58 protein-coding genes and 1 riboswitch (2 of these 59 cut by a window edge) are annotated in these 57,258 nt (G+C 48.1%); of the genes, 49 read left to right on the top strand and 9 right to left on the bottom strand.

The window, feature by feature from the left end; all coding sequences use genetic code 11:
* Positions 1 to 906, top strand: partial view of a hypothetical protein gene (locus ACUUHJ_RS20385; RefSeq protein ID WP_472299750.1) — the 3' portion only. The gene continues 477 nt to the left of window position 1, outside the view; 906 of the gene's 1,383 nt are visible here — the last part of the coding sequence; the start codon falls outside the window, past its left edge; it ends in the stop codon at positions 904 to 906.
* 9 nt (positions 907 to 915) lie between these two features.
* On the opposite strand, the gene ACUUHJ_RS20380 is transcribed toward ACUUHJ_RS20385, so the two are convergent.
* Positions 916 to 1,257: a DUF5665 domain-containing protein gene (locus tag ACUUHJ_RS20380; protein ID WP_289673663.1), complete on the bottom strand. Its 342-nt coding sequence runs from the start codon at positions 1,255 to 1,257 to the stop codon at positions 916 to 918.
* 139 nt (positions 1,258 to 1,396) lie between these two features.
* On the opposite strand from ACUUHJ_RS20380, the gene ACUUHJ_RS20375 reads away from it, so the two are divergent.
* From ACUUHJ_RS20375 to ACUUHJ_RS20365, 3 genes are all read left to right on the top strand, one after another.
* A complete protein-coding gene (locus tag ACUUHJ_RS20375) occupies positions 1,397 to 1,855 on the top strand; it encodes a pyridoxamine 5'-phosphate oxidase family protein (RefSeq protein WP_015892137.1) in 459 nt (152 codons plus the stop codon).
* Between the two features lie 74 nt (positions 1,856 to 1,929).
* Positions 1,930 to 2,049, top strand: a riboswitch (SAM riboswitch).
* 94 nt (positions 2,050 to 2,143) lie between these two features.
* Positions 2,144 to 3,307 carry an aminotransferase class I/II-fold pyridoxal phosphate-dependent enzyme gene (locus ACUUHJ_RS20370; RefSeq protein WP_472299749.1) on the top strand — a complete coding sequence of 388 codons (1,164 nt, stop codon included), beginning with the start codon at positions 2,144 to 2,146 and terminating at the stop codon, positions 3,305 to 3,307.
* Complete coding sequence (locus ACUUHJ_RS20365) at positions 3,304 to 4,491, top strand: trans-sulfuration enzyme family protein (protein WP_472299748.1); 1,188 nt, start codon at positions 3,304 to 3,306, stop codon at positions 4,489 to 4,491. Before ACUUHJ_RS20370 ends, ACUUHJ_RS20365 begins: the two co-directional genes overlap by 4 nt.
* A 23-nt stretch (positions 4,492 to 4,514) precedes the next feature.
* On the opposite strand, the gene ACUUHJ_RS20360 is transcribed toward ACUUHJ_RS20365, so the two are convergent.
* Positions 4,515 to 5,120, bottom strand: a complete 606-nt coding sequence (locus tag ACUUHJ_RS20360; protein ID WP_087348070.1) for a YhcN/YlaJ family sporulation lipoprotein — start codon at positions 5,118 to 5,120, stop codon at positions 4,515 to 4,517.
* A gap of 202 nt (positions 5,121 to 5,322) precedes the next feature.
* Between ACUUHJ_RS20360 and ACUUHJ_RS20355 the strand changes: the two genes are divergently transcribed.
* On the top strand, positions 5,323 to 6,657 hold the full coding sequence (locus ACUUHJ_RS20355) for a PhoH family protein (protein WP_016740695.1): 1,335 nt from the start codon (positions 5,323 to 5,325) through the stop codon (positions 6,655 to 6,657).
* 335 nt (positions 6,658 to 6,992) lie between these two features.
* Here ACUUHJ_RS20355 and ACUUHJ_RS20350 read toward each other — a convergent pair whose 3' ends face one another.
* Entirely contained in the window at positions 6,993 to 7,469 is a 477-nt protein-coding gene (locus ACUUHJ_RS20350; RefSeq protein ID WP_289673660.1) for a DinB family protein, read from the bottom strand.
* 139 nt (positions 7,470 to 7,608) lie between these two features.
* Between ACUUHJ_RS20350 and ACUUHJ_RS20345 the strand changes: the two genes are divergently transcribed.
* The gene (locus tag ACUUHJ_RS20345) at positions 7,609 to 8,055 is read left to right on the top strand and encodes a hypothetical protein (protein ID WP_015892130.1); all 447 of its coding nucleotides are present in this window, start codon (positions 7,609 to 7,611) and stop codon (positions 8,053 to 8,055) included.
* Between the two features lie 82 nt (positions 8,056 to 8,137).
* The gene (locus tag ACUUHJ_RS20340) at positions 8,138 to 8,680 is read left to right on the top strand and encodes a hypothetical protein (protein WP_472299747.1); all 543 of its coding nucleotides are present in this window, start codon (positions 8,138 to 8,140) and stop codon (positions 8,678 to 8,680) included.
* Positions 8,681 to 8,729: 49 nt separating this feature from the next.
* Here the strand turns inward: ACUUHJ_RS20340 and ACUUHJ_RS20335 are convergent, their stop codons facing one another.
* Complete coding sequence (locus tag ACUUHJ_RS20335; RefSeq protein ID WP_289673658.1) at positions 8,730 to 9,230, bottom strand: hypothetical protein; 501 nt, start codon at positions 9,228 to 9,230, stop codon at positions 8,730 to 8,732.
* Positions 9,231 to 9,296: 66 nt separating this feature from the next.
* On the opposite strand from ACUUHJ_RS20335, the gene ACUUHJ_RS20330 reads away from it, so the two are divergent.
* Both ACUUHJ_RS20330 and ACUUHJ_RS20325 read left to right on the top strand, forming a co-directional pair.
* Positions 9,297 to 9,941 carry an MBL fold metallo-hydrolase gene (locus ACUUHJ_RS20330; protein ID WP_289673657.1) on the top strand — a complete coding sequence of 215 codons (645 nt, stop codon included), beginning with the start codon at positions 9,297 to 9,299 and terminating at the stop codon, positions 9,939 to 9,941.
* Between the two features lie 92 nt (positions 9,942 to 10,033).
* On the top strand, positions 10,034 to 11,290 hold the full coding sequence (locus ACUUHJ_RS20325; RefSeq protein WP_472299746.1) for a CapA family protein: 1,257 nt from the start codon (positions 10,034 to 10,036) through the stop codon (positions 11,288 to 11,290).
* A 13-nt stretch (positions 11,291 to 11,303) separates the two neighbouring features.
* Here the strand turns inward: ACUUHJ_RS20325 and ACUUHJ_RS20320 are convergent, their stop codons facing one another.
* Complete coding sequence (locus ACUUHJ_RS20320) at positions 11,304 to 12,377, bottom strand: hypothetical protein (protein ID WP_472299745.1); 1,074 nt, start codon at positions 12,375 to 12,377, stop codon at positions 11,304 to 11,306.
* 93 nt (positions 12,378 to 12,470) lie between these two features.
* On the opposite strand from ACUUHJ_RS20320, the gene ACUUHJ_RS20315 reads away from it, so the two are divergent.
* On the top strand, positions 12,471 to 13,568 hold the full coding sequence (locus ACUUHJ_RS20315) for a class I SAM-dependent methyltransferase (protein WP_289673654.1): 1,098 nt from the start codon (positions 12,471 to 12,473) through the stop codon (positions 13,566 to 13,568).
* Positions 13,569 to 13,616: 48 nt separating this feature from the next.
* Here ACUUHJ_RS20315 and ACUUHJ_RS20310 read toward each other — a convergent pair whose 3' ends face one another.
* Positions 13,617 to 13,883 (bottom strand): DUF2626 domain-containing protein, encoded by a 267-nt coding sequence (locus ACUUHJ_RS20310; RefSeq protein WP_064200528.1) that lies wholly within the window; start codon positions 13,881 to 13,883, stop codon positions 13,617 to 13,619.
* A 137-nt stretch (positions 13,884 to 14,020) separates the two neighbouring features.
* Positions 14,021 to 14,719, bottom strand: coding sequence for a helix-turn-helix transcriptional regulator (locus ACUUHJ_RS20305; RefSeq protein ID WP_088908412.1), 699 nt, complete (start codon positions 14,717 to 14,719; stop codon positions 14,021 to 14,023).
* 462 nt (positions 14,720 to 15,181) lie between these two features.
* Between ACUUHJ_RS20305 and ACUUHJ_RS20300 the strand changes: the two genes are divergently transcribed.
* The 3 genes from ACUUHJ_RS20300 to ACUUHJ_RS20290 all read left to right on the top strand — a co-directional run bounded on the left by ACUUHJ_RS20300 (position 15,182) and on the right by ACUUHJ_RS20290 (position 17,190).
* Positions 15,182 to 15,559 (top strand): Spx/MgsR family RNA polymerase-binding regulatory protein, encoded by a 378-nt coding sequence (locus ACUUHJ_RS20300; RefSeq protein ID WP_016740704.1) that lies wholly within the window; start codon positions 15,182 to 15,184, stop codon positions 15,557 to 15,559.
* Between the two features lie 87 nt (positions 15,560 to 15,646).
* Positions 15,647 to 16,414 (top strand): enoyl-CoA hydratase/isomerase family protein, encoded by a 768-nt coding sequence (locus ACUUHJ_RS20295; protein WP_289673653.1) that lies wholly within the window; start codon positions 15,647 to 15,649, stop codon positions 16,412 to 16,414.
* 134 nt (positions 16,415 to 16,548) lie between these two features.
* Positions 16,549 to 17,190 carry an RsfA family transcriptional regulator gene (locus tag ACUUHJ_RS20290; RefSeq protein ID WP_173605296.1) on the top strand — a complete coding sequence of 214 codons (642 nt, stop codon included), beginning with the start codon at positions 16,549 to 16,551 and terminating at the stop codon, positions 17,188 to 17,190.
* Between the two features lie 72 nt (positions 17,191 to 17,262).
* On the opposite strand, the gene ACUUHJ_RS20285 is transcribed toward ACUUHJ_RS20290, so the two are convergent.
* Positions 17,263 to 17,730, bottom strand: a complete 468-nt coding sequence (locus ACUUHJ_RS20285; RefSeq protein WP_472299744.1) for an N-acetyltransferase — start codon at positions 17,728 to 17,730, stop codon at positions 17,263 to 17,265.
* A gap of 276 nt (positions 17,731 to 18,006) precedes the next feature.
* Here ACUUHJ_RS20285 and ACUUHJ_RS20280 point away from each other — a divergent pair, with 276 nt between their 5' ends.
* The 10 genes from ACUUHJ_RS20280 (at position 18,007) to ACUUHJ_RS20235 (ending at position 28,031) form a co-directional block, all read left to right on the top strand.
* A complete protein-coding gene (locus ACUUHJ_RS20280) occupies positions 18,007 to 19,362 on the top strand; it encodes an acetyl-CoA carboxylase biotin carboxylase subunit (RefSeq protein ID WP_472299743.1) in 1,356 nt (451 codons plus the stop codon).
* A gap of 36 nt (positions 19,363 to 19,398) precedes the next feature.
* On the top strand, positions 19,399 to 19,611 hold the full coding sequence (locus tag ACUUHJ_RS20275) for a biotin/lipoyl-containing protein (RefSeq protein WP_472299742.1): 213 nt from the start codon (positions 19,399 to 19,401) through the stop codon (positions 19,609 to 19,611).
* A 52-nt stretch (positions 19,612 to 19,663) separates the two neighbouring features.
* Positions 19,664 to 20,563: a hydroxymethylglutaryl-CoA lyase gene (locus tag ACUUHJ_RS20270; protein WP_472299741.1), complete on the top strand. Its 900-nt coding sequence runs from the start codon at positions 19,664 to 19,666 to the stop codon at positions 20,561 to 20,563.
* A gap of 38 nt (positions 20,564 to 20,601) precedes the next feature.
* Positions 20,602 to 21,375, top strand: coding sequence for an enoyl-CoA hydratase-related protein (locus tag ACUUHJ_RS20265; RefSeq protein ID WP_472299740.1), 774 nt, complete (start codon positions 20,602 to 20,604; stop codon positions 21,373 to 21,375).
* A gap of 17 nt (positions 21,376 to 21,392) precedes the next feature.
* Positions 21,393 to 22,931, top strand: coding sequence for an acyl-CoA carboxylase subunit beta (locus ACUUHJ_RS20260; protein WP_106783012.1), 1,539 nt, complete (start codon positions 21,393 to 21,395; stop codon positions 22,929 to 22,931).
* Positions 22,932 to 23,100: 169 nt separating this feature from the next.
* A complete protein-coding gene (locus ACUUHJ_RS20255; RefSeq protein WP_472299739.1) occupies positions 23,101 to 24,066 on the top strand; it encodes a ketopantoate reductase family protein in 966 nt (321 codons plus the stop codon).
* Positions 24,063 to 24,461, top strand: a complete 399-nt coding sequence (locus tag ACUUHJ_RS20250) for a DUF3397 domain-containing protein (protein ID WP_087348042.1) — start codon at positions 24,063 to 24,065, stop codon at positions 24,459 to 24,461. The genes ACUUHJ_RS20255 and ACUUHJ_RS20250 overlap by 4 nt, the downstream gene beginning before the upstream one ends.
* Positions 24,462 to 24,513: 52 nt before the next feature.
* Positions 24,514 to 25,071 carry a helix-turn-helix domain-containing protein gene (locus ACUUHJ_RS20245; protein ID WP_016740713.1) on the top strand — a complete coding sequence of 186 codons (558 nt, stop codon included), beginning with the start codon at positions 24,514 to 24,516 and terminating at the stop codon, positions 25,069 to 25,071.
* A gap of 123 nt (positions 25,072 to 25,194) precedes the next feature.
* The gene (bshC, locus tag ACUUHJ_RS20240) at positions 25,195 to 26,817 is read left to right on the top strand and encodes a bacillithiol biosynthesis cysteine-adding enzyme BshC (RefSeq protein WP_289673648.1); all 1,623 of its coding nucleotides are present in this window, start codon (positions 25,195 to 25,197) and stop codon (positions 26,815 to 26,817) included.
* A gap of 161 nt (positions 26,818 to 26,978) precedes the next feature.
* Positions 26,979 to 28,031, top strand: coding sequence for an S-layer homology domain-containing protein (locus ACUUHJ_RS20235; protein ID WP_472299738.1), 1,053 nt, complete (start codon positions 26,979 to 26,981; stop codon positions 28,029 to 28,031).
* A gap of 39 nt (positions 28,032 to 28,070) precedes the next feature.
* Here ACUUHJ_RS20235 and ACUUHJ_RS20230 read toward each other — a convergent pair whose 3' ends face one another.
* Positions 28,071 to 29,333, bottom strand: a complete 1,263-nt coding sequence (locus ACUUHJ_RS20230) for an APC family permease (protein WP_472299737.1) — start codon at positions 29,331 to 29,333, stop codon at positions 28,071 to 28,073.
* Positions 29,334 to 29,477: 144 nt separating this feature from the next.
* On the opposite strand from ACUUHJ_RS20230, the gene ACUUHJ_RS20225 reads away from it, so the two are divergent.
* The 26 genes from ACUUHJ_RS20225 to ACUUHJ_RS20100 all read left to right on the top strand — a co-directional run.
* On the top strand, positions 29,478 to 30,374 hold the full coding sequence (locus ACUUHJ_RS20225; protein WP_472299736.1) for a LysR family transcriptional regulator: 897 nt from the start codon (positions 29,478 to 29,480) through the stop codon (positions 30,372 to 30,374).
* Between the two features lie 83 nt (positions 30,375 to 30,457).
* Positions 30,458 to 31,717, top strand: coding sequence for an adenosylhomocysteinase (locus tag ACUUHJ_RS20220; protein ID WP_016740718.1), 1,260 nt, complete (start codon positions 30,458 to 30,460; stop codon positions 31,715 to 31,717).
* A 151-nt stretch (positions 31,718 to 31,868) separates the two neighbouring features.
* Positions 31,869 to 32,300 (top strand): division/cell wall cluster transcriptional repressor MraZ, encoded by a 432-nt coding sequence (gene mraZ / locus ACUUHJ_RS20215; protein WP_007717680.1) that lies wholly within the window; start codon positions 31,869 to 31,871, stop codon positions 32,298 to 32,300.
* Between the two features lie 17 nt (positions 32,301 to 32,317).
* Positions 32,318 to 33,262 carry a 16S rRNA (cytosine(1402)-N(4))-methyltransferase RsmH gene (rsmH, locus tag ACUUHJ_RS20210; protein ID WP_087348032.1) on the top strand — a complete coding sequence of 315 codons (945 nt, stop codon included), beginning with the start codon at positions 32,318 to 32,320 and terminating at the stop codon, positions 33,260 to 33,262.
* Positions 33,263 to 33,295: 33 nt separating this feature from the next.
* Positions 33,296 to 33,709: a cell division protein FtsL gene (gene ftsL / locus ACUUHJ_RS20205; RefSeq protein ID WP_289673643.1), complete on the top strand. Its 414-nt coding sequence runs from the start codon at positions 33,296 to 33,298 to the stop codon at positions 33,707 to 33,709.
* A gap of 95 nt (positions 33,710 to 33,804) precedes the next feature.
* Positions 33,805 to 36,270, top strand: a complete 2,466-nt coding sequence (locus tag ACUUHJ_RS20200; protein WP_472299735.1) for a penicillin-binding protein — start codon at positions 33,805 to 33,807, stop codon at positions 36,268 to 36,270.
* Between the two features lie 64 nt (positions 36,271 to 36,334).
* A complete protein-coding gene (locus tag ACUUHJ_RS20195; protein WP_472299734.1) occupies positions 36,335 to 38,263 on the top strand; it encodes a stage V sporulation protein D in 1,929 nt (642 codons plus the stop codon).
* Positions 38,264 to 38,415: 152 nt separating this feature from the next.
* Complete coding sequence (locus ACUUHJ_RS20190; RefSeq protein ID WP_289673640.1) at positions 38,416 to 39,894, top strand: UDP-N-acetylmuramoyl-L-alanyl-D-glutamate--2,6-diaminopimelate ligase; 1,479 nt, start codon at positions 38,416 to 38,418, stop codon at positions 39,892 to 39,894.
* Between the two features lie 42 nt (positions 39,895 to 39,936).
* Positions 39,937 to 40,908 carry a phospho-N-acetylmuramoyl-pentapeptide-transferase gene (mraY, locus tag ACUUHJ_RS20185; RefSeq protein WP_015892099.1) on the top strand — a complete coding sequence of 324 codons (972 nt, stop codon included), beginning with the start codon at positions 39,937 to 39,939 and terminating at the stop codon, positions 40,906 to 40,908.
* Positions 40,905 to 42,269, top strand: coding sequence for a UDP-N-acetylmuramoyl-L-alanine--D-glutamate ligase (gene murD / locus ACUUHJ_RS20180; protein WP_472299733.1), 1,365 nt, complete (start codon positions 40,905 to 40,907; stop codon positions 42,267 to 42,269). Before mraY ends, murD begins: the two co-directional genes overlap by 4 nt.
* A 66-nt stretch (positions 42,270 to 42,335) precedes the next feature.
* Entirely contained in the window at positions 42,336 to 43,430 is a 1,095-nt protein-coding gene (spoVE, locus tag ACUUHJ_RS20175) for a stage V sporulation protein E (protein ID WP_472299732.1), read from the top strand.
* 80 nt (positions 43,431 to 43,510) lie between these two features.
* Positions 43,511 to 44,614, top strand: a complete 1,104-nt coding sequence (gene murG / locus ACUUHJ_RS20170; protein ID WP_472299731.1) for an undecaprenyldiphospho-muramoylpentapeptide beta-N-acetylglucosaminyltransferase — start codon at positions 43,511 to 43,513, stop codon at positions 44,612 to 44,614.
* A gap of 102 nt (positions 44,615 to 44,716) precedes the next feature.
* Entirely contained in the window at positions 44,717 to 45,622 is a 906-nt protein-coding gene (gene murB / locus ACUUHJ_RS20165; RefSeq protein ID WP_016740728.1) for a UDP-N-acetylmuramate dehydrogenase, read from the top strand.
* A 15-nt stretch (positions 45,623 to 45,637) separates the two neighbouring features.
* Positions 45,638 to 46,894: a UDP-N-acetylglucosamine 1-carboxyvinyltransferase gene (murA, locus tag ACUUHJ_RS20160; protein WP_015892094.1), complete on the top strand. Its 1,257-nt coding sequence runs from the start codon at positions 45,638 to 45,640 to the stop codon at positions 46,892 to 46,894.
* A 131-nt stretch (positions 46,895 to 47,025) separates the two neighbouring features.
* Complete coding sequence (locus ACUUHJ_RS20155) at positions 47,026 to 47,820, top strand: cell division protein FtsQ/DivIB (RefSeq protein WP_289673636.1); 795 nt, start codon at positions 47,026 to 47,028, stop codon at positions 47,818 to 47,820.
* 21 nt (positions 47,821 to 47,841) lie between these two features.
* Positions 47,842 to 48,552, top strand: coding sequence for a DUF881 domain-containing protein (locus ACUUHJ_RS20150; RefSeq protein WP_015892092.1), 711 nt, complete (start codon positions 47,842 to 47,844; stop codon positions 48,550 to 48,552).
* A 20-nt stretch (positions 48,553 to 48,572) separates the two neighbouring features.
* Positions 48,573 to 49,319: a DUF881 domain-containing protein gene (locus ACUUHJ_RS20145; protein ID WP_472299730.1), complete on the top strand. Its 747-nt coding sequence runs from the start codon at positions 48,573 to 48,575 to the stop codon at positions 49,317 to 49,319.
* Between the two features lie 2 nt (positions 49,320 to 49,321).
* On the top strand, positions 49,322 to 49,669 hold the full coding sequence (locus tag ACUUHJ_RS20140; protein ID WP_015892090.1) for a small basic family protein: 348 nt from the start codon (positions 49,322 to 49,324) through the stop codon (positions 49,667 to 49,669).
* Between the two features lie 142 nt (positions 49,670 to 49,811).
* Entirely contained in the window at positions 49,812 to 51,065 is a 1,254-nt protein-coding gene (gene ftsA, locus ACUUHJ_RS20135) for a cell division protein FtsA (RefSeq protein WP_289673634.1), read from the top strand.
* Positions 51,066 to 51,191: 126 nt separating this feature from the next.
* Complete coding sequence (gene ftsZ / locus ACUUHJ_RS20130; RefSeq protein ID WP_289673633.1) at positions 51,192 to 52,340, top strand: cell division protein FtsZ; 1,149 nt, start codon at positions 51,192 to 51,194, stop codon at positions 52,338 to 52,340.
* Positions 52,341 to 52,574: 234 nt separating this feature from the next.
* Entirely contained in the window at positions 52,575 to 53,537 is a 963-nt protein-coding gene (gene spoIIGA / locus ACUUHJ_RS20125) for a sigma-E processing peptidase SpoIIGA (RefSeq protein WP_472299729.1), read from the top strand.
* Positions 53,538 to 53,539: 2 nt separating this feature from the next.
* Positions 53,540 to 54,262, top strand: a complete 723-nt coding sequence (gene sigE, locus ACUUHJ_RS20120) for an RNA polymerase sporulation sigma factor SigE (RefSeq protein ID WP_007717727.1) — start codon at positions 53,540 to 53,542, stop codon at positions 54,260 to 54,262.
* Positions 54,263 to 54,411: 149 nt separating this feature from the next.
* Positions 54,412 to 55,191, top strand: a complete 780-nt coding sequence (sigG, locus tag ACUUHJ_RS20115) for an RNA polymerase sporulation sigma factor SigG (RefSeq protein WP_007717728.1) — start codon at positions 54,412 to 54,414, stop codon at positions 55,189 to 55,191.
* Positions 55,192 to 55,351: 160 nt separating this feature from the next.
* A complete protein-coding gene (locus ACUUHJ_RS20110) occupies positions 55,352 to 55,630 on the top strand; it encodes a YlmC/YmxH family sporulation protein (RefSeq protein ID WP_015892085.1) in 279 nt (92 codons plus the stop codon).
* 80 nt (positions 55,631 to 55,710) lie between these two features.
* The gene (gene pgeF / locus ACUUHJ_RS20105; RefSeq protein WP_472299728.1) at positions 55,711 to 56,541 is read left to right on the top strand and encodes a peptidoglycan editing factor PgeF; all 831 of its coding nucleotides are present in this window, start codon (positions 55,711 to 55,713) and stop codon (positions 56,539 to 56,541) included.
* A 20-nt stretch (positions 56,542 to 56,561) separates the two neighbouring features.
* Positions 56,562 to 57,258 carry the 5' portion of a YggS family pyridoxal phosphate-dependent enzyme gene (locus tag ACUUHJ_RS20100; protein WP_472299727.1) on the top strand. It continues 2 nt past the right edge of the window, so 697 of the gene's 699 nt are visible here — the first part of the coding sequence; its start codon is at positions 56,562 to 56,564; its stop codon straddles the right edge of the window (only 1 of its three bases is visible, at position 57,258).

Here is a 57,258-nt window from a genome sequence, read left to right as displayed (position 1 = left end):
GAAGTCGTTCCGACCAACGAGCACTCTTTTACGGTCAGCTTTGAAGCTCCGGATGCATCCTATGATCCGTATGTAACCGTAAGTGCCTATGCAGGCAGCAAGCTGGTCGATAGCGAACAGGTAAAGATCGTTCCAAAAGCAGAAGAAGATCAGGAAATGATCATCCATACTATGTCTGTATTGGATGCGAAGAAAAAGGAATTAAAAGTAAAAGGAATTGTCAAGCAGGGGGCAGACAAAGTAACTGTCACCTATAATGGCGTGAAAAAAGACGCAAACGTGAAGAAGCTGTGGGATGGCGTAGGCAGCTTTACGGTTTCAGTAAAGGATGTACAAGCAGCAAAAGATCAAAAAGCCTTGATCGAGGTTTACGAGGACGGCAAGAAGGTTGATTCCGAGTCCGTTCAGGTAGAAATCGTTAACGCTCCTGACAAGGATCAAGCGACTGCATATGTCATTAAGGCGACTGCTGTAAACAATCCTGCCGCCAAGTCCATCCAGGTGAAGGGGACAGTAAGCGGCTGGAACAAAAAGGACGATGCTGAGCTGGTTGTGATCGCTCCTGACGGGAAGAAAAAAGAGATTAAACCAAATGACAAAGGTGAGTTCTCTTTGACGTTGTCTTACAAGAATCATTCCTTTAGTGCCAAATCGATTCAATTCGCATTGTATGAAGACGATAAGCTGATTAAGAAAGCTGACGTTGCACTTAGCACAAAGGTCATTGGCGAGCCTGTGAAGCCTACAGACGGCGATGAAGACGATGATGATGACAAAAAGAAAAAAGAAAAAGGGAAGCATAAAGATAAGCATCCCAACGGCAATGCGTATGGCTATTGGAAAAAGCACGGTAAGGAATGGAATGACGATCACGATGATGATGATCATGACGAGGACAGAGACTAGTCTCTATCATTAAGGCCGCTGCTTGTAAGTCTCGACGTACTCCACCAATTGTCTGATGTAATCCCCCAGAATAGGGATCGAAAGAAATTGCGTCAAGAGGGAGCCGAGGAAAGCCAAAACGATAGCAGTACCAATCGTCAATCCCAGACCCCGGGCAAGACCTGCGAGGAAATTGATCCAGAGCAGCTTGCGCGGGGCTGTGTAATTTTGGATCACATCTGCTAGTCGGATATCTTCTAAGAACATCGCAATTTTGTGCATCCGCTCATTTACCTTCCGAACTTCCTGAAGCTCTTCAAGTACTTGGTCAATTTGCTGCATGAGGCGATCTGTAGGCGTCAAGCTGTCCATCCCCTTCCATCAATCGGTATCGTTACCTACCAGTCTAGGGAAAAAGACAACCAGAATCAAGGTGGAGAGGAAACGTTTGCCTATCAGCAATGCGAAGGGTAAAATGAACGTACAAAACGTTTGAATAGGAGGCTTTGAAATGGCTGAAACTGTTTCCCAAACTCTTTCCGAAGATTTATTCAAGCTCTTGCAAAAAGAGCGTTTTGTTACCTTGGGCACAGTAGACCATGAGTCAGGAGCACCATCGCTCAGTTCCTTGTCCTGGACGTTTGCTGTCAGCGCCGATACGATTCGTTTTGCCGTGGATAATCGATCGCGTATTTTGGCTAATATTGCGAAGGAACCGCAGGTTGTCCTGCATTTGATCGGTGCCGGCTCGTCTTTCGCCATTAATGGTCGTGCTGTCGTTAAAACAGACCGCCTGGAAGGTGTTCCGCTCAAGCTGGCCATGGTAGAGATCAAAATTGAGGCTGTTCGCGATATTATGTTTTACGGTTCCCGTATTTCCGCAGAACCACAATATGAAAAGACGTATGACAAAAACGCAGCAGCAAAGCTGGACAATCAAGTGATGACCGCCCTGAAGGATGCAAATTAACGGGTGGAAATAAATTGTTGACAAGAATCCTGCCGATCCATTAGTATTAGGGTCAATCGAATTGAATAGCAATCTTCTTATCCAGAGCGGCGGAGGGACTGGCCCGATGATGCCCGGCAACCAATCACCTGTATTTTAACAGGGAGATAATGGTGCTAATTCCTGCAGAGTTATCAAACTCTGAAAGATGAGAAGGATTTGCTTACGGTGACGTAAACAAAGCCTTCTTTCAGAGGAAAGAGGGCTTTTTTGATGCCCTCGTACACTATTGGAGGGAGAGAAACAGACATGAAATTGGAAACAAAGTTAATTCAGGCGGGAGTAGGCAGAGACGAAAAAACAGGGGCGGTGAGCTTTCCTGTTTACTATGCAACGGCTTATCGTCATCCTGCCTTGGGCCAGAGCACTGGCTATGACTATACGCGCACAGCTAATCCTACTCGCACCATTTTGGAGGAGACCATCGCTATAGCGGAATCAGGAGATGCAGGATTCGCCTGCGCCTCGGGAATGGCTGCTGTTCATACCGTCATGGGCTTGTTTTCCAAAGGAGATCATCTGATTGTTTCGCTCGATCTGTACGGGGGAACCTATCGATTGTTCGAGCAAGTGCTCTCTCGTTACGGTCTGACGTTTTCGTACGTGGATTTGCGTGACATTGGTGCACTGAAAAATGCGATTCGCCCAGACACAAAGGCTATTTTCGTCGAGACACCAACCAATCCGCTCATGCAGATTACCGATATTCGAGCAGTAGCACATTTGGCGAAGCAGCGCAGTCTTTTGACGATTGTAGACAACACATTCTTAACCCCGTATTGTCAACGCCCGCTAGAGCTTGGTGCAGATATCGTCTTACATAGTGCGACCAAGTATTTGGCAGGACATAACGATGTGTTGGCTGGACTCATCGTAACAAGAGGAGAAGAGTTGTCGGAAAAAATCCGGTTTTTGCACAATTCAATCGGTGCTGTACTCGGCCCGCAAGATTGCTGGCTTCTCATTCGCGGGATGAAAACATTGGCATTGCGGATGGAGCGCCATCAATCCAATGCCTTGATTGTAGCGGAAAAGCTGCGTAAGCATCCGGCAGTAGCGGAGGTATTTTATCCGGGTCTGTCCGAGCATCCGGGACATGAGATCCAGGTGAATCAAGCGACAGGGCATAGTGGGATGGTATCGTTCCGCGTACGCGATGTGGAGCAGGTGGGATTGTTCCTGCAAAATCTGCAAATCGTGTCCTTTGCCGAAAGCCTGGGTGGTGTCGAGTCATTGTGTACGTATCCGGCGACGCAGACTCATGCGGATATCCCGCAAGAAGTCAGAGACCATGTCGGTGTTTGTGATCGCTTGTTGCGGCTGTCGGTTGGCATCGAGCATCCAGATGATGTCGTAGCCGATTTGTTTCAGGCCTTGAATGCTAGTTTGGTCGTAGGGGGGAGTGTACGATGAATTTTGCCACCAAGCTCCTCCACGGTTCCACTTGCATTGACCCGTTCACAGGTGCGTCGTCGGTTCCGATTTATCAAGCTTCTACGTTTCATCAGGCTGATATCGATCAGCCATGTGCATTCGATTATGCCAGATCAGGCAATCCGACCAGGCAGGCTTTGGAAGAAGGCATTGCGACTCTGGAAGGAGGCGCACGCGGTTTCGCGTTCTCATCTGGCATGGCTGCCATTTCCAGCGTTTTCATGCTGTTTTCTGCCGGAGATCATATTGTAGTGGCGGAAGATGTATACGGTGGCACGTTTCGGTTTTTGACCAAGGTATTGTCGAGAATGGGCATCTCTGTAACGTTCGTGGATGCGACAGAGACAGAAGCCGTTCGTGCGGCCATTACACCGGCAACGAAAGGGGTTTACCTGGAGACCCCCTCCAATCCCACCTTAAAGGTGACAGATATTGCAGCGGTTTCTCGTATCGCGAAAGAGCACGGCCTGCTCGTCATCGTCGATAATACGTTCCTTACCCCGTATTACCAGCGACCATTGGAACTTGGCGCAGATGTGGTCATTCATAGTGCAACGAAGTTTATCGGAGGGCATAGCGACGTCGTGGCTGGTCTGGCCGTGACCAGGGAGGCTGCATTAGGGGAGCAGCTCTACTTTATCCAGAATGGTATGGGAGCGATTTTGGGTGTGCAGGACTGCTGGCTCGTGATGCGTGGGCTCAAAACATTGAAAGCCCGACTGGATGTGAGTACGAAGACAGCCGCGGACTTGGCTGAGTGGTTGTCTACGCATCCACAGGTAAGCCGAGTTTACTATACGGGACTGGCGGATCACCCCGGTCACCTGATTCAAACACAACAAGCGACTGGTCATGGGGCTGTTCTTTCCTTTGATGTAGGGAGCCGTGAGCGTGCAAAAGCGCTGTTTGATCACGTCAAATTGCCGATTGTGGCAGTCAGCCTCGGGGCAGTAGAAACGATTCTCTCGTATCCAGCTACGATGTCACACGCAGCGATGCCCGCTGAAGAAAGAGCTGCAAGGGGAATCACAGACGGTTTGATTAGATTGTCAGCTGGTTTAGAGGATTTCGATGACTTGGTGGCGGATTTGAAGCAAGCACTGGATCATTTGCCATCTGAAGCACCAGTCCATAAAGAAAAAGAGGTATTCTCCCGGGCTTAAATCCGGGGGATACCTCTTTTTCTTTATGGTGTTCCTGTACGATTTGCGTTGATTTTGTTTTGTCCTTGTGGCTCTTTGTGCATGCGTTTTTCTTTTACTTGGGAAGGGGTTTCTTCACGAGGCTGCACACTGCGTGGCAGTTGGGGGATGATCCGTCCTACCATATCCGCCAACTCTTCGGTAATTCCGGCAACAGGATGGCCACGGCGAATATCATCTCTCATTTCCCGTAACCGCTGGACGATGGCAGGGTCTGCAGTAACGACAGCATTCGCTCCTTGGGGGTCTTCTTTCAGAGCTTCCGCAACCGTATACTTAATGACGCCAACTTCTGGGCGATCCAGATTCGGATCCACAGTAATACCGACTACCGCATATTTGCCTAAGACCACAGCCGTAGCGCTGTGCACCCTTTTCACACGTGTTGCTAGTTGGGCGAGACGATCAGCGGTGGCTTGGGAAGATTGATTATAAGCAGGCTGAGGAGCTGTTTGCTGAACACGCTGAGTATGAGTGGCATGCTTCGGCTGTTGTGCAGCCTGATTCGTTGGGGTTTTATTGCCTGATGTACATGCTGTAAGCAACAAGCTAAAACCGAGACAGTAGATCATGATCCGTTTCACAGGCACTCTCCCTTTCCCAGTATTGCCTTCCTTCGTTAGGAGGGCAGGGTTACAAGTATTTTGTTCTGGGCTGTCCATTTTCATTCTGCCAATGGGTCGTCTATCTCTGTCTACCTGAACATAGACTGTAGTACATCACGTCGCCGCACTTGAGCATCCCTCCAAAAATTGCATAGGGTATATAAGAAGGGTAATAGGAGGCGAGATTTTGAAGAAAATCTACGTACTGGACACCAACGTACTCCTGCAAGATCCAAGGGCGATGTTTTCTTTCGCTGACAACGAAATCGTCATACCAGCTGTCGTATTGGAAGAAATCGATTCCAAAAAGCGGTACATGGATGAAATTGGCCGCAATGCTCGGTACGTATCTCGGCTCTTTGACAGCTTTCGTGAGCTGGGGCAATTACACACTGGCATTACCCTTGAAACAGGTGGATTGTTTCGAGTGGAACTGAATCATTCCTCTTTCCACCGCCTTCAAAAACAATTCACGGAAATGAGTAATGACAACCGGATTTTAGCGGTTGCACTAAACTTACAAGAGGAGGAGAACGGAAAACCACAGCCAAGACCAGTCATTCTGGTAAGTAAGGATGCGCTCATGAGAGTCAAGGCTGATGCATTGAATATTTCTGCAGAGGATTTTCTTTCGGATCGAGTTGTGGGGGAGTTCTCCAGTATTTACCCGGGGTATCAGAAGATGATGGTAGCGTCCGATATCATCAAGACTTACTATGCGACAAAAAAGCTGCAGCTGGCCTCCTGTTTTCCGCGCTATCGCTTTTACCCTCATCAATTTTTAGTGCTGAAGGACGAATGCAACCCATCCATTTCAGCGATTGGAAAGGTCGACCCAGACGGAAAAATGTTAGAAATGCTTGTATCAGATGATGATCCGATTTGGGGCATCCGAGCCCGTAACGTGCAGCAACGGATGGCAACCGAATTGCTGCTACGAGATGATATTCCTTTAGTAACCATGACCGGTAAGGCCGGTACAGGAAAAACCTTGCTGGCATTAGCAGCGGGCCTGCTGCAAATCGAAGACCAGCAAAAATACAAAAAACTGTTAGTGGCAAGACCTATCGTTCCACTTGGAAAAGACATCGGTTATTTGCCCGGCGAAAAAGAAGAAAAGCTTCGACCGTGGATGCAACCGATTTATGATAATTTGGAATATTTATTTAACACGAAACGCCCAGGTGATCTGGATAAAATTTTGGCAGGTATGGGGAGTTTGCAGGTGGAAGCTTTGACGTATATTCGGGGGCGCTCCATCCCTGAACAATTTATTATCATTGATGAAGCGCAGAATTTGACAAAGCATGAAGTGAAGACGATCCTGACGAGGGTGGGGGACGGCTCGAAAATTGTGCTAATGGGTGATCCTGAGCAGATCGATCATCCGTATCTCGATGAGAGCAATAACGGTTTAACCTACGTGGTAGAGGTATTTAAAGATCAAAAGCTGGCTGGACATATCCAGTTGGAAAAAGGCGAACGGAGTGTGCTTGCACAGCTGGCCGCAGATTTGTTGTAAAGAGGATGTATGAAAAATCACGAGGAGGTCATACTAAATTTGTCGAGCCCGATGATTCATGTGAGTAAACGGCGAAATGCCTTGCAGGAGGCGAAGATCCGTGGATAATCATGATCAAGCAATCGACGAAAGTCGTATGGAAATACACCGATTCCTTTAGCTACTTTTCTCTACGATGGAGGTTGAAGAGCCAAAGAGAATAACCGGTAGAACCCCATAAGCAATTCGGGCTCGACAAGGACCGCTCCTCAATGGAGCGGTTTTCATTTTTTTGAGGATTTGGCAGGCAAAAAGAAAAACGCGGATAAAATCCCCGCGTTTTTGTCTGATTTCCCTTATTTAGCAGCTGCGATCGCTTTTCGCAATGACGAAATACATCCGATGTGCATTCCTTCATGGAAAAGAGTGAAGACCATCATTTCCCCATAAGTATGCATCGTGCCTTTGTCTCCTAGTTCAAACGGCTTTGGCAATGGATCATTCAAGCGGGAATGCAATTCTTCTTTGATACGTACATGTTGTTCCTTTAGCTCGGCAGCCAAGGCTTCAAGGGAAGGACCTTCTTTTTGCCAATCAGCAGGTTTGGTTCCTGGAGCGAACATGGCAGCGTAATGCGGAGGACATTTCATTCCTTCTGGTCCGAAGAGCAAGAAATCTTGTGTCAGAAGAATATGACCAATATTCCAGCGAATGTTGTTTTTAAAGCCAAGTGGAACCACATCTGCTTCTTCCTCGGTTATTTCCGTCAATCTCGCCAAAAACATTCCGCGAATCAAGTCGAACTGATTCCATACAAATGAAAAGTCCTGCATTGCAATCCCTGCCCTTCCTTATATTTACATGCACTTCACATCTTACCGCATAAACAACAAAGGGGAAATATACAAACTGCAAAAAAATTTGCAAGTTGTCCCTCCAATCCCATACATATGTAAAAAGGAGGGAAGCATGATGGTTACGTTGGATTCATCGATTTCTTTCTTGATTTATATAACAGCGGTGTCCAGCGCGGCAGCAGGGGTTACAGAAGCTTTTAAATCAGTCATTCCCTTTTTGGCGACAGATTATGAGGCGAAAGAAAATTGCTGGGAGGATCAGTATCACGCCGCTCGATTGATGCACTACAAGCGATTTTTCAATTTGGTCATTTCCGTATTGGCTGCTGGTGTCATTTTTGGCATGCTAGGTCTGGACCCAGCCCTTATTTTAACGGGGGCGGAATCCGCATATGTAAAAAATTCGTGGCAGTTAGGAACATGGATGTGGGGGATTGTTGCGGTGTTTGGCTCGCCTTTTTTTGCATCACTCCTCAAAATACTAGAGAGCTTCAAACAATCGGTAGACAACAATCTGCCTCCGAATCGACCGCGCCGTAAAGTCAGCGGAACACGAGAATAAGCTCGTCTCTCCCTAGTTGCCCGATGCTTGCTGGATACGCTAAGATAACCAAAAGAGCGGTAGCAAAGGTGGGCACAGAAGGATGATAGGGAAATGCTTGCGAATGGCTGTGATTTGGGTGTTGACAGTAGTAGTCTTGGTGGCATGTTCGGCCCAGTCGGAACCAACTGCTACATTTGACCCCGAAAATCAAAAGGAATACGGAGTAAACGGCATTTATCTCGGGCAGAACGTTAAAGAAGCAATGGATATTTTGAAGCCGACAAAAGCTGATTTTATGGATATGGTGACAAGGCAAAGCTACACAGTAGAGCAGATGGCGCAGGGTGCGGGAGATGCTGTGATGGGGATGCTGCTGGTTGATCAGACCCAGATGATGATCAAAGTTCATAAAGGTGAATTGACATCGATTATGCTGGGAGGAGTTCCCCGTGAGGACGCGCAAAAATTCAAAACATATCGAGGACTCGCTATGTTTGACAGTGCTCGGCAGCTAGAGAAGCTGTACGGCAAAGGAAAAGGCGAGCAAGAAGTGGTTTACGAAGGCAGCAAATACACCGCCAATTTTGGTCTTGTGAATAATCAAGTGGCGTGGTTCCGGTTTGATCGTAAATCGTCGCAATAAGGAAAAGGGAGTTCGCGTAACAGGCGCTCCCTTTTTTACATGGAAAGATTTATGTAGTCGGATGGAGCCAAACGAGCTTCACTTGATAAGCCTTCGCGATTCCCTCTGCAAGTGGAATCAAGTTTTGATCGATCAGGTAGGCTTCGGGTTGGTCTGTATTTTCGGGTATCACCCCTAAAACATGCTCGCGGAGTTGTTCTATGGCAGCCCACTGATCTTCTGATTGGGATGGACCGGCCGGCGTTACGATGGCCACTTGATCTGCATATACATACAAATGTTCATTTTGGGAGACAAAACCGATATCATCGAGTGGCTCGATTGTGGTTGCTGACGGCAGCAGCAATAGAGAAAAGGTATCGCCTAACATGTTGGACTTCTCCAAAATGGTTTCCAGCTTCTCCTGTTCGGCTTGATTCTCGACAATAAAAAGCAGTTTGTCCCGATCAAAGACATTGACATGATCTCCGATTTTATGTATGACTTGAGCATAGAAGCCAGGGAGCTTCCCAGCTGGTACATTTAGTTCAATTCCGTACATATGGCGCATGTCATACCCCCATGTTTGCAAATGTGTTTTTTCTATCGTATCAAAAAATCAAGGAGGTTTCCTGCGATGAATCAAAATCTTGCCATTGAATCCTATGCGTTGGGAGCATTTCAAACGAATGCGTATGTGGTGACAAACACCGCTACCAACCAAACCATTGTGATTGACCCGGGCATGGAGCCAGATCCGTTGCTCCGCGCCCTCGCCAATAAAAACGTCGTCGCCGTTCTTTTGACGCATGCCCACTTGGATCATATTGGTGGACTCAACCAAGTAAGAGAATTAACAAAAGCACCCGTTTACATTCATCCTCTGGAGCAGGAATGGCTCACAAACCCTGATCTCAACGGATCCCGACGCTGGAATCTGCCGGAACTCATCATATGTGAGCGGGCCGAGCACGAGCTGGAGGATGGTCAGACTCTGGAACTGGCAGGTTTTCATATTCAGGTGCTGCATACGCCAGGTCATTCACCAGGCAGTTGTTCATTCGTAATTGGCCAACACTGCTTCGGTGGGGACGTTCTGTTTAACCAGAGCATCGGGCGTACAGATCTCTTCGGAGGAGATTTTGAGACACTGATGATCAGCATCCAGGACAAACTGTTTGAGCTCGATGATGAAACGATTGTTTATCCAGGACATGGACCGAAGACGACAATCGACTACGAGAAAACGTACAATCCGTTTGTTACAGGCATGCTTCGTTAGTCATTTCATCATTCTTTATAAGTCTGGGAGAGGATTTTGTCAGGTGGTGGAGAAAAGGAAGGGGTCACCATTTACCAAAGGAGCTATTCATTATGAAGCGAACATGGAAATGGGCACTCCTTCTCGTTATCGCCTGCACGAGTCTGGTTGGGTGTGCGGCACCCGTCGCCCAAGCAGATAAGACGAGTCAAGCTCCCAACGTGAAAGTGCCTGATCCCGAAACACCACCGCAGACAGCACCCAATCAACAGGAGACACAACCTCCGACTTTGCCATCAAGATTTCCGGAACAGCGTATCTCCCTTCTCGCTGTTGGGGATATCATGATGCATCAGGAACAGTTGGATGCCGTCTGGGACCCAGCGACGAAAAGCTATGATTTTAAACGTTTCTTCCCGAATGTTATCCCGATGTTCCGAGAGGCAGACTGGGTCATCGGCAATCTTGAGACAACGATGAGCGGCAGCGAGGCCAAATACTCAGGCTATCCGATGTTTAATTCTCCTGAGTCGCTTGCACATACGTTGAAGGAAATTGGGTTTACTGCGGTAACGACAGCGAATAACCATTCGATGGACCGCAAAGAACGAGGGGTTCTGCAAACCATCAAATATCTCGATGAAGCCGGTCTGCCGCACACGGGAACGTTTGCAAATCCCGAGGATCGAGATGAGCCCTTGCTTTTGGCCAAGGACGGATTCACACTAGCCTTGCTATCGTATACGTACGGTACAAATGGAATCGCGATTCCAGAGGGCAAGCCGTATCTGATCAATCTGATTTCGCCTGAGCTGATGAAGAAAGACATCGCACGGGCAAGAGAAAAAGGAGCCGATCTGGTTGCAGTGGCGCTTCATTTCGGAAATGAGTATCAACGGATGCCCAGTCCTGAACAAATCAAGACTGCCGAGCAAGCTCTGACATTTGGAGCGGATATCATACTGGGCGCGCATCCACATGTGGTCCAACCTTACGAATGGAAGACGGTTACCCTTGAAGATGGACGTCAACACAAAGGGCTAATCACCTATTCTTTAGGCAATTTCATCTCCGCGCAGCGATGGGACTACAAGGATGTTGGCGCAATCCTGAAGCTTGTGCTGTACAAGAATGAGTCAGGAGAGGCTAGCATCGAAAGTGTTGAAATGATTCCGACCTACGTTCATTTTTATCGGAAAAATAATAAGCGCAACTATGTCATTTACCCAGTGTCAGAAACATTGGAGAAGCTAAAGCAAGGGCAAAAATACCCGACGCTGACGAAAGAAGCGATCCAGTACATGACAAAATTGCAGCAGGAAATGCCGGCTCATATCAATAAGGTTGTCTCCCAGAAAAAAGCCAGCTAACGAATAGCTGGCTTTACTTCTTTCCGAATCCAAATGGAAGATTAAATTGTAGCTGGAGCTTTAATTCTTCGTCCATCAGTGTGATGCCCTGCACTTGGATATTGGGGGAGATCAGCTCCGGATAAAATCCGAGATCGTACGCTTTCTCCATTTCTTCCACGGTTGAAGGAGGCAAGGCAAAGCCGTCAAAGTACAGCTCGGTAATGTGGAATTTGAGATGGGTGGGAGAGACGAGCTCATAGTTACCAACGAGCTTGAGCTCCATCTGATCATACGTGCCTTCCACGGTCAGCTTGTTATCCTCAAAGGAGAAATGGGATTGTTTAAACAAGGCGTCTTTTTCTATCAAAAAATTGTTGAAGTCAGTCTGGTTGATGGTTAGCGTATGCTTGAGGAGACCTTCCGACGAAATTCGATCCGGCGTCGCCAACTCGGGAACTTGAACCATGACCTGCGCGAGCATTCCGAAGAAGGTCTGGAAGGCGGGCAAACCACGTTTTTCCCAGTCTAAAATCAAGTGATTCATCATGGATTCCACAACTGTCGGGTCATCCAGTTTTTGTACATTCTTTTCTTTTTCAGCGGCAACAGCGAGCATCTCTGACAATTGAAGCTCGTATTTTTTTCGCAGTGCTTGAAGTTGTTCCAAACGATTCTTTTTGTCGGTTTGCATCGCAATGAGCTTCGTGCGCTCAGTATGATAGGACTCTAGTCGAGACATGTCACGCTCGTACAAGATCTCGTAGAAATCGTACATCAATAAGAACTGATTGAAATTTTCCGCATTTAATAGTAACGTCAGAAGATTAGTACGCTCGCCCATGTAATAGGCCCGTGCTACTTCACCGGCACGACGTTGTGTCGCTTCCATCACCAGCTTTTGCCGTTGCAAGTCGAGATCCATTTGAGCGATTTCCCCGTATGTCCGCGTCTCTTCTTCCTTAAGTAAGGTGAGGGTTCGCTCCAGCTCTTTTTGTGTAAAATGCTGCTGCAGGATGAGCTGTTCCAAAGGGGTAGCGGGCTCTTCCTGGGCGAATACCGTCAGTGGACATACAAGCAGGAATAAGACGAGTAGAATTTTGCGCATGATTTCACCTTTTGCTTCTGCCTTTCCATATTGTATGCTTCTTTTCGTATTATAGCCTTATCTAGTTGAATTTGGATAGCAGGAGAAGAGCTGATGACAATGATCGAACTGATTCGCGAGGAAATAGAAAGCCAACCAGGGAAAGCCATTACATTCGCGCGCTTTATGGAGTTGGCCCTCTACCATGACACGCATGGATATTATATGGTCGAGCAACCGAAAGTAGGAAAAGCGGGAGATTTTTATACGAGTGCATCGGTGCATCCTGTCTTTGCGGAAACAATCGCAGATGCTGTCTTGGCATTATGGGAGGAGGCGGATATCACTTCGCCTGTTCTCGTGGAGATTGGTGGTGGAACCGGGGCTGTCTGCCGCCACATGCTGGAGCGCATCCGTGCGTGCAAGCCAGAGCTATACAAAGAATTGACGGTCATTTTGATAGAGGCGAGTCCGTATCACCGGAAAATGCAGCAGGAGGCACTTCAGTGGCACGAGGGTCCGAAGCGTTGGTATTCTTCCGTGAATGAAGCTGCCAAACAAGAAAAAATAGAAGGGGTTATTTTCTCAAATGAATGGCTGGACGCATTTCCAGTACATATTGTGGAAAAAACCAAATCCGGTTGGCAGGAAGTGTGGGTGCGTGTTGGCGAGGACGGGTTGGAAGAGTGTCTGGGGGAGATGACACCAGCGCTAGGAGAATATTTGCGTGGGCTGAACTTGAAGCTGCCAATCGGTATGCGGATCGAGATAAATTTGGCGATGGAGCAAGCCGCACAACATGTTTCCTGCCTATTGAAAAAAGGATTCGTCATCACGATTGATTACGGTGACCTGCAAGAGGAGCTCTACCATCCCAGTCGAAAAAACGGAACACTGATGTGCTATCATCGCCATCAGGCTCATACGAATCCGTATCTCAACATAGGTGAACAAGACTTGACGACACATGTGAATTTTTCTGCGTGGAAAGAGTATGGAGAAAAGGCTGGTTTACGGGAAATAGACTATATGAGGCAGGATCGGTTTTTAATGCGGAATGGCTTACTTCATAAAGCAGTCGCGCATATGGATAGAGACCCTTTCACGAGCGTTGCGATGAAACGGAATCGGGCTATTCAGCAGTTGATCGATCCTGCTGGCTTGGGTGGGCGCTTTTGGGTCATGGTCCAAGGAAAAGGCATCCGGGAGTAAAAGAAGAAGTGAACACAAAAAAAGATGCTCATGGCGAGCATCTTTTTTTTACATAATCAATTGTAGAAAAGCGTGTTCTTGTGGGCCAACAGGCATTACGAAGAACGTGTAATACGTGAATCCAACAAAAGACAGGAACATGAAGCCGAAGAAAATGTTTAAGTATACTCGTTCAGTCAGGTTCATGTAGCTCAACGCTACGAAGAAAGCAGTCAAACTGAAGAAGATGAGCGCCATCGGGTACAATTCTCCCCAAAACGCCATCAACGCGATCACAATGGTCCAGAAACCAAGAACGCGATACATACGATCCATTTTTGTCCCCCCTTTTTGCCTCCAACGGTAAGATTTACAAGATTCCTCCCCCATTATATAGGACAGGTGAACACGTGTAAACGATAAAGGTATGACGGATTATTGTCACCCGAGAAGGAGAGACTGGACTTGCGGTGCTAATACTGAATCACCGTATAGTTGCAAGATTGGCAACCACGAATTTTGGAATCATCCTCACGTAATTCAATGTTCCCCAAGTACGTTTCGAATATTCCCATCAAGAGAGCGTTGTGCATCTGGCATACGGCATTCGGGTATTTTTTTGCGCTGTCAGAGAAGGTGCAATTATTCACGCGAAAACGCAGCTTTCCTTCAGCCATTGCTTCGATGTCTGGTTTCAATCCCTGAGCCACGACAATCCGATGGACCAGGTCCAATTTTTCTTCCATAGAGGCTGTTTCTAAATTGATTCCGCTTTGGACAACCGCCCGTTTTGCCATCTCTGTTCCAATGCGATGTCCCATTTTAATGAGAGCGGCTTCGCCAGCTTCGCCGAGCGATAGCAGGCTTTCAATCGCGATATCGGCCAACAGCTGATAGTCACGAGGTGGGAATTGCAGACTCACAACCTGTTCAGATAGTGAGTACAACCGACTGGGACGTCCTCCCTTACCGCTTTTGTCTGTAACAGCAGTGAGTAAATTCACGTCCTCTAACTTCGTCAAGTGCAAGCGTGCCACATTTGGGTGGATAGAGAAGTGATCAGCTATATCCTGAACCGTAATGGGATCTTTACTGTAGGCGACAAATTGGTAAATGGAAAAACGGGTGGGGTCAGCTAAAGCACTGGTTAACTTTTGCGCATCGTGGTCCATGCCGATACCCCTTTCTCAAAACAATCTTCATAAGATCAAATTCAAAAAGTCGTCTTTTCAGCACCGAGAAAGTGGTGAGAACCTGAAAAAGGAGGAGCGGAGTGTAGGGGACCTACATGAGCACCGGACTTTGAAGGTGAACGCCTCTTTCGATGTTGCCCAAGCTTTCAGGGCTCCTTCGTGATCAAAAGACGACTTTTTGAAGATCTTCATAAGTGTATCCCATTTTGTGTTACTTGTTAAGGTAGCAGTGTGCTACAACAGCATATCACACGAATTTTCATCTAGTTTTTAAATTAACTACTATTGACATAGTGTTAATGAAGCAGTAAAATCCAAAGTAAGGAAGGAAAATTTATCGACTAACCTTTCGTAAGAGATCGAACGAAACATCAAGAACTGCAAATCGCAAGACTTTTATAGATGAAATCATTCGTGATAGTTGAGATGGAGGGGTAACCAATGGCCGTTGCTGAACGTACACAAACACAAAAATTAACGTTTTTTACTTATCCGAGCTGCACATCCTGTCGCAAAGCGAAGGCATGGCTGGCAGAAAACGGAGTGAACTATGAAGAGCGTCACTTGTTCAAAAATCCACCGACAGCAGAAGAACTGCTGGATATTATTAAAATGACTTCAAATGGCCTGGATGAAATCTTGTCGACGAGAAGTCAGCGTTTTAAAAACTTGGATGTCGATATTAATGATATGTCGGTGAAGGAACTGCTCGAAATGCTTAGCGAAGAGCCTCAGCTTTTGAAGCGTCCGATCCTGACTGACGGTGAAAACCTGATCGTCGGATTCAATTCTTCCGCCATGAAAAATCTGTTGTCCTAATGAAGAGGGGGTAAAGGCCTCCTCTTTTTTGTTTGTCCATTGAAAGGTAAAATAAAGCCACTAGCTGATAAAAAGGTGGGAGTTCATATGGAGACCTTGCTTTTGCAAAAACAGGATGGTATTGCCACAATCACATTAAATCGGCCGCATGTACATAATGCCATCAGCGTGGAGCTGGTTGACGAGCTGCATCAGGTTCTGCAAGACTGCCAAGCCGATCCTCGAGTGAAGGTTCTAATTTTGACGGGGACGGGTAGAAGCTTTGTTTCCGGAGGCGATTTGAATCAGTTTATTGCAGTGCGCGGCTTTGAACAGGCGCATCCTTTGCTCAGCAAAGTGACGGGGCTTTTGTCGACCATTGACCAGTATTCCAAACCGGTGATAGCCATGATAAACGGTGCCGCGGTCGGAGGCGGCTGTGAGTTTGCGGGCGCGTGTCATTTTCGTTTTGCCAGTGACCGGGCGACCTTCGGGTTTGTACAAATCAGCATGCATATTACGACAGGCTGGGGTGGAGGAAGTCGGCTATTGGACTTGCTGCCAGAATCAAAAGCACTCGCTCTCCTGCTGACTGGAGACAGATTACGGGCAGAGGAAGCCAAGTCCTATGGTTTTGTTGACGCGGTATATACAGAAGAGAAGCTGCATGAGGAAGTATATCGTTTCGCTCGAAAAATCGCTGCCCAGCCGCTTACTGGCATTGAGGCGTACATGCAGATCCTGAAGTGGAAGCGTATGGGTCTTCCGCAAGAAGAACGAATCCGGCGCGAAGTGAGTCAATGTGCGCATCTATGGGGGAGCCCCGAACACGTCGCCGTAGTGGAAAGCTTCCTGACAAAGCGCCCAACATCTTGATCGATGTAGTCCTTTTCGTTTAAACATTTATTTGCTTGGACATACTTTTTCTAGTAGAAAGCGATTCTACAAGAGTAGGGAAAAGCATAGGATGAATTACATCATCCTTTTTAAAGGTAACGGGAGGGACTCATATGGTAGCTTCCAGACAAGACGCATGGACCGAAGATGACGATCTAGTGTTGGCGGAAGTCACCTTGCGCCACATACGCGAAGGCGGCACACAGCTTGCTGCATTTGAAGAAGTGGGTCAAAGGTTGGGAAGGACAGCAGCTGCGTGCGGCTTCCGCTGGAACAGTTGCGTGCGCAAACGGTACGATGCGGCCATTTCGATTGCGAAAAGCCAAAGGCAACAGTTGAAAAAGCTCGGGAGGATTCAAGCACCACCCCCTGTGGTGGCTGAGGTCGAAGTCGTCACGTTGCATACAAAACGTGCGGAGACACCAGTAGCAGAGGTGCAAATGTACACCGATGTAGAGGAGCAGCAGATTGAAGCAGTCATTCGCATGCTCGTCAATCAAAAAGAATTGACTCGTCGCATGCGACAATTGGAACAAGAGTTGGAAGGAAAAGAGTTGGAGTTAAAAGAATTGAAAGAAGCCCACGAACGCGCTAGAAAAGAGCTGGATCAGGTTCAGGGTGTCAATGATGACTACCGTGCGCTGGTACAGATCATGGAACGTGCACGTAAGCTTGCTTTTTTACAAGAAGAGGATTCCAACAAAGCGATCTTCAAAATGGATGAAAACGGAAATTTAGAGCGCGTGGAAAAATAAGCGCAAGGCATGAAAAAAGAAGCGGTGTTGATCCGCTTCTTTTTGTTTACGCATTCATTGATAAAGAGGGAGCTAGTCTTGCAGCTCTACGCTCTCTGGCAACCATACGTACGGGTTTTCGCCACGGTCACGCATGAGGTTGTACTTCACAGGTGTGAAGTACATTTTCAACCAAAAATCGTCTGCACGACAGCGGGAGTTGGTTTTAATAGGCGCTCCAAAGCTCTTCGCGTGGTTAACCAAAGCAGTTCCGTAATCTTTGGAGCGGTAATCAGGCAGGACCTCGAGCTTCCACAGCTCGTAATAGTCTTGCGCAGGTTGGAAGTAACGGTCGTATTTCCCGTCAATTTTGTAGAGGCTCATACGTGCTACCAGAAGATCGTTGTCATAAATACCGTAAAATGGAGATTCCGAATCGTTTTCCACGATGTTCGCCTCCAGGTCTTCCTTCATAGAAAGCTCCTCCAGGCCAAATTCGCGAAACTTCTGGAATTCCTCCAGTGTCTTATAGTTGATTTGCAAACGTCTTACTTCAAACATGGTTAGCCACTCCTCTCACAGCTCTTTGCCTTGGCCACCTTTTGGCCCCGCCCCTTTATTATACACGATGATTGGCTTTTCCGAAGTGTTTTTCTTTTTTTATTGGAGGGATTGGCAGGAAATGATTTCGCTATCTTGGAAAAATTTAAAATTTCATCCTAGAACTATGATCGTTCTCGTGGCAAAATAGAAAGTAGCATCACATGATACAAACCAGGCAAACAATTTGGAAGCGCTTACGGTTGTGGTCGGTTTGTCAAAGAGGGGAGCGTTGCCATGAATAAGGTATTAATCGCAAACCGTGGTGAGATTGCCAGACGAATTATCCGTACATGCAAGGCAAGAGGAGTGGCTACGGTTGCTGTCTATTCGGATGCAGACAAGGATCTGCCGTTTGTACGTGAAGCAGATGAGTCCGTCCATATTGGTCCACCGCCCGTTCCACACAGTTACCTGAACGTAGAGGCCATTCTTGCAGCAGCGAAAAGCACCGGTGCCGATGCTATTCATCCAGGCTACGGTCTTTTGTCAGAAAACGAAGCTTTTGCCCGCCGCGTTCTGGAGGCAGGTCTCCTATTCATTGGGCCTACCCCCGAGGTTATCGGTCAAATGGGTGACAAGTTGACTGCCCGACGTATGATGGAGGCTGCGGGAGTACCAGTCGTTCCAGGGTGCGAACAGGCTATCGATTCTCCAGATGAAGCAGCTGTCATCGCGGTTTCCATCGGATATCCCGTGATGCTCAAGGCCAGTGCTGGCGGCGGAGGAATCGGGATGCACATTTGTCGAGACGAGGCAGAGCTACGTCAAGCGTACCAATCGGCGAAAGGTCGTGCAAAAGCGTATTTCGGAAACGATGCGATGTACATGGAGAAATACGTAGAGCGCCCGCACCACATCGAAGTGCAGGTCGTCGCCGATCAGCATGGAAACGTCATCCACTTATTAGAACGGGAATGCTCCATACAGCGCAGACATCAAAAGGTGCTCGAGGAAAGCCCTTCGCCCTTTTTGAACACAGCAACGCGAGAGCTTCTGTGCGATGCAGCGGTTACAGCAGCGAAAGCAGTGGGCTACTCGGGTGTAGGAACAGTCGAATTTATCGTAGATGAGCAGAAAAACTTATACTTCTTGGAAATGAATACACGCTTACAAGTGGAGCATCCCGTGACGGAAGAAATGACGGGCATTGACCTCGTGTCGCTCCAACTGGACATTGCTGATGGTCACCCGTTGTCGATCAAGCAAGAGGACGTCAAGGCTCTGCGTCACGCGATTGAGCTGCGTGTCTATGCGGAAGACCCTGTCACCTTCCTGCCCTCACCAGGGACAATTACGTTGTACCAGCCACCAGCATTTGAGGATGTACGAATTGATGATGGGGTAGAGACAGGTACACAGGTGACTCCTTTTTACGACCCGATGATTGCAAAGGTTATTGTATCTGGGGTGACAAGAGAAGAGGCTGTGAAACAAGCGCAGAAGGCTATGGATCATTTTCTGATTACTGGCATTAAAACGAACATTCCGTTTTTGCAAGAGGTATTACAGGACGAACAATTCCGAGCAGGTAACTATACGACATGGTTCGTTACTGAGCGTGGAGCCGCGTCAAGCTCGGAAAAACGTTAAGCTAACAAAAATGATATGTAAGGGAGAGAACCATCTATGAAACAAGTAGCAGCCAATATGGCAGGAACCGTTATTAACGTCCTGGTGCAGCCAGGTGACGAGATCAATGAAGGACAAGACGTTCTTGTACTGGAATCGATGAAAATGGAAGTTCCTGTACAGGCTCAAGCCTCAGGCAAGGTTGTGGAAGTAAAAGCGAATATTGGCGATTTTGTCAACGATGGCGATATCATCGTCGTTTTGAAATAAGATTAGAATGCTTCTAAACTGAGCGACCGCTAGGCGAGGGGGGTGACATGTTGTGCGTGTACAAATCGTGGAGGTCGGTCCTCGTGATGGGCTGCAAAACGAGAGCGCAATCGTTCCGGCAGCAGCAAAAATCACGCTGATTCAAAAGCTAATGGCAGCAGGCTTGAAGCGGATAGAAGCAAGTTCGTTTGTAAATCCGAAATGGATACCGCAATTAGCGGATGCTGACGAGGTCTTGCAGGGAATCAATCGCTGCCAAGGGGTAACGCTTAGTGCATTGGTTCCTAATATTCGCGGTCTGGAGCGGGCCCGCCAAAGCGGACTGACAGAGATTGCCCTGTTCATGTCTGCCTCTGAAACGCATAATCAAAAAAATATCAATAAACCGATAGCAGACACGTATCCGATCCTGCGGGAGGTTGCCCAGGAAGCGCTGGCTCTCGGGATGAAAGTTCGCGGATATATCTCAACAGTATTTGGTTGTCCGTACGAGGGAAACGTTCCGCTAGACAATAGCCGCAGGGTGACAGAGGCTCTTTTGGAAATGGGAGTGTACGAGATTTCTCTCGGGGATACCATCGGGGTTGCAACACCGAAGCAGGTTCATGAGGTTTTTGGAGAACTTGTGAAAGATGTTACGAACGAGCGCTTAGCCGCCCATTTCCATGATACGAGAGGAACGGGATTGGCGAACGTAGCAGCAGCGCTAGAGGAAGGAATCCGCATCTTTGACAGCTCAATCGGTGGCCTCGGCGGATGCCCGTATGCGCCAGGAGCAGCCGGCAACATTTCGACTGAAGATTTGGTCTACATGTTGCATGGAATGGACTATGAAACGGGCGTCGATCTCGAGAAGCTGATTGAGGCTGGTGCGTATATTGGGCAGCAGTTGGGCAAAGAGCTCCCCTCAAAAGTGCTGCGGGCATCTCTCGCAAGCAAACCAGCTGGATGATCTGTATTTTTCACACATTCGCAAAGAGGGGATAAAAGATGACGGTTTCCCTGCAAAGAGAGGGCGCGATCGGCGTACTAACGCTGCAACGGCCAGAAGTTTTTAACTGCCTCAATCTTGAAACACTTGTGACTCTGCGCGGCTTGATCAGTGAAATCAGCCATGATCGTGACATCCGGACAGTCATTGTGACAGGTGCTGGTGACAAGGCATTTTGCTCCGGTGCGGATTTGAGAGAGCGGCGCTCCATGTCACCACAGCAGGTCGATGTCTATATCCAAACGATTCGAGATACGTTCACAGAGCTGGAAAAGCTACCGAAACCAGTCATCGCGGCGATTAACGGGCTGGCGCTGGGAGGAGGTACAGAATTGGCGCTGGCGTGCGATCTGCGAATCGTGAGTGAACAGGCTCAGATGGGATTAACGGAGACCTCGCTCGGGATCATCCCGGGTGCTGGCGGAACACAACGTTTACCTCGGCTAGTTGGAAAAGGCGTCGCCAAGGAACTGATTTTTACGGCGCGGCGTGTATTTCCAGAGGAGGCACTGTCCATCGGGTTAGTCAATCGGATTGTTCCCGCTGATCAACTCATGGCGACAGCCATTTCTTTGGCCGAGCAAATTTCAGTGAATGCTCCACTTGCCCTAGCCCAAGCCAAGTTTGCCATCGATTGTGGAGGAGAGGTTGAGCTAGCAAGCGGACTTCAGATTGAAAGCAACGCGTACAAGCTGCTCGTCCCAACGAAAGACCGCCTAGAAGGACTAGCAGCTTTTCAAGAAAAACGACAACCGATATACCGCGGAGAGTGACGAGGGGGATTACGCTGATGACCAAACATTTGGAAGACACATTGCACGAAAAAATCGCCCAAGTAGTGCAAGGCGGCGATGCCAAGTATCATGACAAGCTCAAGGAGCAAAACAAGCTGTTCGTTCGCGATCGCCTCAAGCTATTGTTCGATGACGAGTTCATGGTCGAGGATGGGCTGTTCGCGAATGTCATGGCAGGCGATCTGCCGGCGGATGGAGTTGTGACCGCAATTGGCAAGGTGAATGGTCAAACTGTCTGCGTGATGGCCAATGATTCAACAGTGAAAGCTGGGTCCTGGGGATCGCGGACCGTCGAAAAAATTATTCGGATTCAAGAGACTGCCGAAAAAATGCGTGTTCCCCTTCTCTACCTGGTCGATTCAGCAGGAGCGCGTATCACAGACCAATTGGAGATGTTCCCAGGCCGTCGGGGGGCTGGGCGAATCTTTTACAACCAAGTGAAGCTATCCGGCAAAATTCCACAAGTGTGCATTTTGTTTGGACCTTCTGCTGCTGGTGGCGCTTATATCCCAGCTTTTTGTGACATTGTCATCATGGTCGACAAAAACGCGAGCATGTACTTGGGCTCTCCGCGTATGGCGGAAATGGTGATCGGAGAAAAAGTGAGCTTGGAAGAGTTGGGCGGTGCACGCATGCATTGCTCCGTCAGCGGATGTGGCGACGTACTAGCGGCCAATGAGGAAGAAGCGATTCAAGCAGCGCGTAGCTATCTGCGCTTCTTCCCTGCGAACTATACATTGACGCCACCGACTGCACTGGCAAAAGCCCCTGTGTCAACAGCGAAAGAAATCACGAGCATCGTGCCCGAGAACCAAAATGCAGCTTTCAATATGCATGATGTCATTACAGCATTGGTCGACGAGGATTCGTTCTTTGAGATTAAAAAATTATTTGCTCAAGAGCTGATTACCGGATTGGCACGTCTGGATGGCAAGCCTGTCGGAATCATTGCCAACCAGCCGCGTGTGAAGGGAGGCGTTTTGTTTGTCGATTCGGCTGACAAGGCGGCTCGATTCATCACACTGTGCGATGCGTTTTCCATTCCACTGTTGTTCTTGGCGGATGTTCCTGGTTTTATGATAGGGACAGCCGTAGAGCGGGCAGGCATTATCAGACACGGGGCAAAAATGATCTCCGCCATGGCGGAAGCAACGGTACCGAAGATATCCGTCATTGTACGCAAAGCGTATGGTGCCGGCTTGTATGCAATGGCCAGCTCTGCATTTGAACCAGATGCTTGCCTCGCACTGCCCGGTGCCCAAATCGCCGTGATGGGACCAGAAGCAGCCGTTAATGCCGTCTACAGTAACAAAATACAGGCGATTGAGGACCCGGCAGAGCGCCAAGCGTTTATTCAGGAAAAACGTAGAGAATATCAGGAAGACATCGATCTGTACTTGCTGGCATCGAACTTGATTGTAGATGCTGTTGTACCTCCAAGCGAACTGAGACGCGAATTAATCCAACGCTACGAGGTTTACAAGGAAAAGCGTCACGTTTTTTCGGACAGAAAGCATGCTGTTTATCCCGTATAAATCAAGGGTCAGGCTATCGTCAAAGGGCGATAGCCTTTTTTTTACAAAAAATGTGAAAGGGCCTAGGAATATTTCGATAATTTCGATCTTTTTTTGTGGCAATCAATTGAACAATCCCGAAAACTCTGTTATTCTTGAAAAATAAGCATTGATTAATGTGGGTGAACAAATGCTGCTAGAACCAATGACGTGTCAGGTGGTAGTCGTAGGTGGCGGGTCTGTCGGGCTGCTGTATGCAGCGAGGCTTGCGCTTGCTGGACAACTTGTCACGATTGTCACACGCAGTTCACTCCAGGCGAATCAGTTAAATGAACGCGGGCTCAGCTTTCAAAAGCTGAATGGCGAGACAGTCACTGTTTCCGTCACCGCGAGCCCCATTGAAGAAGGATTGCCTGAAGGGAATCTGTATCTGTTAACTGTAAAGCAGCCAGATTTGCATAGCGTGCTTCCAGCGTTACGAGGGTTAGACCTCAAGGCAAGAGTGATCGCTTTGCAAAATGGCATGGGTCATTACGAATTGCTTCGAACCGTTTTAACGGAGACACAGTGCTTCTTTGCGATTAATACGGAAGGGGCAAGGAGAATGTCGCCTACAGAAGTCGTGCATACCGGTACAGGTACTTTGCGCGTAGGCTCTTGGGAGACTTCTGATTGCAATGATCCACTGATTCGTACATTTGTTGAGTGGGCAATATCAACAGGCATGGAGGCTGTCTATGAAAAGGCAATACAGCCCTTTGCTTGGCGCAAGCTCATTGCAAATGCGCTGATCAATCCGTTAACTGCGCTTTTTGAAATCCCAAATGGTGCTCTCCTCGAAAATTCACATACGCAACAGCTCATGCGTGCTTTATTTGCGGAAGCAGCTACAGTGGCTGCGTATGCCGGACAAAAAATCGAGGATGCAGACTTGCAGGAAATTGTCTCCATTTGCCGAAATACTTCCCGTAATCTTTCCTCCATGCTGCAGGATATTAAGAAGCGCAGACCGACGGAAGTGCAGTCTATCAACGGCTATCTCGTCCAAGTAGGACAAAAGGCCGGGATTCCGACACCGCTGCACGAAACCTTGCTTCGCGTTATCCTTCTTAAGTCAGACATGGGAATACGGAAGGAGGGAGGCGACAGTAGATGACCTTTTTGGCGAATGTCTGGGCCTATTTGTGGGGGACGCTGACGGTTGTGCCGTTTCTCGGATTTCCGATCGTTTATTTCATCTTGTATGGAATGACGCGGAACAAGAAATTGGCAGGCCGCTTCGCGATAAATATCACGAATCTTTTGGTGATTCGCTCTGCCGTTTCCACTTACGAACTGATTTGGCCCGAGGCATTTTCCGCTTGGTGGTGGGTATTTTGCTTTTACTTGGTGGTAATCATGCTCCTTGGGTGGGTACAGATGAAGTTGAAGGGGCGGCTCTCCCTCAAAAAGGTAGGATTTTCAGCCTGGCGATTGTCGTTTCTCTGGTTTGGAATCGTCTACATAGTGCTGTTTACGACCGGAATTATCAAAACGATGGGTGTCGTGTAAAGCACTGTTGATACATATCGTATTTATTCCGATAAGAAAGAAGGTTGGAACTATGCGACTTCCCATCGAGACCATCGGTCATAAGATTCGAATGATTCGGAAAGAACGCGGCTTTACCTTGGAAATTATGGCAGGAAAGACAGGGTTAAGCAAAGGTTTGCTGAGCCAAGTAGAGCGTGGAATTTCGCAGCCGTCACTGGATTCGCTGTGGAAAATCACCAAAGCTCTGGAGTCACCCATCATTCATTTTTTCGAAGATATTGATCAAAAGCAGGTGCATGTGACTCGCTTGCAAAAACGCAGACAACTGGTCTTTCCTGAATCGACGGGCACTTATTCGCTACTCTCGATGGGAGGTAGTGCCAAGCTGGGGATGCTGGAAGTGCGCCTGATGCCTGGAGAAATGGCTGTTGACAAGTTCGTGCAGTCAGAGGGAGAAGAGTGCTTCACGGTCATCACTGGAAGTGTGACAGCACGCTTCAACGATGAAGAGCATGTATTGGAAGCAGGAGACAGTATTTCATTTGACAGCAGCAAAACACACGCAATCGAAAATACAGGAGAGACGGAAGCGTTGTTAATCTGGTCCGTCAACCCTCCGCAATTTTAATGCGAGCGCAAACAAGCTTATATTACACTTTGACAACCCATTAAAGTGGGTTGTCTTGTTTTTTGTGGCTGTGGAGCATGTTATAATTTTGGTTGACCATGGCCCGAAGAAAGGTGAGCTTGCATGAATGTTGAATGTCTCGCGCTTCCATTGGCGAATACGCTGGCACAGGAGTACCAGCAGCAAAATGCCTCTGCATTACAGTTTTTTGCGCATAATCCCTACCGTGAACAGTCCTACCGAGAACGCGTGGAATGGCTTCAAAGTCAATCCTATCCTCACCGTAACCAGCTCGTGGAAGGTTTATATCGTTTTAATAAAGAGATGGATTCTCACCCTGAAGCACTGAAAAATATCGAGTTGCTCAAACAGCCGGACACTTATGTGGTCATCGGTGGTCAGCAAGCAGGAGTTCTGGGTGGACCACTCTATACGGTCAACAAAGCTGTTCATCTGATCCAGGCAGCGAAGAGGTTGTCTGCCGAGCTTCAGGCGAACGTCATTCCGGTGTTCTGGATTGCTGGCGAAGATCATGACATCGATGAGATTGATCATGTGTACTGGGGAGCGGACGATGGAAAGCGCCTGCATAAAGAGCGACTGGCTCTGAACAAAAAGGGCCGCCAATCCGCAAGTACGCTACCCTTGGACCCTGAGCTGTGTACGCAGTTCCTGGAGAAATTTTTCCAGGGACAAACAGAGACTGCCGAAACCAAACAGATTCGTGAGTTGCTGACGCAGACCGCGGCAGATTCGCGCACAGTCGCAGAATGGTTTGCCCGCTTGATGGCAAAATTGTTTGGCAAGCACGGTCTCGTTCTGGTTGAATCCTCGTTGCCGTTCGTTCGTGAACTGCAGCAACCTATTTTTTCACAGATCATTGAAAACAATGAGCAACTGACGAAGGTGTTACTGCGGGCAGCGGATCGGATTTCAACTGCTGGCTATCCGCTTCAATTGCAAGTGGAAGAGCATCAGGCCAATCTGTTCGTCTATGAGGGCGATGATCGATTGCTGCTGGAACGTCACGGAGAGCGCTTCATCAATCGGAGACGTGCTTACAGTCGCGATGAATTGCTCAAGCAGGTCGCAGATTCCCCGGAGCGTTTTAGTACAAATGTTGTAACCCGTGGGTTGATGCAGGAGCATCTGTTTCCTACGCTTGCCTTCATTGGAGGTCCGGGCGAGATTTCGTACTGGGCGTTTTATCGGGAGGTATTCGAGCTATTCGGGATGCAGATGCCGATCGTATTGCCTCGTATGTCCATTACCCTTGTGGAAGGTGCTCAACTGAGACTGCTGGATAGCTTGGGGCTTTCTGTTGAACGAGTCTTGACTGATTTCGCCGCTTGGAAAACCGAGTGGTCCAAAAACCAGGCGCCACATCCACTGGAACAGCAATTCGCTTCGGCACGGGAGTCGATGATGTCCATCTATCGTCCGTTGGTAGAGGAAGTCGTTTCTCTGGATGGCGGATTGCGTGGTCTGGCTGAGAAAAATAGTAAGCTGCTGTTAGAGCAAGTCTCCTTTTTGGAAGAGCGTCTGATTCGTTCGCTACAGCAAAAGGATGATGTAGAGCACGTGCGCGTCCAACGAATTGAGACCGCTTTGTTGCCCGAAGGTGGACTGCAAGAAAGAAAGCATTCGTTTTTCCCGTTTGCAAATAAGTATGGTCTTGGTTTGATTGACCGATTAGTAGATGCGCCATTCGCGCATGATGGTACTCATCAACTTTATTACCTGTAAAATAAAGCGCAAAATAGTCGGATCGTCCCAGAAGTGGACCCGGCTATTTTTTTATTGTTAAAGTAGATGGAAAACTTTTCTATAAATTATGCCGAAACTTTTCCGACAAATTCTGCGTATTAGTAGTAATGAATTGTTTTTGGGGAAAGGTGGTACTCGGGATGCAGATTACATTACAACAAATCGGGAAAAAAGCCACTCTACTCGTTGTTAGCTTGTCGGTTTTATTGACGGGCATAACAACCGTAGGAATGAAAAAGGCCGACGCACGGGAAGAATACGTGGCCAATTCCCCTGCATTTCTCGACACAAATGGACATTGGGCGGCAAAGGAAATAGGGATTGCTACCAAAAAAGGATTGATCAAAGGTTTTCCCGACGGAACCTTTAAGCCAGAGCAAACGGTGACGCAAGAACAGTTTTTATCCCTGATTGAACGCGTCATACCTGCCTTCACAGGGCATGAGCCTGACAAAGATATCAAAGAGACCTACTTGCAGGCTGCTATGGGACGATGGTCGGAAAAAACCTATCACCATTTGGCTTCAGCGGGTATTATGCCATCCGGGAAACCGACGGAAAGTATGACACGGTTGGAAGCGGCAAGAACCTTACTGGCAGCCATCGGGCATCAATCAGAAGGGGAAAAATATCGGGGAACGACTACGAAATTTTTCACGGATCTTTCGGTCGAAAATGAAACACAGGTGATGACGGTCTACCCTGCCTATAAAATGGGGATTTTAGCTGGCTTTCCAGATGGAAGCTTTCGTCCTGATGACAAAATCAACAGAGCACAGGCAGTCGTCCTGTTAAATCGTTTGGAAACAAAAATCGATGAGCTGTACCCTGGCAACGTATCCGAAAGCGAGAAAAAGGCAATGACACAAGCAGTCTCGTCATTTGTAGGTGACGTGATGGATAAGCAAAAGATTCGTCGCTATGATGACTTGGTCGCGTATGTAAAGAAAAACAATCAGGCTGTGAGCGAATCGTTTTTACGCGAGCATTTTTCGTTTATGCAGTATGAAGTGTATGATTATGTCCGGTTTCCGCAGTTTAATGAGCTGATGTACTTTGCCAAAATCGGAATGAATAAATATAGAATGACGGTTCAATATTACGCAGGAGATTTGGGCGGAAGTGTTGATCGTACGTTTTACCTTTCCTCGAGTGATGGCAAAACGTTTCGACTGATTGGAAAAGATGAATAAGAAAAGAAGGCTGGGACATGACCTCAGCCTTTTTTTCTTTCAGGTATGACGTTTTTGGCAGATAAAAAGAACGAGTGCAATCACGAGCGGATAGAGAGCGGACCACCCCAAAAAAGGATAGAGTCCTACTGTACAGACGAGAGAAGTCCAGGAAGCGATTCTGCCTACGCGACTATTGTGCAAGAGCCGGACCCCTGCTAAACACCCGCCGATGTAAGTCGCAAAAAAGGTAGCATTGGGCAGCTCGATGAGTCTCGACAAGTCGATCACGTCGATATAGAGTACGCCAAGAACGACGACAAAACAAAGGGAGAGAAACAGAAGTCCGCCGGTTGGTGTCCGGTATTTGGCGTGGAGAGTGCCAAACCAGCGAGGAGCGATCTTTTCTTGGGCCAACGAATAGGCGATGCGCGACGCAGCTCCAATGTAAGCGTTGGCTGTAGCGATACAAATGAACAAGGCGGTTACAGCTACAATCCACCCGCCGATCGGTCCTAAAGAGAGTTGAACCATGACACTAAGCGAGGCAGCGGAGATACCTCCCCCGTAGCTATGCGTAGCCACAGTCATAAAGGCTACGGCAAAGTACAAGAGAGCGACGATTCCCGCACTCCACAAAACACCGCGAATCGCGTTTTTTGCAGGATCGACGAATTCCTCTGAGAGATGCGTCACGGCTTCCCACCCAATGAAGCACCAGAACATCAGACCTGCTGCTTGCACGACACTCAACCAACCGTTTGGCAAAAAAGGGGTAAAGTGAGTGACAGAGGCATGCGGAATGCTGGCGACAACGGCCAAAATCAATATCGTGATAATCAGCGAGACAACAACGGTTTGGACACGTGCAGCTAAATGCAAGCCTACAACATTCATTATAAGGACAGCGAGAAGAAGCAGACCAGCCGCCGCATATACTTGCGACTCACTCCAGTTCAGCAGGATCGCAATGTAGTTGGCCCCTGTCACACTCAGAATCGGTGCGCCAATCGGGACAGATAAGAGAAAGAACCAGCCAACCATGTTTCCGAATCGATCTCCGTACGCTGTCCGTACAAAGGTAGAGACTCCTCCTGAGCTTGGATAACGAGCAGATAACAGCCCCATCGTAATGGCCATGGGCAGGACGAGAATGGACATGACGAGCCAAGCTAAAATGGAAGCAGGGCCAGCCTTCTCCGCTGCGAGTCCAGGGATGAGCAATACGCCGGAACCGATCACAGCCCCGATGTATAAGGCGATGATCTGTGGAAGTCGCAGTGTTTTAGCTAGACCGGGGGCTTGCGTAGATAATTTCCCCATAGGTAGATCCCTCACTTTTTTTACTTACCTTGTCGTTGATAACTGAAGTGTAGCATAGACATAATTATCGGAGTTATCTATAATATTAGATGATTCAAATCGATTTTTCCGATGAAATGAGGGGGGAATCTGGATACTCGTTATTTGCAAACCTTCCGTGAAGTAGCAAAATGCCAAAGCTTTACTCGTGCAGCAGAAGTGCTGGGCTACGCGCAGTCGAGTGTGACGACCCAAATTCAAAATCTGGAGTCGGAGTTCGGTGTCAGTCTATTCGAGCGTTGGGGCAAAAAGATCAGGCTTACCCATGCAGGCGAAGTGCTTCTAGGCTACAGCGAACAGCTACAAGCTGTATTAGATGAGGCAAAAGCGAATCTGTCAGAGCAAGCGCAACTGGCAGGAACGTTGCGTATCGGAACAGTCGAGTCATTGGCAGCCTTTTATTTACCTCCTTATTTGCAAAAATTCCGCTTGGAGCAGCCGCGTATGCGGATCATGCTTGCACCGGGCATCTGCCAAGACTTGAGGCAGGGAGTAAAGGAAGGAAAGTTCGATTTCGCTTTTGTGCTCGATTGGCTACAAGATCAATCTGAGCTGGCAAATGTCGTTTTAGGTGAGGAAAAACTAGTTGTTGTTGCTGCCCCTACCCATCCGCTTGTGAAAAAAGAGAAGGTAGAAACCCATGATTTTACCGGGGAAACCTGGATTTTTACAGAAAAGGGATGCAGTTACCGCGGGATGATGGAATCGGTGTTGCGTGAAGCAGGCGCCACGGTGGAATCTTCTTTTGAATTCGGCAGTCTGGAAGCGATTAAACAATGTGTTGCCTATGATTTAGGAATTGCGTTACTTCCGAAAATTGTCGTACAAGAAGAAGTGAAAAATGGTACACTAGTGATACTCTCGTTTTCCCATCCGGATATCCGTGTTTTCCGACAGTTGGTCTACCATAAAAAGAAATGGATGCCGCAGGCTTTGTTACGCTTTTTGGAGCTACTTACGGTAGAAACCACGGAGCGTAAACTGCCGCCAATAGGAAAATAATTGGAAAAACTGATGATGGTTGAACTTGCGTATGATATGATAGACAAGGTTGCTTTATGAGATAAAAGGAGGTCCATCCGTACATGAACACAGTATCTGAAAGCATCGTAAAAGATATGGCGTTGGCGCACAACGGCCATCTGAAAATTGATTGGGTAAAAGAACACATGCCTGTCTTAAACCGCATTCGTGAGCGCTTTGAAAAAGAGCAGCCGTTTGCAGGCCTGAAAGTTGCGATCTCCTTGCACTTGGAAGCAAAAACAGCTTATCTGGCAAAAGTAGTTCAAGCTGGTGGCGCTGAAGTAACCATTACTGGTTCCAACCCGCTGTCCACGCAAGATGATATTTGTGCAGCATTGGTGGAAGACGGTATCCGTGTATTTGCGAAATACAATCCAGATCCTGCTGAATACAAAGAGCATCTGATCAAAACGCTGGAAACTCGTCCTGACCTGATCATTGATGACGGTGGCGACCTGATCACGATTTTGCACAGCGAGCGCCGTGATCTGCTGTCTCAAGTGCGCGGTGGTGCAGAAGAAACGACAACTGGTATTTTGCGCCTGAAAGCGTTGGAGAAAGAGGGCAAGCTGGAGTTCCCAATGGTTGCCGTAAACGATGCATTCTGCAAATACTTGTTCGACAACCGCTATGGTACGGGTCAATCCGTATGGGATGGTATCAACCGTACAACAAACCTCGTAGTTGCTGGTAAAACAGTTGTGGTAGCTGGCTATGGCTGGTGCGGTAAAGGTGTAGCAATGCGTGCAAAAGGTTTGGGCGCAAAAGTAATCGTAACCGAAATCGACCCAATCAAAGCGGTAGAAGCTTACATGGATGGATTTGAAGTAATGCCAATGCTCGAAGCTGCGAAGCATGGTGACTACTTCGTAACAGTGACAGGTAACCGCGATATCATCAGCAAAGAGCATTTTGCTGTGATGAAAGATGGCGCAATCTTGTCCAACGCAGGTCACTTCGATGTCGAAGTAAACAAGGTCGATCTGAATGCCATGTCGACTTCTTCCCGTATTGTGCGTAAAGATATTGAAGAATTTGTCTTGACTGATGGTCGAAAAGTGTATCTGCTCGCAGAAGGCCGCCTCGTGAACCTGGCTGCTGGCGACGGACATCCGGCTGAAATCATGGATATGACCTTTGCTTTGCAAGCGGTATCCTTGGCTTATGTCAATGAACAGTACAAAAACATTGGCAAAAAGGTGCTGAACGTACCATTCGAGTTGGATCAAATGGTGGCTCAGTACAAGTTGGAAGCTCTGAACATCGGAATCGACAAATTGACAGATGAGCAAAAATCCTACCTGGAAAGCTGGGTCGAATAGTTCCTCGAATCCCGTCTTTTCCCGGCAAAAAAATATGCGAAAAAATCCTGCTTACAAACGCAGGATTTTTTTTTATAATAACAAATAGGTACTAGGTGGGGAAAAGTGGGGGAAAGTGGAGCCAGCCGACAGGAAAGTGGGGGACCAGGGCGTGTTCATGGGGGAATATCAGCACAGCATCGACGAAAAAGGCCGCCTGACGATCCCAGCCAAATTCCGTGAAGGGCTCGGTACTTCCTTTGTGATTACCCGCGGCCTAGACCAATGTTTGTTTGCTTATCCGCAAGATGAGTGGAAACAACTAGAGGAAAGACTTAAGTCTCTCCCATTTACAAAAGCAGATGCTCGCGCATTTACACGATTTTTCTTTTCAGGTGCCACCGAATGCGAGTGGGACAAGCAGGGAAGGGTAAACATACCACCCAATTTACGTGAGCATGCAGGCATGCAAAAAGAATGTGTGATCATCGGGGTATCAAACCGTGTAGAGGTATGGAGCAAGGAACGCTGGGAAGATTATTTTGCCCAGTCAGAAGGCTCTTTTGGAGAAATTGCCGAAAAACTGGTTGATTTTAATTTGTAGCAGCGAGAAGAACAGGAGTGACGACATTGTCGTTTCATCACGTAACCGTTTTGATGGATGAGGCTGTCCAAGGGCTAAATATTCGTCCTGGGGGCATTTATGTAGACTGTACACTCGGCGGAGCTGGGCATAGCAGTTTGATTGCTTCCAAGCTGACGGAGGGCGGTCGACTTATCGCCATCGATCAGGACGACTGGGCACTGGATAATGCCCGCGAAAGACTCGCTTCCTATATGGATAGAGTCACGCTGGTAAAGAGCAACTTCCGCCATATCAAAGACATTGTGAGAGATTTAGGCTTGGCTGGTGTAGACGGGGTATTATTTGACCTCGGGGTATCCTCTCCACAATTGGACGAGGGAGAGCGAGGCTTCAGCTACAATGCCGATGCGCCCTTGGATATGAGAATGGACCAGCAAGCGCCATTGTCCGCCTATGACATTATCAATGAGTGGGATGAAGAAGAGATTGCCAAGATCATTTGGCTCTACGGTGAAGAGAAATTTTCCCGTCGAATTGCCCGGCAAATCGTTCAACAACGGAAGAAGCAGCCGATCCAAACAACAGGTGAACTCGTTGAGTTGATTAAGGAAGGAATTCCTGCCGCTGCGCGCCGTACCGGACCCCATCCGGCGAAGCGTACCTTTCAGGCAATTCGGATCGCTGTCAATGATGAATTGGATGCATTCAAAGAGGCCGTCGTCGATGCAATTGAGGTTTTGAATCCAGAAGGTCGCGTAAGTGTCATTACGTTTCATTCCTTAGAGGACAGAATCTGCAAGCAAATTTATCAAGACTTTTCAAAAGGGTGCACGTGCCCGCCAGCCTTTCCGATTTGTACATGCGGAAATAAAGCAGTAGTAAAAGTCATTACTAGAAAGCCGATTTTGCCATCAGAAGAAGAATTAGAAGCAAACAAACGTGCACGATCAGCTAAACTACGGGTAGCGGAGAAGCTGTAGACCGGGATCGACGAGAAAGGGGAGGGAGAAGCGATGAGTTATTACTACCGAGGGAATTTAGCTATGGAGCTGGAACAACAATCCCGCTCTGTAACGAAAACAACAAAGCGCACGGTCCGAATCAAGCCAACGATTCCGACCGGAGAAAAATTGCTGTATCTCTTATTTATCTCGTTAACCGTCGTCGGCTTGGGTCTAGTGGGTGTCCGCTACTCGCAAATTTCCCAGTTGAATTACGAAATCCAGACCACCAAACATGAAAACCGTGTAACGGCCGAAAAAAATGCAACGTTGAAACTGCAAATTGAGCAAATGACCAACCGGGATCGCCTGCAAAAAGAAGCAGAGAAGCAGGGGATGGTATACAATCCAGCAGCTGTACATACGATCGGGAACCCAGAAGTACAGGCGAGTTCTCTGCCAAAATCACAACCCAAAAAACCTTAAATGTTACTGCGCCTTATGTGCGGTAACATTTTTTCTTAGCTGGGCCAGTTGGCTTAGGGAGCGGGCGATCTTTGATGCGATGGAGATGAACGGAGATGGAATGGAAGCGAAAAGTAAATTGGCGAATTCTCATGGTAGCCTTATGTACGATTTTGATTTTTTCGACGTTGAGTTTTCGAATCTACTGGCTTCAGACTGTCAAAGCTACCGAAATCATGGGAACGGCTCAAGAGCAGTGGGATAGGGAGCAAGTCTTGAAGCCCAAGCGCGGGGCGATCTATGATCGAAATGGCGAGATTTTGGCGTATAACGGAAAGGCATACACGGTAAACGCAAAACTGAAGCCGCGCAATGATAAAGACGAAGATTTTGTGAAAGATCCGTACTACACAGCGAATATGCTGGCTCCTATTTTGAATGCGCCGGTTCCTGAGTTAGTGAAGAATTTGACTAAGCCGAACAAAGTCGTGGAATTGGGACGCTTCGGGCTGAAGATCAGTGAAGAGCAAAAGAACCGAATTCTAAATTTGCAATATCCGACACTGCCAAGTGGTGAGAAGCTCAAAAAGAATCAGCTCCCAGGAATCTATTTGACTGAAACGACTCGCCGGGTTTATCCGAATAACGCCTTCGCTTCCCATGTGATCGGTTATCTTGACTTGTATGATGAACCGAAAATGGGGATCGAGCTGCAATTTAACGATAAATTGGCTGGCCAAAAGGGACATATTGCCTACCAAAAGGATCGTGCAGGCTACCAGCTGCCGGACGGAGAAGGGGAGTACACTCCGGCAATAGACGGCGTAGATGTATATCTCACGATTGATCGCCAGATACAGGATTATGTAGAACAAGCCCTTGATAAGGTGGAGCAGCAGTACAAGCCGCAGGGCATGACGGTCGTTGTAGCCGACCCGCAAACGGGCGAGGTATTGGCGATGGGCAACCGCTCGCAGTTTAATCCGAATACGTACTACAACGGGGTTGAAAACTACAACAACCATGCGGTCACTACAATGTTCGAGCCGGGCTCAACGTTTAAGATTATTACGCTGGCGGCAGCGATTGAAGAAAAAATGTTTAATCAGAATGAAACCTACCAATCAGGTGCTTACACCATCAAGGGACAGATTCCGATCCGTGACCACAACAATGGTGCCGGTTGGGGAACCATCAGCTTTTTAGAAGGGGTTCAGCGATCGAGTAACGTATTGTTCGCTAAGTTGGGTTATGAACGGTTGAAGCTGGAGGGTCTAAAGAAATACTTCAAAAAATTCGGGATGGGTCAAAAAACTGGAATTGAGCTTCCCTACGAGAAAAAAGGAAGTTTGATCAACCTGGACAAACCTCAGTCACCGCGTGACTGGGCTGCAACAACGTATGGTCAAGCAGCGACGGTTACGGCGATCCAGCAGGTTGCCGCTGTGGGGGCGATCGCGAATGGAGGAGAGCTTCTAAAACCTCATATTTTAAAAGAAATGCGTGATCCTCACACAGGAGCCGTTGTCGAACGCACGCAACGTGAGGTTGTGGATCGGGTCGTAAGCGAAGCGACTGCAAAACAGACACGCGACATTTTGGGCAAGGTTGTCTCAGAAAAACCTGGAACTGGTACACTATATCAGATCGAAGGGTATCAAGTCGCAGGAAAGACGGGAACTGCACAAAAATATGATCCTAACACTGGGAAAATTTTGGATGGTCGTTACGTGGTTTCCTTCATCGGTTTTGCGCCAAAAGACAATCCGAAGCTGTTGGTTTATGTTGTCATTGACGATCCGAAAACTGATGCATGGTATGCATTGTGGGGCCAAATGATGCTTGCGCCGATGTTTACATCTATCATGGAGCGCAGCCTGCAATATTTGCAGCAGCAGCCTGATCTGTCGGTAGTTAAGAGTACTGAAAAACCGACGCCGAAAAAAGAAGTACAGGCAGCGCTGGCATCCTCACCAGCTACACAGAAGACATTGCCTAAGTTTGAAGGGATGTCCACGACAGCCGCACAATTGCGGGCGAAGCAGGACAATTTGACGGTCACGGTAGCCGGAACAGGTACGAAAATCGTCAAACAGTATCCCGAAGCTTATAATCAGGTCGTTCCAGGTGAACAGATCATCCTTGTAACGGACAGGGTAAAAGGAACGAAGATGCCTGACTTCAAAGGAAAATCATTGCGGGACGTCATGGAGTTCACCTCTTTGATCAATCTCGCAGTGAAATCGACTGGAACTGGCTTTGTCGCCCAACAAAGTATTCCTCCGGGAACGGTGCTCCAAGGTACTGAGCTGCTTCAGCTGACGCTACAATCCGTGTCGGAACCACCTGTACCGGCAACACCTCCTTCTGGTCAGGAGGGCAGCACATTGCCTGCTACAACAACGCCGAACAATACAGGAGCGAATTCTCCTACAAATCCAACAGGAGGAAATAATCCGGCTCCACCATCTTCCGGTCAGCAAACCGGGCAAGGTGGAGCAGCACAGCCACCAGCTTCTGGACAGGCACCACCTCCTGACAAACCAGGAGACCAATCAACACAAACACCGACAACTCCATAGTTCTAACTAGTCCCCCCTGCGAATAAGGTTAAGAAGAGACAACCTATTTGAGGGGGGACTCGCTTTGCGGGTATCCAATGCTACTGTACGCCGTCGCATTTTTATCATCTTGATTGTAGGAGTCGTTTTGTATTCGGCACTTGTCACCCGTTTGGGTTATGTTCAATTGATAGAAGGACCGAAACTCTCGCAGATGTCAGATGAACTTCTCAAACGGGAGATTAAATTTCAACCCAATCGTGGTCGCATTTTAGACAGAAGCGGAAATGAGCTCGTGACGAATATGACCGTCCCTACACTGGTATCGGTAGGGGCGCAAATCAAAGACCCGAAAGAAACAGCGAGACAGCTCGCCGTTATTTTGGAGCAAAAAGAAGAAGATGTATTTCGTGCCATTACGAAAAAAGAAATGAGCAACAACCAGATTCCAGGTGGAAGAAAACTGTCTGTTGAAAAGGCGAGGAAAATACAAGAATTGAATTTGCCAGGGATATACTTGGCAGGGGATACGAAGCGTTTTTACCCGAACGGAACGATGGCAGCCCACATACTTGGTTTCACAGGCATTGACAATCAAGGGTTGACAGGTCTTGAAAAAATTTATGATCCCTTCTTAATGGGGACCGAGGGACATATCTCATTTCCGTCAGATGCCAAAGGGCGCGTACTGCCAGGCGGAACCGAAGACTACGTAGCACCCGTGAATGGGATGGACATGTATTTAACACTCGACAGTGCCATCCAATCGTTTATCGAACGCGAGCTGGATCAGGCAGTAGTCGCTTATCAGCCAGATGATGTTCTGGCGATCGCGATGAATCCAAAGACAGGGGAAATATTGGGGATGGGGAGTCGCCCGACTTTTCAACCGGATGCGTACAGGGACTATCCTTCTGAGGTGTACAATAGAAATCTCCCTATCTGGAAAACATACGAGCCTGGTTCCACATTCAAGATTGTGACACTGGCCGCTGCTTTAAACGAAGGCGTTATCAATCTGAACGAAGGCTTCTACGATCCGGGATTCATAAACGTGGCAGGGAAGCGATTGCGTTGCTGGAAGCGTCAGGGGCATGGACAGGAAACGATGCTGGAAGTGGTAGAGAATTCTTGTAACCCTGGCTTCGTGACGATGGGCCAGCGTCTTCAAAAAGAACGACTTTTTGACTACATCAAAAAATTTGGCTTCGGACAAAAGACAGGGATCGATTTGATCGGCGAAGAAAACGGGCTGTTATTCAACTTGAAAAAAGTGGGACCGGTAGAGCTGGGGACGACTTCTTTCGGTCAAGGGGTTTCGGTAACGCCGATCCAACAAATGGCTGCGGTCTCAGCCGCAATCAATGGTGGTAAACTTATGAAGCCGTTTGTCGCCAAAGAATGGCGGGATAGTGTGACACACGATGTGGTAGCGAGGACTTTGCCGACAGAGGTTCGACAGGTGATTACTGAGGAGACCTCGGCCAAAGTTCGGCATGCGCTGGAAAGTGTGGTCGCACAAGGAACGGGAAATAAGGCATTTATTGAAGGGTATCGGGTAGGAGGTAAGACGGGAACCGCGCAAAAAGTAAAGAATGGACGTTACGTCGATGGCGAATACATCGTTTCGTTTATCGGCTTTGCGCCGGCTGATGATCCACAGCTCGTCGTATATTTCGCTGTAGATAATCCGAAAGCACTGGCGTTTGGTGGATTGATTGCTGCCCCGAGTGTAAAAAGTATCATGGAATCCTCCCTACAGCATTTGAATGTACCCAAACGAAAAGATGGCATCCCTAAGGAAATTAACAAAGCACTGGGAGAACGGGCGCCAATCGAAGTGCCAAACATGGTCGGACAATCCATGAGAGACGTAGTGACAACGTATGATACTCTGCCGCTAGTCGTTTCAGGTAAAGGTCAGTACGTCATCCAGCAGTCCCCAGCACCTGGAGTAAAAATTGATGAGGGCGGAAAAATTCGCATATACCTTGGTGACAAATCGACCAATTAGCTATAAAATGAGATTTCGAAGGCGGAGGGGAGTAGGCTTGTCTACGTTCGCTCTGCCTTTGTTCATCAAGACTGCGCCTAAATGATCGGCGTAGCCAAGTACAAATGTTCAAATTTCTGTCTATACTAGTTGGAGAATGGGGTGCCTGTTTCATGTTTCTACGGGATCTGCTCATGCCTTTGTTGCCAGTAACGGTTTCGGGGGATGACAGCATGGAGATTACGGGTTTGACAGCAGACTCGCGCCAGGTAAAGCCCGGCTACTTGTTTGTCTGTCTAACTGGATATACCGTGGATGGACATACGTTCGCGGCCCAGGCGGTGAAGAATGGTGCCGTCGCCGTGTTATCCGAACAAGATCTGGACGTGCCAGCGACTATTGTCAAAGTACCGGATACCCGGCGGGCAATGGCTATGCTGGCTGATCGTATTTTCGGATCTCCCACGAAAGAAGTAAAAGTCATTGGCGTAACCGGGACAAATGGCAAGACGACCACAACGCATCTGATCGACAAAATTTTGCGCGATCAAAGCAAGCAAACAGGCTTAATCGGAACGATCCATATGAGAATTGGAGACGTTACGGAGGAAGTCAAAAATACGACTCCAGATGCCATAGATTTGCAAAGAAGTTTTCGTCGCATGTGCGATGTAAACACAGACTATGCGATTATTGAGGTTTCCTCTCATGCATTGGAGCTGGGAAGAGTCCGCGGTTGCGAAATCCATACAGCGGTTTTTACCAACCTGACGCAGGATCACCTCGACTACCATAAAACGATGGAAAACTATCGCTACGCCAAATCATTATTGTTTTCCCAGCTAGGCAACGGTTATGACACAGACCGTCTAAAAACAGCTGTGCTGAATGCCGATGATGAGGCGTCCGAATTATATGCCACCGTTACACCGGCGCGAGTCATTACATACGGCATCGATCAACCAGCAGATGTAAGGGCAAAACAAATCGAAATCACAAGTAAAGGAACTTCTTTTACAGTCGAAAGCTTCGCTGGCAGTGCGCGTCTGAACTTGAAGCTGATGGGAAAGTTCAATGTGTATAACGCTTTGGCAGCCATCGCGGTTACACTCGCAGAAGGTATTCCACTCGAAGAGATCAAGGCGAGCCTGGAAGAGGTAGCGGGGGTAAATGGGCGATTTGAAGCAGTAGATGCTGGTCAGCCGTTTGCGGTGCTCGTCGACTACTCCCACACACCAGACAGCTTGGAAAATGCATTGATGACTGTCAAGGAATTTGCCCGTGGCAACGTATTTTGCATTGTGGGCTGCGGAGGCGACAGGGATCGAACCAAACGCCCAATCATGGCGCAAATTGCAACGAAATATGCTGATCTGACCGTCCTAACCTCAGATAATCCACGCTCGGAGGAGCCGCAGGCGATTCTCGATGACATGCTGGCTGGTTTGTCAGAAGTGGCACCTGATCGTTATACGGCACTGACAGACCGACGCGAAGCCATTGTCCATGCAGTTTCGCTTGCAAAGCCGGACGATGTGATCTTGATCGCTGGAAAAGGACACGAAACGTATCAAATTATTAAAGACCAGGTGTTGCCCTTCGATGACCGTGAAGTTGCGCGCGAAGCGATTGCCCGGTACAACCAAGAATAGAACAGATGCCACACACTGCATCGAAAGAAAGGAGGCTCGGGCATGTTCGTTGACAACGTCCTAATCGTCACGATCGTCGCTGCGTTTCTCATCGCCGTACTCATTGGCCCATTGTTTATTCCCTTCCTTCGCCGCCTGAAATTTGGGCAGGCAATTCGTGAGGAAGGACCGCAATCCCATTTTAAGAAGGCTGGAACTCCCACCATGGGAGGCACCATCATTCTTTTGGCACTCATATTTACCGTGTTGAAGTTTGCCAATGCGAAAATGGAAATTTACTTCCTGTTATTGGTTACCCTCGGATACGGTTTAATCGGGTTTTTGGATGACTTCATCAAAATCAAGAAAAAACGCAACCTCGGGTTGACTGCCAAACAGAAGTTTGCTGGTCAGATTGTCTTGGCAATCGGCGCATATATTTTGCTGCTTATGATGGGGCATGACACGTCCATCCATCTGCCAGGTACACCGTGGAAGCTCGAGCTCGGCTATTTTTACTTCCCATTCCTGTTGTTCCTCTTGGTAGGTACAACGAATGCCGTTAACATCACAGATGGATTGGATGGACTATTGGCAGGGACGGGAGCTATTGCCTTTGGTGCTTATGCGATCATCGCATGGTTTGGTCAAGATTATGACACTGCTATTTTTAGTGCGGCTGTTGTAGGTGCGGTACTTGGCTTCCTCGTCTTCAATGCGCACCCGGCACGCGTGTTCATGGGTGATACGGGTTCACTCGGACTTGGTGGAGCGCTCGCGGGAATTGCAATCATGACCAAGACGGAATTACTTTTGGCTATTATCGGTGGGGTTTTCGTTGTCGAGACGCTCTCTGTTATTATGCAGGTAGTCTCCTTTAAGACACGTGGAAAGCGTATTTTCCGTATGAGTCCCCTGCATCATCATTTTGAATTAACAGGCTGGTCAGAGTGGCGCGTGGTTGTCACGTTTTGGCTAGTCGGTATGTTCTTTGCTGGATTGGGTGTATACCTTGAGGTGGTGACAATCAGATGATGCGTTTTCATAATAAGCATGTCGTCGTTATTGGTATGGCAAAGAGCGGTGTCGCAGTGGCAAAACTGCTACACCGCTTTGGTGCTCATGTTGTCGTAAATGATAAAAAGCCACGTGAAGAAGCGGTCGGGGTAGAAGAGCTGGAATCGTTGGGGATTCCGGTCATTTGTGGTTATCATCCCGATGATCTCATTCATGAAGGCGTATTCCTTGTGGTCAAAAATCCGGGGATTCCGTATGAAGCAGCACCCGTCAAGCAGGCGCAGGCACTCGGCATTCCTGTTGTGACGGAGGTGGAGCTGGCCTCCCAGATTGCCAAGGCACCGATTATCGGTATTACAGGCTCCAATGGCAAGACCACGACTACGACGCTCGTCGGCCTGATTTTCAAAGAAGCGGGTCTGGATGCGAAGGTAGGAGGCAACATTGGGACCGTATTGTGCGGCCTGGCGGAGGAAGCTGGTCCCGACGAATGGCTCGTTGCCGAATTGAGTAGCTTCCAACTGATGGGGACGAGGGAGTTCCGCCCACATATCGGTGTTTTGCTCAATCTGTATCCTGCTCATTTGGATTACCATCACACCATGGAAGAGTATTTGGCAGCCAAACTGAAAATGTTTGCCAACCAAACGGCAGATGACGCAGCTATTTTGCCATATGACCAACCAGAGATCGTAGAAAAATGCAAAGACCTCCCTGCATCCATCTACTACTTTAGCAAGAGTCAAGAGGTGCCAAAGGGAGCTTTTGTCAAGGATGGTTTGATCCTGTTTGCGGATGGGAATGAGAATACAGAGTCAATCGTTGCGATCGCGGATATTACCGTTCCTCATTTGGACAACGCACTGGCAGCGATTCTGGTTGCGAAGCTCGCAGGCGCGGACAAGCAATCGATTATACAAGTTCTTACTACCTTCCCAGGGGTAGAGCACCGGATGGAGTTCGTGGATTCGATTCGTGGTGTCAAATACTTCAATGATTCAAAAGCGACCAACCCGGAAGCGGCATCCCGAGCTTTGCAAGCGTGCAAGGAGCCGGTCGTATGGATTTGCGGTGGGCTGGATCGTGGTGTTGATTTTCGGGAACTGCTGCCAGTGATCCAAGGTCGGGTAAAAGCAGTCATCGCTCTCGGGCAAACGGCTCCGATTTTACTGGAACGTGCGCAGGAAGCAGGGATTAAGGAGCGTATCCATGTCGATACTGTGGAAAAAGCCGTTCTTGCTGCTTCCCAGTTGGCCGAATCAGGTGATGTGGTCTTACTGAGCCCTGCTTGTGCGAGTTGGGACATGTTTCCTTCGTTTGAGACAAGGGGGAGCATGTTTAAGGACGGCGTGCATAGACTTAAAACAAGCCTAGCATAACGTCCCACTGGTATCATCACGAATATGACAAAAGCGGGACGGCATGAGAAAGGATGACCTGGCACAATGAGCAAGGTACGCTCTGCCCCCGACTTCGTAATTATTTTTGCAACACTTTTTTTATTGGGAATTGGCATCGTGATGGTGTATAGCGCCAGCGCGATCGTGGCGCAAAAGCCGCCGTTTTCCGATCCGTATTTTTTCGCCAAGCGGCAACTGATTTTCGCTCTGTTAGGGATTACATCCATGTACATTACGATGAATATCGATTACTGGGTGTGGAAGCAATGGGCCAAGCCAGGGTATTTGATAAGCATCGGTCTGTTGATTTTGGTTTTGATTATCGGGATCGAAGTAAATGGCTCGAAAAGCTGGCTTGGTTTCGGCGCTTTTGGAATTCAACCAGGGGAATTTGCGAAACTGGGCGTCGTTGCATTCCTGGCGAAGTGGCTCTCAGATAATCAGAAGCAAATTGTCTTGTTCCGAAAAGGTCTTATGCCTGCCTTGGGAATTCCCGTTCTGTGTTTTGGCTTGATCATGCTGCAACCGGATTTGGGAACCGGAACGGTTTTGATGGGAACTGCCGTCGTTATGATTTTTGCGTCAGGTGCGCGGATTAGTCATTTTGTCGGATTGGGAATGATCGGAGTTGTTGGCTTCATCGGCTTGGTTTTGTCAGCACCTTATCGAATCAAAAGGATTACGTCCTTCCTCGATCCGTGGTCTGATCCACTCAATACGGGCTATCAAATCATCCAATCCCTTTACGCAATAGGTCCAGGCGGTTTATTGGGTCTTGGCCTTGGACAAAGCAGACAGAAGCATCTGTACTTGCCTGAGCCTTACAATGATTTTATTTTCTCGATTGTCGCGGAGGAGCTGGGCTTCATCGGAGGCACGCTCATTCTCCTGCTATTCCTTCTCTTATTGTGGAGGGGAATGCGAACGGCAATTACGGCTCCAGATTTGTTCGGAAGCCTGCTTGCCCTAGGGATCATTGGTATGATTGCCATCCAGGTTGTCATCAATATTGGTGTTGTGACAGGGATGTTTCCGGTGACTGGAATCACGTTGCCGTTCCTAAGCTACGGTGGTTCATCATTGACACTGATGCTCACTGGTGTAGGTGTCTTGTTGAACATCTCTCGTTTTTCTCGATAACAGAAACCTCAACAGGAGTACGCAATAAGAATGTAAAGCAGCCTATTGCTACTCCTTCTCAAAAAAAGGGTGTGAACGTAATGCGTGTCGTCTTAACAGGCGGTGGCACAGGTGGACATATTTATCCGGCGCTTGCGGTGGCGAGGGAAGTTTCTCGTCAATATCCGCAGGCTGCCTTTTTGTATGTTGGCAGTAAAAAAGGCTTGGAAGCAGGTTTGGTTCCGCGATCCAATATTCCTTTCCAATCGGTAGAAATTAGCGGATTGAAGCGCAAGCTGTCGTTGGACAACTTGAAGACCTTGTGGAAATTCGTCCGGGCTGTTGGGGATGCCAAGAAAATGCTGCGCGAGTTCAAACCGGATGTCGTAATTGGTACGGGTGGCTACGTATGTGGTCCAGTCGTATATGCAGCTTCGCGCTTAGGGATTCCAACGTTGATCCATGAGCAAAACGTAGTGCCAGGCTTGACCAACAAGTTTCTTTCTCGCTCAGTTACTCGGGTGGCCGTTTCGTTCAAAGAATCGCTCGCCCATTTTCCCCCGTCTAAAACGGTACTGACCGGAAATCCACGTGCGACGGAAGTTATGCACGGTAATGCCGAGGCGGGGCGTAGCTTTTTGGGTGTGGACAATAGCAAAAAAATCGTGCTGATCTTTGGTGGCAGCAGGGGAGCGCGTGCAATCAATGAGGCAGTACTTTCGGTTGTTACGCAGTTGGGTAAATACACCGATACTCATTTTGTATATGTGACGGGCGACGTTCATTTTGAGTCGATTTCGGCACAGCTTGGTGAACAGGGAACACTTCCAAGTAACATTTCTGTGCTTCCGTTCGTCCATAATATGCCGGATGTTTTAGCAGCGACGCATGTATTGGTTGGTCGCGCAGGAGCATCTACCTTGGCAGAAATAACGGCACTAGGTGTGCCTTCGATCTTGATTCCGTCCCCGTACGTCACGAACAACCATCAAGAGAAAAATGCAAGGGGATTGGAGCGCGTAGGGGCCGCTCATGTTATCGTAGAGCGGGAGCTTACCGGAGAGAGCTTGCTACTTTCCTTGGAAAATATCCTTACCAATCCAGCGAAATGGGAAGAGATGAAAAATAGTTCACTTTCCTTGGGGATGCCGCAAGCAGCGACAGAGATCGTTCGTCAATTAGAGGCGATGACACGAAAAAAATGATCAGATAGGCGATTGTCACGCCGATCTGGGCGAAAGCATAGTATGGAGCAAACACGTGAGAAGACTAGGTCCGACCTAGCAAACGTATCAGGAGGTTCACAAATGAAAAAAATCGCAGATGAGCTCATGCAAGCAGGAATCGAAAAAGTGTGGACCGATGAACCCCTTGCTAATCATACAACGTGGCGGATCGGGGGTCCTGCTGATTTGTTAATCCAACCCAAGGATAAAGCATCCTTGCAAAAGGCCTTGCAGATCATCCATCGTCATGAAATTCCTTGGAGTGTAATCGGGCGCGGTTCAAACCTTCTGGTGAGGGACAGAGGGATACGTGGAGCCGTGCTTAAAGTGGCCGAGGGCTTGAGCCACTGTGAGTTCAGGGGCGAAGAGGTGTGTGTGGGTGCCGGATATTCCATGATCCGCCTGGCGGTGGAGACAGGCAAGATGGGATTAACAGGTATGGAGTTTGCAGGAGGGATTCCTGGTACGGTAGGCGGCGCCGTCTATATGAATGCGGGGGCACACGGATCTGATCTTTCACGTATTCTTATTGATGCCGAGATCCTTTTCGAAAACGGCGAAAGTAAAGTGTTGAGTAACGAGGAACTGAGCTTTAGCTATCGGACTTCTCTTTTGCAAAAGCAAAAAGGGATCGTGCTAGAGGCCCGTTTTCAATTGAGGACGGGCGACCGCAAGGAGATTGCGGCCACACTCGCTGTCAATAAGGAACGACGGCGCAATACGCAGCCACTGCAGATGCCGTGTGCTGGCAGTGTGTTCCGAAATCCGCCGAATGACCACGCTGGTCGCCTGATTGAAGCAGCTGGGCTGAAGGGCTATCAGATCGGAGGAGCTCAGGTTTCAGAAAAACACTCCAACTTCATCGTGAATTGCGGAGGAGCAACGGCTGCCGACGTCCTCACCTTGATTAATCACGTTCGGAGCACGATTCTCGAGAAAAATGGGATTGACCTGCATCCGGAAGTTCTGGTGGTGGGCGAGGGGTAACACGGAGGTGAAAGTTTGGAGACTTTTGCGATCGAAGGCGGAAGACCTCTGTCCGGTTCGCTTCGGATCCAAGGTGCTAAGAACGCTGCTCTTCCCATTCTTGCCGCTGCTGTGCTCGCGGAAGGGCAATTCTATATCTATGACGTCCCCCATCTAAAAGACATTAAGGTCATGCTCGAAATCTTGACGTTGCTTGGGGCGAATACGAAGCATGAGGACGGATGTGTCGATCTGGATACAACGTCTGTCTGTGTCCCGCAGGTGCCGGATGATTTAATGAGCCAAATGCGATCTTCGATTTTTTTGGCGGGACCACTCCTGGCACGTCTGGGTGAGGTCACGATTTCCAGGCCAGGTGGATGTGACATTGGAGAGCGCAGGATTGACTTGCATTTGGCTGGATTGACAGCGCTAGGAGCCAAAATCGAAGAATCGGAAGGCTACATTACATTTCGGGCCAAACAATTGCGTGGGTCCAATATCTTTCTTTCCTTCCCCAGTGTGGGCGCGACGGAAAATATCATGATGGCGGCTGTGCTGGCAAAAGGCACGACCCGAATTTGTAATGCAGCACGTGAGCCGGAAATCATCGACCTCCAGAATTTCCTGAATGCAATGGGAGCAAGGATCAGAGGGGCGGGCACCGATACGATTGAGATCAGTGGTGTACCTCGTTTGCGTTCCGTCAGTTACCGGATCATACCGGACAGGATTGTGACAGGAACTTATCTGCTGGCTGTCGGTATTTCACAGGGACATATCGAATTGACCAATACACTGCCTGAGCAATTGATGGCATTGATTGAGGTCGCCCGTAGCTGCGGTGTTGAAATCAAGACCCGCCATGATATAATGGAAATCAAAAGCACCTCCCGTCCACGTGCCTACGACCGGATCATCACCTCGCCATATCCCGGGTTTCCGACCGATTTGCAGGCGCAGCTTATGGTGTTTCTGTCACAGGCTAGGGGAACGAGTGTCATTAAAGAGACCATTTTTGAAGGAAGATTCAAACATGTGAATGAATTGGCGCGAATGGGCGCCTCTATATACGTTGATCTTGGCTCCGCAATTATTCGGGGTGTCAATAAATTGACCGCTACGAATGTCGAAGCTACTGATCTTCGAGCAGGTGCTGCCTTAGTCCTCGCAGGGCTTGCTGCAGAAGGTATTACCACGGTGAACCAGATCCATCATATTGATCGTGGATACGATCGGCTGGAAGAGCAGTTGCGTCAATTAGGAGCCGATATATCACGAGTATCGATGTAACCGAGGGAGAGTGGGCGGCATAATGTTATGCCGCTTTCCCTGTTTTGTTCAATGACATTTATTCGAAAGACTTCCAGTATTTTACTTTGCTCTGGGCAATGAGCCTAAAAAACAAGAGGAAGGGTACGGCCATGGCGGTATATGAGGAACGCATTCCGCAAGTCAAGCAACAACGCCCCAGAAGAAGGGGCAACCGCAAGCTGGTCTTTCTGCTGGTATTGTTTTTTCTTACCATTCTCATCATCGTTTTTATCCGTTCCCCTTACAGTAAGGTGCAAGAGATTCGAGTGACTGGTAATGATATTTATACGGCAGAGCAAGTCATTGCAGAATCTGGCCTAATGAAGGACATGCAGTTTCTAAACGTTTGGGAGAACAGTGTACGAAATAACTTGAAACCATTAGAGGCCATTAAAGATGTGACGGTGAGCCGCTCTTTCCCCGGGTTGATCACGCTACATATAACCGAACAAAAGCGTGTCGCTTTTTGGAGTGGGCAGGACGGAAGCCGCTATGCCTTACTGGACAATGGCTATGTGCTTAAACAGGTTAATTTCGCCAAGCGCGTAGTGGACAGGCCATTGATTAGCTCGTGGGCCTCACCGGAGCTCCTTCCCTATCTCGCCAAGTCGCTATCGAAATTATCGCCAAATGTACTCGCGGAGATTTCAGATATTACATTGACGCCGACGGTTTACGACAAGCAACGCATAACGCTGTACATGCGCGACGGGAATGAAGTAAGAAGCGTGATCTACAAGCTGGACAAGATGATGAACTGGTACCCGGCGATCATGAAACAATTGCCGCCAGATACAAAAGGGGTGCTCTCTTTGTTTGAGCAACCGTGGTTTATTCCGTACGGGGCTCAAGGGGCTATTCCTATCCAGGAAGGGCAAGAGCAGCCACAGAAGCCACAGCAGTAAATGAAAAAGGGGAAAGTAGACATGAGTCGTCGTCGCAAATTTCATTTGTATTTAACCATCGTGACGTTATCTACCGGCTTTCTAGTGGCCACTTCCTTCGAAACGAACAAGCTTACCCGCAAAGAACGGATGAATGATCAGCTGTTCCAACAGGAAACGCAATTGAATGACCGGATTTTGGCTGAAAAGGAGCAAAATCGGCATCTGGAAAATCAACTGCTCGATTTGCAACGTCAGGTGGGAAAAGTGGAAGAGGCGATGGCGGAGCGCAAATCGGAGGCTGCTGATACACTCAGTCAACTGGATGCAGCGCGGATGCTAGCAGGGGTAGTCGCTGTGGAAGGGCCAGGTATTGTCATAACGATGCAGGATAGCCAGAATGCAGCGAACAGCACAGACATCGCAAACTACATCGTGCATGAGCAGGACGTGCGCCTGGTCGTAAATGAACTGCGTGCAGCAGGAGCAGAGGCCATCAGCATTAACGGGCAGCGTGTGGTAAGCAATTCCGAAATTCGTTGTATTGGACCAACGATTATCGTAAACGGCATCAAGTCTGCCGCTCCATTCGTGGTAACAGCGATAGGGAATCCCGACACACTAGACAGTGCTTTGAATTTGCCGGGAGGTGTTTTACACTCCTTGCAAGATTTTGTACAAATAAGCATAGCCAAAAAAGAGCGGGTCGAACTACCTGCCTTTGTTGGTGACGCGAAAACGAAACACTCCTAAATAAAAGGATGCGTTTAACTATGTTACAAAAAAGCCGTAAAATCACATTTATTCTTGCCATCATTAGTGCTATCATAGGTGTGATGTTGACTGTGCAATTACGAAGCAGTCTTCATCCTGTTCATAAAGAGTCTCGCAGCATCGCGGAACTTCGGACCACGTTGCAAAAAGAACTGGAGAAACACAAAAACCTACTCGCAGACATTTCAAAGTATAATCAGCTGTACTACCAATACGAAACCTCACTCAGTGAAGATGAAAGTATCTCCGTTATGAAAGAGGAGTTGGCACGGACTCGCCGAATGGCTGGAATGGTAGGGATGGAGGGAGAAGGCATCGTTATTGATGTTGTCGATGCCCATACACCTGCAGAGCCAGTTGGGGATGGACATATGCCTGTGCCTGTTGTAGGAGACTATACGATTGACGATGAAGATTTGCGCTGGTTGGTAAATATCCTGTTTGCAAACGGAGCACAAGCTGTTTCCATTAATGGCCATCGACTGATTGCTACCACTGCGATCCGCAATGTGGGAGACGTCATCCAAATCGATACCAGGACGATTAGGCCTCCGTATGAGATAAAAGCATTGGGGGAGCCTGAAGTATTGTTGTCCGCATTGAAGCTGGAGGGCGTAGAGGAAAACTTCCAGCTGGCGAATAAAAAGGTGCTGGCAGAAAAACGGGACAAGCTGATGATTTCAGCGAATAATGAAACACGTGTCATTCAATTTATGAAACCTGTAAAACAAAAAGGAGATTCGTAACCATGTGGCTCCCGCTTATCGGACTGATTGTCGGTCTTGTTGTCGGCTTCCTGCTGGATTGGCGTGTGCCCCAGGAGTATAGCAGCTATCTATCAATAGCCCTCTTAGCTGGATTGGATACGATCTTTGGGGGGATTCGTTCGTTTTTAGAGCGTACTTTTAACGTTCGTATTTTCATGTCTGGATTCTTTTTCAACACACTTTTTGCAGCAGGCTTGGCCTTCATTGGAGGGTACTTGGGGATTGATCTGTATTTGGCTGCGATCGTGGCTTTCGGGGTCCGTTTATTCAACAATCTCGCTGTCATTAGGAGAATTGTTCTATCCAAATGGATCAATCAGCAAGAATAACGTGAAGAAAAATGGGAAGATGGTCATTTTTTTGCAAAAAATCAATAAGAAAAAAAGGGAATGGTTGTCCTGTGTGGAATAATTTATGCAGGTGTTCTCACTTTAGCAAGAAAAAAGACGTAGCAGGGGAGGTGTCACAGGTTTGGTAAGCAATGAACTCATAGTCAGCCTAGACATTGGAACATCCAAAGTACGCGTCATGATCGGCGAGATCAACAATGGTTCCATCAACATCATCGGCGTCGGACAATCACACTCAGAAGGAATCAAGAAGGGCGTGATTGTAGACATCGACCAAACCGTGCATGCCATCCGGGAAGCGGTTGATCATGCGGAACGCATGGTTGGCGTTTCAATCGAAGAAGTGTATGTGGGGATCACTGGAAACCATATCGATCTGCATGAAACCCAAGGGGTTGTCGCTGTATCCAGCGAAGACCGTGAGATACGAGAAGAAGATATTCAACGCGTAATTCAGGCAGCGAAGGTCGTGGCTATTCCTCCAGACCGTGAAATCATCGAGGTAGTCCCAAAGGAGTACATCGTTGATGGACAAGGGAGCATAAAGGACCCTCGTGGGATGATTGGTGTCCGACTGGAAATGGAAGGGACCATTGTGACCGGGTTGAAAACGGTCGTACATAACATCGTTCGCTGTGCTCAACGAAACAATCTGCGTGTAGCTGGAATATTCTTGCAACCGCTTGCGGCTAGCACTGTTGCTCTATCCAAAGATGACAAAAATATGGGTGTCGTTCTTGTCGACATCGGTGCGGGTTCTACCACGATCGGTGTATTCGAGCAAGGGAAACTGGCAGCGACCACCGTGATCGGCATCGGTGGCGACCACATTACGAGCGATATTTCACTTGGACTGCGAACGCATACAGATGTGGCAGATCGTGTGAAAACCAAAAACGGCTGTGCCCTTATTGACGAAGCATCCGAAGATGTGAAGTTCAAGGTGAACCGGATTGGCAGTGAAGTTGAAAAGCAATTTACGCAAGTGGATTTGGCCAATATTATCGAGCCGCGCGCTGCGGAAATATTCCAATTAGTCGAGGATGCTGTATACAAATTGGGCTATCGCGACGAAATTGCAGGTGGCTATGTTCTTACGGGTGGTACCGTAGCTATGCCGGGCATGTTGGAATTGGCAAAAGAAGAATTGGACGCACCTGTTCGAATTGCGATTCCTGATTACATCGGAGTGCGAGATCCTGCCTACACCACCGGGGTAGGTTTGATTCAATATGCCTTGCAGTTGATGGAGCGCCGTAGCATTCGCGTCACCCCCTCATTCAAGGGCACTCAGAAGCAAACCGTCTCTTCTAAGCCAAAAGAAGGCGGCGGTTTGATGGAAAAAGTAAAAAACTGGTTTAGCGAATTTATTTAACGAGTTCGCTTTATCGAGCTTAACTACAAGGACGAAGACGGGTATCGATTCGTTCCATTGTGTTTAGTTGACAGGCTTCTGTAGCCACGAAGTTTTCTTATGTTGAAGTTGGGGAGGACTAGCAATATGCTGGAATTTGATATGGATATGGAATCCTTTGCACGAATTAAAGTTATTGGTTGTGGGGGCGGAGGTAGCAACGCAGTAAACCGCATGATCGCTGGAGGGTTGAAAGGTGTAGAATTCATCACCTTGAACACTGACGCGCAAGCACTTCAACTCTCTAATGCCGATATCAAGCTGCAAATCGGTGAAAAGCTGACACGTGGACTGGGAGCAGGTGCGAATCCTGAGATCGGTAAAAAAGCGGCGGAAGAAAGCCGTGATTTGATTGAAAACGCTCTGCGTGGAGCTGACATGGTATTCGTAACTGCCGGTATGGGTGGAGGTACAGGAACAGGGGCAGCACCTGTTGTTGCAGAGATCGCCAAAGAAATGGGTGCTCTTACAGTTGGTGTAGTAACCCGTCCGTTCTCCTTCGAGGGTCGCAGACGTTCGCAGCACGGTGAAATCGGTATCGCTGCTCTGAAAGAAAAGGTAGACACACTGATCGTGATCCCTAACGATCGTCTTTTGGAGATCGTTGATAAAAATACGCCAATGCTCGAAGCATTCCGCGAAGTAGACAACGTTCTGCGACAAGGGGTTCAAGGTATTTCCGATTTGATTGCAACACCTGGCTTGATTAACCTTGACTTCGCTGACGTGAAGACGATCATGACTGAGCGCGGTTCTGCTCTCATGGGAATCGGTGTAAGTAGCGGGGAGAATCGTGCGGCTGAAGCTGCTCGACGTGCTATTTCCAGCCCACTTCTCGAGACTTCTATTGATGGTGCTCGTGGAGTTCTCATGAACATCACAGGCGGTACCAACCTTAGTTTGTATGAAGTAAACGAAGCAGCAGACATCGTGGCTTCCGCATCGGACCCAGATGTTAATATGATTTTCGGTGCTGTTATTAACGAGGAATTAAAAAATGAATTGGTCGTGACAGTTATTGCCACAGGCTTCGAGCATGCTCAGCGGGCTCCAGAACCCCCGCGCCGTCAACAACAGGCGGTCAACACACCTGGCAACCGTCCGACACCAGTTTCCAATACGAATAACAGCCGTGCGAAGGAAGAAGAGGAAGACAAGTCCTTCTTCTCCATGGGCAACTTAGATAATCTGGATATTCCAGCATTCCTGCGTAATCGCCGCCGCAACAAAAACTAAAGCGAAAAATGAATGTCAAAAGCCTTGTTCCCGTCAGTGGGGACAAGGCTTTTTTTGTTGATTAGATGAAAAATGTTAGACAAAAAAACCAAAAAAACACCGTCAAGAATTGACAGACTTTACATACACATTGATATATACTGCTTTTACTGATAGAAGTCGTCCTACTATTTACCATTTTTGCTAGGACACATACTTGCTGCCAAGTCGGTCAAAAGATGAGGGGGAAAGCAAGTGGTTGTGTATCTTGATATCATTCTACTCCTGAATGTGGCTATTGATACCTTGTTACTCTGGTTTACTGCTTATTTTCGCAAAGAGCGCATGGTGTGGTGGAGAATGATAATTGCCTCTCTGTTTGGCTCCGTGTATCTGGTTTTTTTCTTTTTTCCTGTGTTTTCTTCCATGTATCAATGGTGGGTCAAACTGCTCTTTTCTGTCATCATGTTATGGATTGCTTTTGGGAACAGGAGGTTGTTGTCCTTTGCGCAAAACTTGATCATTTTTTACTTCGTCGCATTTGTGTTCGGAGGGGGAGTGTTTGGGCTACAGTATTTTTTGGCACCGCAGAGTGAAATTGTCAATGGACTGGTTGTCACGCATAATGATGGGTTTGGCGTCGGATTCAAGCCTACTTTGGGGATCGTCCTGATCGGTTTTATCCTGATCTTTTTCCTCGGGAAAAGGAGCTACCGTGCAATCCAGGAGCCACGAAGAATCGAAACCTTTCTCGTCGATGTCGTCGTTACGCTAGCAGGGGAAAAAGTCATTTGCCGTGGACTTGTGGACACAGGAAACCAGCTCCACGAGCCGATTACACGCATACCCGTCATGATTATAGAAAATCGCATGTTCGCACATTTGCTTCCGCCGTCGCTTCTCCGACAAGCCGATGAAAACGGTGGAGTGTGGGAGAAGCTGGACGGATCTTGGGATCATTTGCCGCTGGAATGGCAGTCTCGGGTACGCTTGATCCCGTATCGCAGCGTGTCAAGAGGAATGGATTTTTTACTCGCAATCAAGCCAGACCGTGTCATGGTCGTGCAAGACGGGATTCGTTTTGAAACAGAACGGGTGCTAATCGGGCTTAACCCGATCCCATTGGCTGCTGATGGCAAGTATCAGGCCATCGTGCACCCAGCCATGATGGAAACTTATACAGAGGAATCAACCTTTATTCTCAAACAGGAGGGCTAATCATGTATGTAAAACTTCGCCTACAACTCCAATTGACCTGGTACCGAATCTTGCTCTGGCTTGGTGTACGCGCCGAAGAAGTCTATTATATTGGCGGGAGTGAAGCATTGCCTCCACCGTTGACCAGAGAAGAAGAGGAGCTGTTGCTCGGACGACTGCCGTCCGGTGATCCGGCTGTCCGTGGTATGTTGATTGAACGCAATCTTCGTCTGGTCGTTTACATCGCCCGCAAGTTTGAGAACACGGGGATTAACATTGAGGACTTGGTTAGTATCGGCACCATCGGCTTGATCAAGGCAGTGAATACCTTTGATCCAGACAAGAACATCAAGCTGGCAACGTATGCTTCTCGTTGTATCGAAAACGAAATCCTCATGTATCTTCGCCGAAATAATAAAATTCGTTCAGAGGTATCTTTTGATGAACCCCTTAACATTGACTGGGATGGCAATGAGCTGTTGCTCTCAGATGTTCTGGGTACGGAGAATGACACGATTTATAAAAATATCGAGGACCAAGTGGATCGAAAGCTTCTGAAAAAAGCACTGGATAAATTGTCTGACCGCGAGAGAATTATCATGGAGCTGCGCTTCGGCTTGGCGGGAGAAGAGGAAAAGACACAAAAGGATGTAGCGGATTTGTTGGGAATCTCACAGTCGTATATTTCGCGTTTGGAAAAGCGAATTATAAAACGGTTGCGAAAAGAATTCAACAAGATGGTCTAACGCATATTTTCCCAGCTTGGGGGGATACTGTTCCTAAACCGAAACAGATGGTGGTTTTTGCCACCTTCTTGGTCGGCTACGCGTCAGTTACGCGGCCTTTCAAGACAACCGGGTTAGGGACTTTTTTCTTGCTTCGAGGAGGGAAAGACGTGACGCGCAATAAGGTAGAGATATGCGGGGTAGATACCTCCAAGCTTCCGGTGTTGACAAACAAAGAGATGCGGGAATTGTTTGAGCGTCTGCAAAGTGGGGAGCTGGCGGCCCGCGAGAAGCTGGTCAACGGCAACTTGCGATTGGTGCTTAGCGTAATCCAACGGTTCAACAATCGCGGAGAGTTCGTGGATGACTTGTTTCAAGTGGGCTGCATCGGGTTGATGAAAGCGATCGACAACTTTGATCTCGGGCAAAATGTGAAGTTTTCCACGTATGCCGTACCGATGATCATCGGAGAAATTCGCCGCTATTTACGGGACAACAATCCGATTCGTGTTTCCCGCTCTTTGCGAGACATCGCGTACAAGGCCTTGCAGGTGCGTGACAATTTGACCAACAAACATTCGCGAGAGCCTACCATTATCGAGATTTCTCAGGAATTGAACGTAGCCAAAGAAGATGTCGTGTTTGCACTCGATGCGATCCAAGATCCGGTTTCATTGTTTGAACCGATTTATCAGGATGGTGGCGATCCGATTTACGTCATGGATCAGATTAGTGACGAAAAGAACAAAGACGTCACGTGGGTAGAGGAAATTGCACTTCGTGAGGGAATGCAGCGGCTAGGTGACCGAGAAAAAATGATATTATCCATGCGCTTTTACGAAGGAAAAACGCAGATGGAAGTAGCAGAGGAAATCGGTATCTCACAGGCACAGGTCTCCCGATTAGAAAAAGCGGCAATTGCCCATATGCAAAAGCACGTTCAATCCTAATGAGAAACGACATAGGTGACCCGGCGGTCTTGTACCGTTCGGGTTTTTTGTACGAGCGGAAACGTTCGATTTCAATCACCTTACTTTTTGGCAAAGAAGCGGACATATTCCTATTTGGACTCATATACTGAAAGTAACGGAGAAAAGAAGGTGAGGAAGAATGGTAAAAATCTCTGACTTCCAGACCAAAGAAGTGGTAAATATTCTCGATGGGAAACGGCTTGGGCAAATTTCAGATTTGGAGATCGATCTGCGTCACGGGCGCGTAGAGGCTATCGTCGTACCGGGACCAGGAAAATTTCTCGGGTTCTTTTCTGCCGGGAACGATTATGTTATTCCCTGGCGCAATATTGTGAAGATCGGGAAAGATGTGGTTCTTGTTCGGATGGAAGAAGCACTTAAAGTTGAAGTGAAAACTTCTGGCGGAGACGAATACTAACGTGAAAGGGAGAAAGGCACGGATAGCCTTTCTTTTCTTTTCGGCTATGGTATGATTAGCCATATGAGGAAGGTGACAACATGAGAGAGCCATTTGTCAGGGTAGAGGATAAGTCAATCTTATCGTTAACAGAGTGGGAGCAACAATTTCCTGGATTAGTGGCGGGGTTTACTATTCGCTCAGGCGGGGAAAGTGAACAACCGTACGGGTCTTTTAATATGGGGCTGCATGTGGGTGATGAATCTGCGAACGTAGTAGCCAATAGACGCAAGCTGGCAGAACAAGTCGGGATGTCATTTTCAGCGTGGACATGCGCCGATCAAGTGCATGGGAATCAGGTATGTCAGGTTACAGCAGGCGGGGCGGGAAAAGAAAGTCTGGAGGACGTCATATCTGCAACAGATGGTTTGTTTACCCTTGAAAAAGGAGTCATGCTGACCTCGTTTTATGCAGATTGTGTGCCTCTCTATTTTCTACACCCACAATCAGGTGCCATCGGACTTGCCCACGCAGGCTGGAAGGGGACAGTAGGCCGTATTGCCGAGGAAATGGTGAAGGCAATGACAAAGCACTATCAGGCCAATCCAGAAGACATTTTCGTCGCAATTGGCCCATCCATTGGCGGCTGTTGCTATGAAGTCGATGAGCGAATCATGACGCAGGTTCGCACTTGTGCAGGCGATTGGGAAAAAGCAGTGATCTCCTCCACTGGGGATCGATATATGCTGGACCTCCGTCAGCTGAACACAGCGATATTGCTCGAAGCAGGAATTTCTTCCGAGAATATTTTCTCGACGCATTGGTGTACAAGCTGCAGAACAGACTTGTTTTTCTCTCATCGCAAGGAAGCTGGGATACAAGGAACTACCGGACGCATGGCTTCCTATATCGGCTGGAAGGAAAACCTGTAGAAGAAAGGGAAGGGTTCGTTATGACCAAGGAACAAGAACTGTTAAAAGAACGACTGCAATCCATCGAGGCAAGAATTCAGGCTGCTTGCGATCGGGCGAACCGCAAGCGTGAGGAAGTAAAAATTATTGCCGTAACCAAATATGTCGACGCAAATGCCATTGGGGACTTGCTCGCTGTAGGCGTTGAGAACATCGGGGAAAATCGCGTGCAGGATGCCCTGCCCAAGCATGAGCTACACGGTGATAAAGGAATTTGGCATTTTATCGGGCACCTCCAGACGAACAAGGCAAAAGAAGTCGTAGGGAGATTCCCGTACATCCATTCTCTGGATCGACTTTCTTTGGCACAAGAGCTGAATCGACGCGGTGAAGCGCTGGATCATGTCGTAAAATGCTTTTTACAGATCAATATATCCGGTGAAGAGACAAAATTTGGGCTTAGTCCCAATGACGTATTGGCTTTTTTGCGCGAAACCAGTAATATGAAACATATAAGTATCGTTGGATTAATGACAATGGCGCCTGTTATCGAAAACCAAGAGGAAGCCAGACAGGTGTTCCGTGGTCTCTATGAGTGGAAGCAACGGATTAACGAAATGGCATTCCCGCACGCACAGGTGGAAGAACTGTCCATGGGCATGTCAAGTGATTTTGAAGTGGCCATTGAAGAGGGAGCTACATATATTCGTTTAGGATCGGTATTGGTCAAGCCGGAGT

The organism is Brevibacillus schisleri, assembly GCF_055685845.1.
Note: the sequence above shows the minus strand (reverse complement) of the source record. Positions and strands in the feature narration are given on the sequence as shown.

Bases quoted from the DNA above. Each gene is read 5' to 3' on its own strand.
- ACUUHJ_RS20370 (WP_472299749.1), top strand. From the start codon at position 2,144: ATGAAATTGGAAACAAAGTTAATTCAGGCGGGAGTAGGCAGAGACGAA.
- ACUUHJ_RS20350 (WP_289673660.1), bottom strand. From the start codon at position 7,469: ATGCAGGACTTTTCATTTGTATGGAATCAGTTCGACTTGATTCGCGGA.
- ACUUHJ_RS20325 (WP_472299746.1), top strand. From the start codon at position 10,034: ATGAAGCGAACATGGAAATGGGCACTCCTTCTCGTTATCGCCTGCACG.
- ACUUHJ_RS20280 (WP_472299743.1), top strand. From the start codon at position 18,007: ATGAATAAGGTATTAATCGCAAACCGTGGTGAGATTGCCAGACGAATT.
- pgeF (WP_472299728.1), top strand. From the start codon at position 55,711: ATGAGAGAGCCATTTGTCAGGGTAGAGGATAAGTCAATCTTATCGTTA.
- ACUUHJ_RS20200 (WP_472299735.1), top strand. From the start codon at position 33,805: ATGGAATGGAAGCGAAAAGTAAATTGGCGAATTCTCATGGTAGCCTTA.
- ACUUHJ_RS20230 (WP_472299737.1), bottom strand. From the start codon at position 29,333: ATGGGGAAATTATCTACGCAAGCCCCCGGTCTAGCTAAAACACTGCGA.
- ACUUHJ_RS20265 (WP_472299740.1), top strand. From the start codon at position 20,602: ATGACGGTTTCCCTGCAAAGAGAGGGCGCGATCGGCGTACTAACGCTG.
- ACUUHJ_RS20345 (WP_015892130.1), top strand. From the start codon at position 7,609: ATGGTTACGTTGGATTCATCGATTTCTTTCTTGATTTATATAACAGCG.
- ACUUHJ_RS20255 (WP_472299739.1), top strand. From the start codon at position 23,101: ATGCTGCTAGAACCAATGACGTGTCAGGTGGTAGTCGTAGGTGGCGGG.
- ACUUHJ_RS20285 (WP_472299744.1), bottom strand. From the start codon at position 17,730: ATGTTTGAAGTAAGACGTTTGCAAATCAACTATAAGACACTGGAGGAA.
- ACUUHJ_RS20150 (WP_015892092.1), top strand. From the start codon at position 47,842: ATGAGTCGTCGTCGCAAATTTCATTTGTATTTAACCATCGTGACGTTA.
- murD (WP_472299733.1), top strand. From the start codon at position 40,905: ATGATGCGTTTTCATAATAAGCATGTCGTCGTTATTGGTATGGCAAAG.
- mraY (WP_015892099.1), top strand. From the start codon at position 39,937: ATGTTCGTTGACAACGTCCTAATCGTCACGATCGTCGCTGCGTTTCTC.
- ACUUHJ_RS20250 (WP_087348042.1), top strand. From the start codon at position 24,063: ATGACCTTTTTGGCGAATGTCTGGGCCTATTTGTGGGGGACGCTGACG.
- ACUUHJ_RS20380 (WP_289673663.1), bottom strand. From the start codon at position 1,257: ATGGACAGCTTGACGCCTACAGATCGCCTCATGCAGCAAATTGACCAA.
- ACUUHJ_RS20110 (WP_015892085.1), top strand. From the start codon at position 55,352: ATGGTAAAAATCTCTGACTTCCAGACCAAAGAAGTGGTAAATATTCTC.
- ACUUHJ_RS20245 (WP_016740713.1), top strand. From the start codon at position 24,514: ATGCGACTTCCCATCGAGACCATCGGTCATAAGATTCGAATGATTCGG.
- bshC (WP_289673648.1), top strand. From the start codon at position 25,195: ATGAATGTTGAATGTCTCGCGCTTCCATTGGCGAATACGCTGGCACAG.
- ACUUHJ_RS20235 (WP_472299738.1), top strand. From the start codon at position 26,979: ATGCAGATTACATTACAACAAATCGGGAAAAAAGCCACTCTACTCGTT.
- sigE (WP_007717727.1), top strand. From the start codon at position 53,540: ATGTATGTAAAACTTCGCCTACAACTCCAATTGACCTGGTACCGAATC.
- ACUUHJ_RS20290 (WP_173605296.1), top strand. From the start codon at position 16,549: ATGGTAGCTTCCAGACAAGACGCATGGACCGAAGATGACGATCTAGTG.
- ACUUHJ_RS20275 (WP_472299742.1), top strand. From the start codon at position 19,399: ATGAAACAAGTAGCAGCCAATATGGCAGGAACCGTTATTAACGTCCTG.
- ftsL (WP_289673643.1), top strand. From the start codon at position 33,296: ATGAGTTATTACTACCGAGGGAATTTAGCTATGGAGCTGGAACAACAA.
- ACUUHJ_RS20305 (WP_088908412.1), bottom strand. From the start codon at position 14,719: ATGGACCACGATGCGCAAAAGTTAACCAGTGCTTTAGCTGACCCCACC.
- ACUUHJ_RS20145 (WP_472299730.1), top strand. From the start codon at position 48,573: ATGTTACAAAAAAGCCGTAAAATCACATTTATTCTTGCCATCATTAGT.
- ACUUHJ_RS20315 (WP_289673654.1), top strand. From the start codon at position 12,471: ATGACAATGATCGAACTGATTCGCGAGGAAATAGAAAGCCAACCAGGG.
- murB (WP_016740728.1), top strand. From the start codon at position 44,717: ATGAAAAAAATCGCAGATGAGCTCATGCAAGCAGGAATCGAAAAAGTG.
- ACUUHJ_RS20220 (WP_016740718.1), top strand. From the start codon at position 30,458: ATGAACACAGTATCTGAAAGCATCGTAAAAGATATGGCGTTGGCGCAC.
- ACUUHJ_RS20340 (WP_472299747.1), top strand. From the start codon at position 8,138: ATGATAGGGAAATGCTTGCGAATGGCTGTGATTTGGGTGTTGACAGTA.
- ACUUHJ_RS20320 (WP_472299745.1), bottom strand. From the start codon at position 12,377: ATGCGCAAAATTCTACTCGTCTTATTCCTGCTTGTATGTCCACTGACG.
- ACUUHJ_RS20140 (WP_015892090.1), top strand. From the start codon at position 49,322: ATGTGGCTCCCGCTTATCGGACTGATTGTCGGTCTTGTTGTCGGCTTC.
- ACUUHJ_RS20190 (WP_289673640.1), top strand. From the start codon at position 38,416: ATGTTTCTACGGGATCTGCTCATGCCTTTGTTGCCAGTAACGGTTTCG.
- murG (WP_472299731.1), top strand. From the start codon at position 43,511: ATGCGTGTCGTCTTAACAGGCGGTGGCACAGGTGGACATATTTATCCG.
- ACUUHJ_RS20295 (WP_289673653.1), top strand. From the start codon at position 15,647: ATGGAGACCTTGCTTTTGCAAAAACAGGATGGTATTGCCACAATCACA.
- ACUUHJ_RS20155 (WP_289673636.1), top strand. From the start codon at position 47,026: ATGGCGGTATATGAGGAACGCATTCCGCAAGTCAAGCAACAACGCCCC.
- ACUUHJ_RS20335 (WP_289673658.1), bottom strand. From the start codon at position 9,230: ATGCGCCATATGTACGGAATTGAACTAAATGTACCAGCTGGGAAGCTC.
- ACUUHJ_RS20300 (WP_016740704.1), top strand. From the start codon at position 15,182: ATGGCCGTTGCTGAACGTACACAAACACAAAAATTAACGTTTTTTACT.
- ACUUHJ_RS20260 (WP_106783012.1), top strand. From the start codon at position 21,393: ATGACCAAACATTTGGAAGACACATTGCACGAAAAAATCGCCCAAGTA.
- spoVE (WP_472299732.1), top strand. From the start codon at position 42,336: ATGAGCAAGGTACGCTCTGCCCCCGACTTCGTAATTATTTTTGCAACA.
- ACUUHJ_RS20375 (WP_015892137.1), top strand. From the start codon at position 1,397: ATGGCTGAAACTGTTTCCCAAACTCTTTCCGAAGATTTATTCAAGCTC.
- ACUUHJ_RS20330 (WP_289673657.1), top strand. From the start codon at position 9,297: ATGAATCAAAATCTTGCCATTGAATCCTATGCGTTGGGAGCATTTCAA.
- ACUUHJ_RS20365 (WP_472299748.1), top strand. From the start codon at position 3,304: ATGAATTTTGCCACCAAGCTCCTCCACGGTTCCACTTGCATTGACCCG.
- ftsZ (WP_289673633.1), top strand. From the start codon at position 51,192: ATGCTGGAATTTGATATGGATATGGAATCCTTTGCACGAATTAAAGTT.
- ACUUHJ_RS20310 (WP_064200528.1), bottom strand. From the start codon at position 13,883: ATGGATCGTATGTATCGCGTTCTTGGTTTCTGGACCATTGTGATCGCG.